This window comes from Flavobacterium sp. HSC-32F16 (assembly GCF_024171645.1).
Lineage (GTDB): Bacteria > Bacteroidota > Bacteroidia > Flavobacteriales > Flavobacteriaceae > Flavobacterium.
The window spans coordinates 115,344-173,014 of the sequence record NZ_JALKAC010000007.1 but is presented as its reverse complement, the minus strand read 5'-3'; the positions used below and the strand labels follow the sequence as shown (position 1 = coordinate 173,014).

The following is a 57,671-nucleotide window of genomic DNA, read 5'->3' as shown; positions in this document are numbered from 1 at the left end:
AAAGTCTTTCAATATTAATTATAATAAATAAACACAAAGTTCGCAAAGCCTAATTTACACAAAGCTTTGCGAACTTTGCGGTTAATAAAACCTGAAACATGAAATAAAAACAAAAATAAAAAACAAACCCAACATCTTTTTCAAGATATCGGGTTCATCCACTTAAACTTAACTCAAACTAAACTACTTATTTTTCTATTGGAGTAAATTTTATCGCTGTTCCTCCTCCAGCTGCCAATTTGATATTTAAAACTGTTTTATTATTTACTTTTTGTTTTGAAATTCCAACCGGATATGGATTTGTTTTGTAATCAGCTCCTGCTCCGTCTGCATAGATTTCGGCTTCGTATTCTTTTCCGGCATCCAGGAAAGACAAAATAACTTTAAGTTCTCTGGCATTCTGGTTGGTAATGGAACCTAAATACCAGTTTTTCTCGTCCCAGTCTTTACGTACAATTGTGGTATACTCACCAATTTTAGAATCTAAAACTTTAGTATCAGACCAAGTACAAGGCACATCTTTTATAAATTGAAATTCAGGTTTGCCAACATAATTCTCAGGTAAATCAGATGCCATTTGCAGTGGACTAAAAATAATAACATACAATGCCAATTGGTTTGCCAAAGTAGTTTGCACACGCGCTCCGGAAGGTGTTTTGTAATCAAAATTGAAATTTCCAGGGGTATAATCAAACGGTCCTGAAAGCATTCTTGTAAAAGGTAAAGTTGTTAAATGCTGCGGTGTGTTTCCACCATCTACAGACCATGCGTTGTATTCCTGTCCTCTTCCGCCTTCCTGAGACATAAAGTTGGGATAAGTACGCTGTAAACCAGTTCCTTTTATTGGTTCGTGATTATCAATCATAATGTGATATTTGGCAGCTGTTTCGATTACTTTTCTGTAATGACGAGATGCATACTGGCTGTCATGCCATTCTTTTTTATCCAGATATTTGTTTACATAACCTGTTTTAACTGAATTCACACCCATTTTCTGATACAATTTAAAAGCATCTTCTAACTGGCTTTCATAATGTTTAGAAGCACCTGCTGTTTCGTGATGTCCTATTAAACGAACATTTTTCATAGCGGCATATTTTGTAATTTCTTCCAGATTAAAATCAGGATATGCTTTTACAAAACTAAAGGCACTTCCGTCAGCAGTCCAGTCACCGTCCCAGCCCTCGTTCCAGCCTTCAACGAGAACGCCGTCAAAATTGTTTTTCGCAGCAAAATCTATGTATTCTTTTGTGTTTTTTGTTGTGGCACCGTGTTTTGGTCCTTGTCCCCAAGTGAATTTTTCCAAGTGCATTCCCCACCAGATTCCAATGTATTTAGAAGGTGTAATCCAGGAAAGATCTTCAATTTTTGAAGGTTCATTTAAATTCAGCATGATCGTGGAAGTTGCAACCTCTCCCGGATTTTGACCTACAACTACTGTTCTCCAAGGTGTTTTAAACGGAGTTTCAGCATATACTTTTACGCCGTCTGCCCACGGCACTAAATCACTTTTGTATTGTTTGTCGCTTGTTTTTAAAAGTGTCATCGAAGCAAAATCAGTTAAATTAGCTTCGTGAATCGCAACGAATAATTTTTCCTTTGTTTCAAAAGTAGCCGGCGTATTAATTGTATCGGTTTTACTAATAGTCGTTTTACGGTATTCACTTTCGTAATAACTATTTTCACGGTGCACCGGAATCCACCAAACCTCATTATCTGATTTAAAAGTAAACTGTGTAATTTCATTTGAAATTTTCACTTTACCTAAATTAGGCTGTTTTGGAAATTCATATCGAAATCCCAATCCGTCATCAAAAACCCTGAAAATAATATCTACTAATCGTTCTTCGCCTTTTGATTCTTTTAAGTGAATAATCAATTCATTGTGGTGATCGCGCACTTTTTTGAATTCTCCCCAAGGTTGTTCCCAAGTTTCATCAGCAGATTTTTCTTCGGTAGAAATAACTTCAAAACCTTCGGTCATTTTTTGAATTCCCTGAAATTCAAATCCTAACAAAGAAGGTTCTATAACCGATTTTCCGTTTCTCAAAAAGCTGTATTGAGGCTGTCCTGACGGCGTTAATTCAAAGATTAATTCGGTGGTTTTTCCGGGTGAATTGATTTTATATGTTTTTTTAGTACTGCAGGCAAATAACAGCATTGAAGCTAAGGCTATTATACAGTATCTATATCTTATGTTTCTCATTATGTATTGGTATTAATTACGGCTCTTATTTTATTTCGTTTATTAACTGTTTTGCTTTTGCCGGCTGCATTGAAACAAAATAATTAAAGGCCTGATCCAGCTTGTTCTGAACATCGGCATTCCCTTTCTTTTCTACACGCAGATTGTACATTTTGCTAATTTCCGGAAAAACAGATTCGGTATTTTTTACTCCGGCAAATGCTTTTACTTTTTCGATATAGGTGTATCCAAACTCAACTGTAGGTTCAAACATTGTTCCTTCTCCAAAGTCATTCCATGTAATGAGCTGCAGGTAATTTAAATTGGCATTTTTAGCTAATTCAAGTGTTGCATCCAGCGTTGCACCGTTGTTATGTTCAATTGTCCATCCAATTGCTGCTCCGCCTCCGCCTTCGGCATAAAAATCTTTAAAACCGGGATAAGCACTTCCCATGGCAACAGAAAGTTTTGGTTTTGTATTGGTATAATAATTCGTTAAGAAACTATTGTCTTTGTAAACCCATGCATATTCGCCTAATGCATTTGCACCAGCTTCTACAGACTGATCCCAAAGGGTTAAAAAAGCAGGTTTTGTGGTTAATGTATTAAAAACATTTGTCCATTCGGCAGGCGTTTGTAATACTATTGGGCCAAAATTCAGCAATAATGGTTTTCCGTCTACTTTAATATAATTGGCACTATTAAAATAATTTTTTTCCATGTAAGCCAAATCTGTTTTTGCAGCGCTGGTTACAGAAATTGCTTTTCCGGCATTTACCACATTTGTTGTAGTTCTGTCTTCATAAACTATGGCATATTCTAAGCCTACTTTGTCCAGAACTGCAATAAGTTGTTCTGTATTTTCTTTTACCATTCGGTAATCGTTTACATCGTAAGTTCCGTACCAGTCGATTAAAACACCGTCAATTCCAGAATATTTCATCAATAATAAATGATTTTCAATCACATTTTTATCTCCCGAATGATACGGTCCGATAAGAGGATAATAGTACGACGCAATTTCTCTGCGGTTATTTGCTCCTGCCGTATTCGGGTTTTTGTTTGCCATTGTCCAATGGTAGCCCCATTTTTTATCAGCGCTGCTTTCATTGGTTTCAAACCATGGCATATAATGAACATAAATTTTGGTGCTGTTTGTTTTTTCAATCGCTACCGGCTTGAGTGTTTCAGGTTTTACAGGTTCATTTGAACCTTTATCATCACTGCTGCATCCAGAAGTGACTAAAATGTTCATTATACCCAAAAACAATAATGTGATATATCTTTTCATATTGATGTTTGTTTTTTTATTTTTTGCCACAGATTAAAAGATTAAAAAGGATTTTTATTAAAAACTTAATTTTCTAATCAGTGTAAGTCATTTAATCTGTGGCAAAAATATTTTCATTAAAATTGAAGCTATTCAGATATTCTCATTTTAGAAATAGGTCAGCCTTCCACGACTAACCAACATGGAAGACTGACATTCAGTAACCTAATTTACCGGGTATCCAGGATTTTGCACCAGATTTTTATTAGTTGTCAGAACTGTACTTGGAATAGGAAAAATTGCTCTGTATTTTTCAGTTGTTCCTTTTTCCCACCAAGGCAGGAAGAACGTTCCAAAACGGATATTATCTGTTCTTCTTCTTCCTTCAAAGGCAAATTCTCTAAGCAGTTCTTTGTCTATAAAAGCAAGATTGATTGCTGCCGGCAATTCTGCACCTGCACGTGTCGTTATTTGCTGTACAAATGGTTTTGCCAAATCCGGCGAACCTAAACGAACGTAACATTCTGCCTGCATCATTAAAATTTCGGCATAACGGATTAAAACTAAATCGTGATCACGTTCCCATGTTTCTCCGGCTTTCATTTCATATTTCCCTAAACGAACTCCCTGGTTATCTTTAGCATCAGCTACGCTGTTCACTTCTTCAGTATAGGTAAGAGGTTCTCCGTTGTCCATGATAATTACTGTTCCTGTCGCCATATTGATCTGATCTCCTGCCACCATACATTTCTTTCTTTTATCAGTATCAGCAAAAGCAGAAAATACTCCAGGCTCTGCACACATTCCGTTGGCACTCCACGGATAATCATTTCCAGAAACAGACATTGTTAATCGGTGCAGATAATGACATGACATTGAGTTCATGTAATTTCCAACAGTTCCTGCTTTTGAATCGTAAGGAACAGCGAAAATAATTTCAGGTGATTTCTCGTTTTCTGTAGAGAAATTGGTAAAGAAATCAGGAGTTAAAGTATAACCTGAAACTTTTTGGCACATATTGATACAATCCTGCCAGCGTGGTGTTCCAATAAAAGCTTCAGAATTAAGATATAGTCTTGCTAAAATAGAATACGCTACATTTTTTGTCATTTTAGAATACACCACATTTGATGATAAATACGGAATTGCATCTAAGAATTCTTTTTCAACAAAATCATATACCTGTTTTCTTGTAGAATTTGACGGTAATGAAGTGTCTTCAAAATTGGTAACGATTGGAACATTTCCAAAAGCATCTAAAAGGTTATAATAGTAATACGCTCTTAATGCTTTTAACTCAGCATAAATTGGCGCTTTGGCAGCATCTGTTAAAGATGATTTATCGATTTGATAAATGATTGCGTTAATTTTTGCAATTCCGGTGTAGTTGTAACGCCAAGAAGCAAGAATCAAACGGTTGTCTGCTTTCCAGGTATGTTTTTGAGCATCCTGATATTGTCCGCCATCGTACCAGTTTGTTCCTCTCGTAGGAATTACAGCTTCATCTGAAACTGTTTCATTCAAAAAGAATACAAATTCGCAGGTTGGATAATTGTTCGAAATATTATCAGCAAATCCTCTTAACGAAGAATAAGCCCCTCCAACCAATGCATCAACTTCTTTTGGTGTATTTCCAAAATTTCCATCTTCTACTTTATCATATAAATCTTCATTTAAATTGGTACATGATATCGTAAAAAGCATGCTTACTAATAATGCTGCTGTTATTTTGATTTTCATTTTCTATATTTTTGAGTTAATCGCCTTAGTTATTAAGCGTAAAATTTAATCCAACAGAAATTGTAGTTGGTCTCGGGTAATTATTAAACTTATCAATACCAGGTCCTGCTAATCCAGTTTGATCTACTACTCCGGTTTGGTTTACACCATCCTGTGCATTTAATCCAATCTCAGGATCTACACCTTTATACTTTGTAAATACGGCAAGGTTTTCTCCCATTATATACATTCTTAACTTTGAATTTTTGTAGTTCAATGGTAAAGTATATCCAATTGAAAGTGTTTGTAATCTAAAGAAAGAGGCATCTTCGATCCAGTAATCTGAATATTTTGGAGCAGATGTTATACCGCTTCCCAAGAAATCATCAGGAACATTGTACGTTGGCAGCCTGTTAGGATCACTCAACATCATGTTTGTAGCATTAAGTGCTTTTTGCCCAAACATTCCGTAACCGGAAATTCCAAGATCAAAATTTTTGTATGTAAAATTCATTCCGATACCTAAAGTCAAATCAGGCTGAATATTTCCTAAAGCTGTTTTATCAGCATCAACTAAAGCACTTTCGGCCACTACCTGCCCTGCTGCATTGTAATACTGAATTTTACCATTTTCGTCAAGACCCGCATTTTTGAATCCCCAAAAAGTTCCAACAGGATATCCTTCTGCAATAATTTGGGAATATTGACCAGACATACCTGCTAAACCGTGTAATGAACCGCTGTAAATAACATCCGTTTTATAAGTAGGATTTGACAGTTTTTCAATTTTCTGAACATTATGCCCTAAAGTTAAATTAGCATTCCAGTTAAATTTATCTCCTCTTACGATATCTGCATTTAAAGTAAGTTCAACTCCTTTGTTTGACATTTCACCTACGTTTGCCAGCATTGTTCCTACTAAGTACGGAGGCTGAGGCACTTCATACGTGTACAATAAATCGTCTGTGTTTTTTTGGTACCATTCAAAAGAACCTGTAATTCTGTCGAATAAACTAAAATCAACTCCAATATTTAATTGTCTTGTTGATTCCCATTTCAAATCAGGATTTGGATTTTGTGTTGGAGAATAGGCTAAACTCCATCTTCCTGTAGCAGGATCATAGTAACTGTCTTTTCCAACTCCTAAAATAGATAACGATTTATATTCGCCAATTCCATCCTGATTACCTGTAACTCCGTAACCAACTCTTAATTTTAAAGATCCTAACCAGTCTTTTGTACTGCTCATGAACTCTTCGTTTGAGATTCTCCAGGCAGCAGATGCAGATGGGAAAGTTCCCCACTTATTGTTTTCTCCAAAACGGCTTGAACCGTCTCTTCTAACCGTTGCTGTAAGTAAGTATTTGCCATCGTAACCGTAGTTAGCACGAGCATACATGGAAACCAAATTTGATTTTCCTTTGTATGAATACACGTCTCCTAAACGATAATTAGAACCCGCACCTAAATTGTTATAACTAAAAGCATCTGTTACGAAACCAGAACGCTGTGCGCCAAATCCTTCGTAAATATTTTCAAGATAAGAGTAACCGGCAAGAGCGCTGATGTTGTGTTTGTCGATTACTTTAGAATAATTTACATAAAGTTCGCCCTGGGCATTTGTAAATTCCCCGTAAGTTCTTTGCGCATATCCAGACTCAGAACGTCCTTCCATAATAGCATAAGTTGGTTTATAGGTACCGCCTTTAAGTGCATTATGCTCTAATGAAATATTAGCAACTGCCTGAAAATCATTCAAGAATTTAACCTCCGTTTTAAAATATCCTAAAAGTCTGTGTCTTTCATTATCAACAGTTCTGTTGGTTAAAATCTCCACCGGATTTTCATATAACGTGTAATTAACATTCGTAAAATTTCCATTGTTATCATAAACCGGAATCGTTGGATTTAAGTTATAAGTACGCTCAAAAATTCTGTAATCAATAGGATTCCATTTGTCGATATTGGCAAATAATCCCATATCGAATTTCACCTCTTTATTGTCTCCAAGATATTGGTAAGCATTTACGTTTCCACTGATTCTTTCCAAACCCGATTTTTTAATAACTCCCTCATTTTTTAAATACCCAATCGAAGCTCTAAAACCGCTGTCTGTTTTTCCAGAATTTATGCTCAAAGTGTGTGACTGAGAAATAGCTGTCTGCTCAATCGCTTTCTGCCAGTTTGTATTTCCTCCAAAATCAACCGCATCTTTATTTCCAGTTTCACGAACATACCCTCTCCATTGATTTGCAGATAAAAGATCTAAATTATCAGCCACATATCCAATACTCGACTGGCCGTTGTACACTACAGAAACTCCTTTAGTGCCAGATTTTGTTGTAATAATGATAACTCCGTTTGCTCCTCTGGAACCATAAATAGCCGTTGCCGAAGCATCTTTAAGAACGTCAACCGATTTAATATCAGCAGGCTGCACCACATTAATATCAACACCTGCAATTCCGTCAACTACAATAAGCGGACTGTTGCTTGCTGTTAACGAAGTTCCTCCACGTAAACGTATTGAAGCCCCTGCAGCTGGATCTCCTGAAGGACGAATGATATTTAATCCGGCAACTTTTCCCTGCAAAACCTGCTCTGTAGAAGAGATAGTTCCTTTTACTAAATTATCTGCTGTAACTGTAGAAATAGAACCCGTTAAATCTGATTTCTTCTGTGTTCCATAACCTACAGAAACTACCTGAACTTCATTTAACTGATACCCGTCATTTTGCAGACGAACTTCTATTTTTGAAGTTGATGCTGTAATTTGAACTTTTTGAGTGGTTGACCCGATGAAAGAAACTTCGATTGAACTTCCTACGGCTACCTCAAGTGTAAATTTCCCGTCAAAATCTGTTGTTGCTGCGTTTCTGGTTCCTGTTTCTAATACCGAAGCACCCGGAAGTACAGTACCTGTATTATCATAAACGGTACCCGTTACCAGCTTTTTTCCCTGAGCAAACATTCCTGCCGAAAGAAAAAGCATGAAAATCATGACTACCAGCGATTTAGTAGTCCACATTTTATGCAGGACTATTTTTTTATTTTTACTATTCATATGTAGTTATTTATTGTTTTTCTATCAGTCATATGTAATTTGCATATCCATTATTTGTTCAACGACTAATTTTAGGGTTATGCTCATTTCATTAGAATGATGTTTTAATTTGATAGTGAATTATTTGTCTAAAGTTTTAAGCGGTATCGTCGTGTCAGAAATTGTTTTGTCTTTGTTATCTTTAACCAAAACATGAATTTCACTTAAAACTGGAGAATCTTTTAGTTCTGAAACTAAATTGACAAATCCTTTTATCTCTGCAACTCCACCGGTAAACTCACCCGAAATCACTTTTGTTCCGGCAGTAATCGTGTAAATTAATTTGTTTACACCCGGCTCATTATTTTTTCTATAGATTCCCAGAAAATCTCTCTGGCTGATTTGTAAAGGAAAATATCCAAAAATTGGTGCCGGCGGCGGTACGTAAGCTCCTGCATATAAAACCTGATCCGGAGTAGTTCCTGCCCAGTCGTCTTTTACCATCAGGAAAACTAAATTTTCCATAACATAACCTTCCGGAGCATTGTAATAGTCTTTAGGAACCAAATCCATTTTATAAAAACCGTTTCCTAAATCTTTAAGTTTTGTTTTCTCAACAACATCTGGTAACCAAGACTGATATTCTTGTTTAAGATCCCAATCGTTCAAACCGCTGTGCATGTGAACGCTAGCTGCGCCTGCAAAACCCGGAGCTAAATTGGCATTGAAAAGAATACTCACTCCTTTGTCAATAGTTGGTTTTGTTGGATACGCCCTGATTAACTCATTTGCAGTATAAAATGTGGTAAAATCAGTATAAGGCATATTGGCAACCTCTGATTGTTTAGATCCGTTTTTGTTTTTTAAACGAAACCAAAAACCCGCACTTGCTGCAATTTCTGCTGGAGTTTTAGAAAAATATAAAGTTGGAGTCAAAGTGAAACTCCATACTTTGTTTCCTTCATATTTCAGTTTGGCAAAATCAGATGAGTTTTCCCAATTGTTTGCATCCGGTTCAGATGGAGACCAAATCCAGATGTATAAATCTTCATTTTCAGCAAATGTAGTACTTGCCATATCGAAATACCACGTCACTTTTTCATCATATTTGTACACTACCGGAAATGATGACATTGCACCAACAGCTCCTGCGGCTTCTTGCGCCTTAGTAAAATTAGGAACCATCAAAAGGGCAAGTAAAATTGTATATAGAAATTTTTTCATATTACTTTTTAATTAATAGCATTTAATTTGAATACATAAGTCACAAACGCAGTGCCTCCAGAAGCACGAACTAATTGGAGTTCCATTTCACCATTCTTTCCAGGAACTGATGATATTCTAAGTTCGTCTGTTTTTTGAGTTTTTTGCGCGTCGCTGAATAAGTAGATTTTAACTGCACTCGCATTCGTCTGCTGAAAATCTGAGCTTAATTCCCAATATCCTTTTGGAGCAAATAAAGGTGGAACATTACCCGATACTTCATAACTTGTGGGGTTGTTTTTTTCGTCTACGCTGAAATTAATTTTAAAATCTTCATAGTTAAAAAAAGTACTCAAGTTTTCTTCGTTTGGTTCGATCTTATTTGTCTTCGCAAATTCATCAACCATCTTCAAATTTGTTAATCCCCAATTGCCATTTACTTTCTCATAAATCGTAATTGGGTCAACATAGCTGCCGTCTTCTGTATTATCGCAGCTAATCGCGAAAAAACACATAAAAAGAGCTAACCAGTAATAACTTTTACTTCTCATAAATTTTTGGTTTTTGTTAGTTTTCGTCCTCTTAAAAGGACAGTACGAAACTAGATCTTAAATAAATCTAAAAAAAAATATCTGTGAAAAATCAAGATACATTTCAAACGTTTTCGTAATTAATATACTGAATATCAATATATTAAAATTTCAATAAAAACATAAAAATCAAGGTCTTGTTTAGATGAAAAGTACCTGTATAATAATGGTAAATATGACAATATGGAAATTTTAAATCAATATTTTTTCACTATACTTATATATAATCACATTTTATTGTATAATTGCAAATTATTAGATTACATTTAACATTTCAAAGCCTCTCTAAGCCTCTCAGATGCTTTTTTAATAAAAATCTCAACAAACTGCTCTTGATCCTAAAAACTGAAAATCATCAGTTTTAATTAATTTTATATTTAAAACGAATTAACTCAACCTATAAATTATCTTACCCTAAAACCACAACCAAACCATGCAAAAAATATTCATTTTGTATTTTTTCATAATGGGTTTTTCTCTCACTGCGAAAGAGACAAATCCAATTCTTGAAGAATTAGATAAAGTGCTTCTTAAAAAAGAAGTTTATCTGAAACAGAAATACCGTAAAATAGAAACCTTAAAAAAGAATGTATCAAAGTATACCGTAAGCCAAAACAACGAACAGCTTTATACTACTTATATGTCATTGTTTGATGAATACAAATCATTCAAATATGATTCGGCGTATTATTATTTAGAACAATCAAAAATCAAGGCCAAAATTTTAAAAGATCCGAAGTATTTGGCTAAAAGCCGAATTAAAGAAGGTTTTGTACTGCTATCATCCGGATTATTTAAAGAAGCAATTGATACGCTGAATGTTATTGATGACAAAAAACTGGATCAAAAAAACAAATTTGAATATTATAACATTAAAGCCCGTGCTTATTATGATTTAGCCGATTATAACCGTGATCAGCGTTTCAATATTCATTATGTCCAGCAGGGAAATCACTTTCTTAAAAAAGCTTTAGAATTAATTGGAACTAATACAAATGAATATTGGGCAGCCGAAAGTTTAAAACGCCTAAAGCAGCAGGACTGGCGCGGTGCCGAATTTGCTTTCAGTTACTGGATCAGCAATTATCATCTTCCGCCGGATTATTACGGAATTGCAACTTCGAGCCTGGGGTATATCTATTCTGAAAGAGGCTACACAAAAAAAGCCATTCATTACTTAGCACTTGCAGCCATTGCCGATGTTAAAAATGCAACCAAAGAAACAGTTGCACTTAGAAATCTTGCCAACGAACTCTTTAAAATGGGGTATTTGGACAAAGCAAATGAATACATCAATATTGCCATGGACGATGCAACTTTCTATAATGCCAGACATCGTAAAATTGAGATTTCGTCAATATTACCTATTATAGAAAAAGCACAGCTGAATAATGTTAAAGACAAAAATGATAAACTGGAGAAGATTATTATTTTATTGACGATCCTTACACTTATTATCATTTTGTTCTCTGTTATTATTTTCAAACAATTAAAAGAAAAGAATAAAGCCCGAAAAATAATGGCTTCATCTTATGCACAACTACAGGAAATGAATGTAAGTCTAAGTGAGGCTAATGCTATTAAGGAAGAATACATTACATATTTTATTAAAGCAACATCGGCGTTTATTAATAAGATAGATCATATCCAGAAAAGTACACTTCATAAAATAATTACAAAGAAAACAGATGAAGTTATTGCAAGTTTAAAACGCTACAATGTAAAGGAAGAAAGAGAAAATCTATTCCATCAATTTGATGAAATTTTCCTGAAACTGTTTCCTACTTTTGTAACCGATTTTAATCATTTATTTCCAAATGATCATAAATGCATTGTAAAGAAAGGCGAACTTTTAAATACGGAACTTCGTATTTTTGCTTTGTACCGATTAGGGATTCAGGACAGCAGTCAAATGGCCGAATTTCTGGAACTTTCTGTAGCTACAATTTATACGTATAAAACGAGAATTAAAAGCAAATCAGACTTTAAAGACACTTTTGAGGAGAAAATTATGGCGATTAAGACGATTTAATTTTTAGCCACAGATTAGCACAGATTAAAAAATCATTTGAATCCTTTTAATCTGTGGCAAAAAATGCAGCATTCCTGCAAGGTTTCCAAAACCTTGCAGGTTTCTATATCGATCCCAAAACTTGATAAATTATACCTACAAGCTTTTGGAAACCTTGCAGGAAAGAAACCGCCACGAATTTGTATTTAAATAATTCGTGAATTGCTTCGCCAATTCGCTATCGCTCGGGTCGTGGCGATTTTGCTTTTATTTTACTCTGCAGATTCTAACTGCAGAATCATATTTTGATAATATTTACTCAACGAAAATATTTGCTCTGCAAATATCATAATGGCCAACGGAACAAAGAAAAACATGATAAGATTTTCTTCGTAAAGGAAATAAGTTGTTATCATAAAAATACGTGTGTATTCAAGATAATAAATCCATTTTCGCTGTTCTAATATTGCACCGCAATTGATTAAAGTGATAATTATAATTGATAAAACAAAAATCTTATCATAGACTTCTAAATTATCAAAATAATAGGTAAAAACCGTAAGAAGTAAAGTACTGAAAGCTAATTGAATATAAAGGTAATTTCTAAAACGAAGCCTTTGATGCGGATTGCTTTTATCCTGCAAAAATCGTTTTTCCAATATCGGACGAATGTCCTGATCCATATGCGCCGGACTTCCAAAAACAGCCTGCCATCTTGCTTTAAAACCTTTTGAGCGTTTCCATAATTCGTATATTTCAAAATAATAATGAAAATGCTGCCAAAGGAAACTATAACTTTTCAATGGATGCGTTAATCCGTATTTGGGTTTTTCTTCTTCTTCCTGAAAAGTACCAAAAATACGATCCCAAAAAGTAAACATATCTCCGTAATTTTTATCCAGATATTTTTCATCAGAAGCATGATGAACACCGTGAATTGAAGGCGTCACAAAAATATACTCCAGCCATCTGATTTTTCCGATAAGCTGTGTATGAGTAAAGAAAGAATAAGCTCCATGCACAATAAGCATAGTAATTACCATTGTAGGATGAAACCCAACAAGCGGTAAAATACACCAAAAACCCGTTCGGACTACTGCTTGAAAAGTGGTAATTCTCGCTGCAGCGGTAAAATTAAATTCTTCACTGTGATGATGAACAATGTGTGCGGCCCAGAAAAAATTGACTTCGTGCCCAAGTCTGTGATACCAATACCAAACAAAATCTGTTGCCAGAATCAGGGCAATCCAGACTAGAAATCCGCTTGGGATTTCAAAAATTCGATAATCGTCGTAAATCAAATAATACAATTGATAAAAACTTGCGGCAACAAATAAATTAATCAATCGCTCTGCTATACCAATACTTATATTAGAAACAGAACTTTCATAATTAAAGATTTCAGGTCTTTTTTTTCGTTGTGCCAGCTTATATTCCAAAAATAAAAAAAGAAAAAAAGCGGGCATTGCAAAAGCTAGAAAATTAATATTTTTCATTTTTAAAGATTACTTTATATTGATTTTTAAAGAACTAAAAAACAACTAATTAAAGAGACAGTTTCATCAATCCATATCTGCTGCTTTTTTTACATGATATTGACTGATGAAACCCATCTTGGATTATGGTTTAAAAACTTAATTCTGTTTGAATTTTGGCGCTTCTACAGCGACTTCTTTTACAGATTGTGTTTCGGCTACTTTTTTCAAGGCAATGATATAAGCTGCAATTCTTGGCGTAACATCATGTTTTGCCGCAACTCTAAATACAGTTTCAAAACCTTTCTCTAAAATATCTTCCAAACGTTTATTAATCTGGTGAATTCTCCACGATTCTAATAATGAATTTTGAAGCCATTCAAAATACGAAACCGTAACGCCTCCCGCATTTGCTAAAATATCAGGAACAACCAAAACATTGTTTTCATGCAGAATTGTATCAGCATCTGAAGAAACCGGGCCGTTTGCAGCTTCTATAATTATTTTAGCACGAACATCTTTGGCATTTTTTTGTGTAATAACATCTTCTTTTGCAGCCGGAATCAAAACATCAACATCTAAAAGCAATAAATCTTCGTGTTTGATGACAACTGAATTCGGGTAACCTTTGATGGTTTTATTATTCAGATTGTAATACAAAATCAGCTCTGGAATATTAATCCCATCAGGATTATAAAATGCTTCAGAAACGTCGCTTATTGCTACAATCTTCACTCCTTTTTCATATAAAAATAAAGCAGAATGTAAACCAACATTCCCAAAACCCTGAATTGCTGCAGTAGATCTGGCCGGTCTCAATTTTAATTTTTCAAGTGCCAATAAACTAATGATACTTACACCTCTGCCCGTTGCTTCTACTCTACCCAAAGAACCTCCAGAGTGCAGGTGTTTTCCGGTAACAACGGCGTGAATTGTTTTTCCGTGTACCAATGAAAACTCATCCATTAGCCAGCCCATTTCGTCTGGTCCCGTTCCCATGTCCGGTGCCGGAACATCTTTTTCAGGACCAAAAATATCTGCAAGTGCTTTTGTATAAGCCCTTGTGATTCTTTCTAATTCAGTTTTAGAAAGTGTTCTTGGATCACAGATAATACCGCCTTTTGCTCCTCCAAAAGGAATTCCGGTTACGGCAGATTTCCACGTCATCCAGGCCGCTAATGCTTTTACTTCATCAAGATTTACGGCATTATCATAACGAATTCCTCCTTTTGATGGACCTAAAGCTGTATTGTGAATTACTCGATAACCTTCAAAGTTTTTTTCGGTTCCGTTATCTAATGTGATGGAAAAATTAACTACAATTTGTTTTTCCGGACGTTGCAGCTTTTGTCTGATCGATTCATCTAAATTAAGAATATCGGCTGCTATATTAAACCTTTCAATCATCGATTGAAAGGGATTCTGTTTTATAATTTCTGTACTCATAGTATTTACTTTAAATTTTTGGTTTACAGGATTTGGGTTTAATAAAGTTTATTTTGGAATAAATCAACAAGGACACATACAACACGGAATTTTTGTCTGGAAGCTGTGCACTATACTATGTAAGTTTCTATTTGATCTCATTTTATTTGTTTTTACTATTCTAAAAAAAGCCTTTCATGGTGCATGAAAGGCTCAAAAAAAAAAATAACTAACAAGTACTTTCTCTATTAACGCCATTTCATCGCATAGTTTGACATGCAGCACATCGTCAAGCTGCACATAAACGGGATGATATTTAGAATATAGTTTTTCATTGTTATGACAAATTTATAAATATATTTTATAAATTCTATCGAATTAGTAGAGTTTATTTTAAAAAAAATACATCTTACAAGTAAATCAACTGTAAATTAAGGTTTTAAAGGGATTAAAAAAATTACATGAATTGCGAAAAAACTATAAAAACAATAGCAATCAGCGCCAAAATAATACCTAGGTAGTTTATTTTTGATAGTTTTTCTTTAAAGAAAAGCAGACCGACAAGACTTCCTAAAACAATAACTCCCATATTCATTCCGGCAAAAACTGTTGAAGGATTTTCTGCAAAAGCTTTGTGTGCTTTTAAATAAAATAGAATATTTCCAAAATTAAAGACGCCGACTAAAGCGCCAAAAAGGATGTTTTTAGAATTCAATTTTACCTTTTTTAAAACCACATCATATATTACAACAAGCAATGAAACAGCCAATGCAATATCAAAAACTATAAATAAAGATGTTGTATAAGGCAAAGCGGTAAAAAGTGCAATTTGCTTAAAAAGTATATCAATAATTCCGAAACCTAAAAATACGGCTGCAGGAAATATCCATTTATTTTGATCGTTTGTCGATTGTTTTCTTAAGATAAAAAGAAGCGCAATGAATCCAATTATAAGTCCGATGACTTTAAAGGAATTAAATTCTTCCTTGAAAATTAACCAGGCAGCAATTATCGGAATAAACAAAGACAAACGCTGTGCAGCATCAGTCTTTACAATTCCCATATATTTAATTGAGGTAAAAAGAAATAAGAAAACAATTGGCAGTAAAATACCAACTGCTGCATAGATATTCCAAGGCGCATCAGTATGAACTATCGTTAAATCTGGGCTAAAAGTAAAATAGCAGAGCACTAATGCAATTACATAATTAAAAGCTATAATTTGAATTGGGTCAGCATTGTATTTACGGGTTATTTTAAAAATCACACCAACCGTTACACTACACAAAATGCTTAAAATTAGAAATAACATAGAATTAAATTTTTAAGAACAAAAATAGTGTTTATCTGTTTTATACTCTCAAAAAAAACACATTAATCACTCTTTAACCAACCGGTAATACTCATCCGGGTATTTTGGGTAACTAATACTTCATGAACTAATTCATTACTTTTAAAGAAAACAGTTTTACCCTGAATGGGTGAAATTTTCTGCTGGCTGTTGTTTTGGTAAATCATTAATTCTCCGCCGTCATTTTCATTCCAATTGCTATTTAAGTAGCTGATCATTGAATATTTACGACTTGAATTATTTTTGAATTGATCTAGGTGTCTGCGATAGAAATCTCCTTTTTCATATAATGAATAGTGAAATTCGTAACTGGTAATTCCGGCAAAACAACTTTCGTTTAAGTAGAGCACAAAAGCATCAATTTTATCGAAAAACTCATTTTCAAAAACATTGTTGTGTTTTTTATCGAGCCAGTAAATAGCGTCATTTCTAATTTTTCCGTCAAAAGAAAGTTTTTCAGAATTTCCAATTCCAGCGGTCAACAGTAAACTTGCCTTGTTTAAATCAATTAAATTTTGCTTGAGATTATTTGATAATTCATCACTTATAAACCGTTCTGATATTCCAATTTTATTCTCTATATAACTTGCGATTAAATCTTCAAAACTATCATCCATTGCTTTTTTGGGAAACTGCAAATACAGCTAACGCAGCAAGGTAGAGTAATTAAAACTGGTAATGCTTCTTTTATAAATAATAAAAACCAAACAATAATCTTCGTCAAAAAACACGCATTTTTCACGCATAAAAAACCCGACAGGTTTTAAAAACCTGTCTGGTTTAATGATTGCCATAATCAATTAACAATTTATAATTTACTAATATAACTTCCGTACATATCTTTAAACTGATGTCCTTGTGCAAAACGATCTTTACTCAGTTTTTTATATTCAACTAATGCCCATAAAATAAATTCTTTCATGAAATACTGGTCTTTTTTATCCAATTCCGGCTGATATTTCTTCAATAAAATATCTAAAGGAGTAACTTCATCTAAAATACTTTGGTATTCAGCATCCGAAGCATCGTCTAATAATTCGAAACCGCTTTCTGCAAAAAACCATTCTATTAAATCAGAGTATGGTGTTTTTTCTCCTGGTTTTTCTAATTTCTCGATTTTAGGAAATAACGTTGGAAACAAAGTTCGAATTGCTGAGCCAATTAAATGCTGCGCCACAAAAGCAGCTCCCTCCTGCTCTCCTTCATAAACCAATTCTACTTTTCCCGTTATGGCTGGAATGATTCCGATAAAATCAGATAAACGCAGGTTAGTTTTATCAACTCCAGATTTTAGAGCTCTGCGTTCTGCAGTACTAATTAGGTTTTCAAAAGCTGTAATACTCATTCGGGCACTTACACCGCTTTTATTGTCGATGTATTCACTTTCACGCGCTTCAAAACTAATTTGTTCTAAAATATCTCTGGCCAAACTTGGTACATAAACAATATCGCTTTGGTTCTCATCCAGCTTGGCTTCTTGTTGAGTAATTGTTCTTGCAATTTCAACTGTTTCCGGATAATGCGTTAAAATCTGCGAACCAATTCTGTCTTTTAAAGGCGTTACAATACTTCCTCTATTAGTATAATCTTCTGGATTTGCAGTAAATATAAACTGCATATCAAGCGGCATTCTCAATTTAAATCCGCGAATTTGAATATCGCCTTCTTGCAGAATATTAAATAATGCAACCTGAATTCTGGCTTGTAAATCGGGTAATTCGTTAATTACAAAAATACTTCTATTCGCTCTCGGAATCATTCCAAAATGAATTACACGATCATCTGCATAAGATAATTTTAAATTTGCAGCTTTTATTGGGTCAACATCTCCAATTAAATCGGCTACGGTTACATCTGGCGTTGCCAGTTTTTCGAAGAAACGTTCGCTTCTGTGTAACCATGAAATTGGAGTTTCATCGCCTTTTTCTTCAATTATATCTTTGGCAAAACGTGAAATTGGATTCAGCGGATCGTCATTGATTTCTGAACCTGTTACATAGGGAATATATTCATCTAATAATTCCACCATTTTTCGCGCCAAACGAGTTTTTGCCTGTCCGCGAAGACCCAGTAAATTAATATTATGACGAGAAAGAATCGCACGTTCTAATTCTGGAATTACCGTATTTTCAAACCCGTGGACACCTTCAAAAACCGGCTTTCCGGTTTTGATTTTCTCACGAAGATTATTTCGTAATTCGTCCTTTATACTTGTGCTTTTATATCCTGCAGCTTTTAACTGCCCTAATGTTTTTATATTGTTTATTTCCATTTTATGAAATATCTATTTTGTTTATTGTTTTTTTAAACGGCAAATATTGTGTTATTGCTTTGTGCATAAATTTATTTCAAAAACCTTTGTCCCTTTGCAACTTTGAACCTAAATCAACGCACTCTTTTCTTCCTATTCGTTTCATAATCTTCAAAAATCATTTCGCCAAGACCTTTTAATCCGGTATAAAATGCTTTTCCTTGATTGGCTTCTGTAAAATGATTAACAAAACGCTGTAAATACGGATCGTTTGCAATCATAAAAGTGGTAATAGGGATATGTAATTTTCTGGCCTGTTGTGCTTGTGTGTAGCATTTGTCTACGATATATTCGTCAAGTCCGTTACTATTCATATAATATGAACCATCGCGTTCTCTTACGCAGCTTGGTTTTCCATCGGTAATCATGAAAATCTGCTTGTTGGTATTTCGCTTTCTTCGTAAAATATCCATCGCTAACTGCAATCCGGCAACCGTATTGGTGTGATACGGGCCGACTTGCAGATACGGCAAATCTTTAATTGGAATTGTCCAGGCATCATTACCAAAAACCAAAATATCAAGCGTGTCTTTTGGGTAACGTGTTGTGATTAATTCGGCCAAAGCCATTGCTACTTTTTTAGCGGGAGTGATTCGGTCTTCACCATACAAAATCATACTGTGACTTATGTCGATCATCAAAACGGTACTCATTTGTGCTTTATACTGCGTTTCTTCCACAACCAAATCATTTTCGGTAAGCATGAAACTTTCAACACCATTATTGATTTGAGCGTTTCGCAGACTTTCGGTCAATGAAATACGTTCTAAACCATCCCCAAAATTAAATTCGCGAAATTCTCCCGTATGTTCATCGCCATTTCCGGCATGTTTTGTTTTGTGATTTCCGTTTCCGGAACGTTTCAGATTTCCGAAAATCTGATCTAAAGCCTGCTGACGAATTGCGCGTTCTGTTTTAGCTGTGATTCCGAAACCACCGCTTCCATCTTCTTTAACTTCGTCTTTTATGTAACCTTTCTTTTTTAAATCTTCGATAAAATCATCGATCGTGTAGTTCTCATCTGTTAGTTTATATTCAATATCGAGCTCCCTAAGCCAGCTGATAGCTTCATCAAAATCCCCCGAAGTATGGGTGATTAGCTCTTTGAAAATACCAAAAAGTTTTTCAAACGGAGACTGAAAAGGGGCTTCGTACGACTTAAAATAAAAACCTTTTTTAAATTCGTTTTTCATAATTTTAAAATTACGGTTTTTTAGAATTATGAAAAACGAAACGTTTATTAATTTTTAGTTAAAATATTTAACCAAAATCTACAGCTAACAGTGTTAGATATAATAATTATTCAAACTTTCCATCAACATAAAACCAAGCGCCGTTTTCAAATTTAAAAGTTGAAAACTCATAGTGAGCCTGTGGTTTATTATCAAAGTTTAAAAAATAGGCTTTAAACTCCACCGTATTTTCTGTAAAACTCAGAATTTCTAATTTTTGCCATTTATTTGCCTGCGCCCATTTTAGAATTTCTGCTTTCGAATAATATTTTCTTTCTGAAATATAAGTTGTTTCTAAAAGATATTCAGCATTATGAGTCGCATAAGCCGAATATCTCGAACGCATTAAAGCTAAAGCTGTTGGTGCTTTTTGATTGTTTTCAAGATACAATCCGCAGCAATTTTCAAACTGTAATCCTGTATCGCAAAAGCATTTATGCGTCGCCATCTACTTCTTCTTCTCCGTTAAGTTTTACATGAAGCTGGTTTAATAAAACCTGATATCTGCTGATTTCTCTCACTTCTTCATCTTCTTCAGCAAAATCAATCATTTCGTCTAAAACTTCGCTTACATCTAATAATTTATTATTTGCTTCTCTGGAATCTCCTGCTGCAATTAAATCAATAATTTCCTGTACACTTGTTTTTAAGGTTTCGAATTTTGTATTCATATATGTTTGTTTTTTTTGTTTGCCACGAATTTCACGAATTAGCACGAATTATTTTTTTAAGCTTTGTGTTCAATTCAAATTAAAAATTAGTTCTAATTTGTGAAATTTGCGGCAAAAAATATAATTCCTTTTTTTGTTTCACGTTTCATGTTTAATGTTTCAAGTTGCAGCAGAACCTGAAACTTGAAACTATATTTATTCCTCTGTTTTATTTTCGTTGAATTTTTTCACAATTTCTTTGAGTTTTTCTTTGCGGGAAACTTCGGCTTGTTTTTTCTTTGCCTGAGCTTTGTGCAATTTGTCATTGTGAATTTTGATATTTCTTTCGTTATTGCGTCCCATTATATTTCTCTTTTAATTTCTTCTAAACTTTTTTCGGTAAAAATCAATTCGTTGATAATCTGCCTTCTTAAATCGGCTATATCCTCATAATCAAAATATTTTGCCCACGAAGTTAATTGCTGCAGATTCCTAACTTGTTTTAAACGTTTTGTCGTTTCAAAACTGGTTCTCAAAATTGGCTTTCCGTCGTATTTCGGATTTTTTTTATGCTGATAAGTGGCTAGATTTTTTTCAAAATCTGCTTCTATATAATATAGTTTCTCTTCAGCATTATCCGGATAAAATTCTTCCCAGGCCGCAAAACCAATTTTTGTTTTTGATTCGGTTTCCGGTTCACGGGCTATTAAACGCCATTTACTATTAGCCAATCTTCCCCAATGATTTGAAACTCGGTACATTCCCGCTTCGGTATAATAATAGGTGCTTCCTGCTTTACTTTCGAACTGTTTTTTTAAACCTTCTATTTCATTTGGAAGCACTTCATTAAAAACACAAAAGGTATTCTTAAACGAATTTGGATGGGGTTTAAAATTTTTATGCATATGCAAATATACTGAGATTGCCGCGAACTCCCTAAAACAAACCTAAATTGATTAACTTTGCCACTTCAATTTAAAATAAAAAAATATGTCTAAAGATTCACAAGAAAAATTGCCGCAAAAAGGAGTTTATACCGGCATAATCGAAAAAGATGAAAACAATAATTATTTCTGTGGAGAATATCTTTTAGATTATAAAATCGCTCATACTAATTTTAATATTGGAGACTGGGTTACAATTAAATCTGTAATTGAGAATCCAAGTGATATTAGTTATGATAAATACCCAAAAAAATCTAAAAACTTCGACAAAGCAAATCATAAGCCTGAATAAGTTTTTTGTTTCAGGTTTCTTTTTTTTCAGGTTTAAAGTTGAAATGAAGGGAATTTTTAACCGCAAAGCACGCAAGGATTTTTTTATCGTGTGCAAGTATTAGATTTAAAAAGTTCGCAAAGCTTTGTGTAGACACAGCTTTGCGAACTTTGCGTTTGTATAGATAAGCAAAATAAAAAAAATCCTTGCGTGCTTTGCGGTTAAATAAAATTTCAATCAATTTATCATTAACTTTTTTTAATATTTTTTCGATCAAAAGTGAAAAGTTAAAAAAAAGTGTACCTTTGCAAAAAATTTGTCGATTTGAACTAATTAATATCGATTTCAAACTAATAGACAAGTAGTTACCTTTTATTTATGAAAAAAATAGTTGAATACCGTAAATTACTGAACGTAGAAAAAACTGCAGAGTTAAAAGATTTAAAAACAATCTATCGTAATGCGATGAAAGAATCTCATCCTGATAAATTTGTTGGAGACGAAGCTGGTTTAAAAGACGCAGAAGAAAAAAGTAAAACGATCATTGAGGCTTACCACTTTTTAGTAAGTATTCATCCTGATACTATTAAACTTAATTTACCTGAATATACTGAAACAATCTCAACTTGTACTATTACAGATTATAAATTTGTAGAAGGACGTTTGATTATTGATTTTTCTAACGGAAGCGTTTACGAATACATTAGTGTTCCTAAAGCTACTTATGTAAAAATGGTAAATGCTGATTCTCCTGGAAGATTCGCAAAAAGACATATTCTAAACTCTTTTACTTGGAGAAAGAAAACAAATCAAGAATAGTTTTATTCAAAAATATTTCAAGAAGCACTCTTATTACAGAGTGCTTTTTTTATGCATTATTGTTTAAAAAACTCTATATTCACCTTATAAACAAAAAAGAAATACGAGTTTTGAATCAAATAAAAGCAACTAAAACACTGATTACAGAGCAATTAGAACAAAAAAAACTATAACAAAATTTTAGGTTACAAAATTCTATATGTTTTATAATTTTAGATACTTTTGTTGCACAAATCAATTAACTAATTAATTTTTTATAATGAAAAAAATACTTTTTTTACTTACAGCTTCTGCAGCTATAATTTCATGCAGCAAAGTTAAAGACGGAGAATACCTAATTACAGGTACTGCAAAAGGAATTGAAAACGGAAAAACTATCATTCTTCAAGGTATGGATCCTGCTACAAGAATGTCAGTTGCGCTTGATACAGTAAAAGTCGAAAATGGAAAATTTGAAATAACAGGAAAAGTAACTGAACCTGCTTTTCATACTTTAATTATTCAAGGTGCAAACCAGCCATTCCCTTTCATATTAGAAACAGGAGAAATCAAAGTTGAAATTGACAAAGACAGCATCCATAAATCTAAAGTTTCTGGGACTTACAATAATGACGAGTATACAACATTTAATGAAGATCTAACTAAAACTCAAAAAAGTTTAGTTGATTTTCAGAAAAAAAATACTCAAAAAATGCAGCAAGCACAGCAAGCTCAAGATACAGTAACTATCAACAGCTTGATGAAACAATACATGGAAATTCAAACAGAAGTGCAAGCTACAAGCAAAAAGAAATATTTAGCTTATGCTGAAAGCCACCCAAAATCTTATATTTCTGTATTATTGCTTCAAGGAATGATTAATGATCCAAGCACAGATATTAAAAAAGCAGAAAGTTTATACAATGGCTTAGACGAATCTTTAAAAAACACAATTCCTGGTAAAGAAATCAAAACTAAACTAGGTCAAGCAAAAATGCCTGCGGTTGGTGCATCAGCTCCTCCAGTTGGCAGCGCTAACTGAAGAGCAGATTTTTCTGCGCCAAATCCGCAAGGAAAAGTAGTTTCGCTTAAAGAAAGCTTAGGTAAAGTAACTATTGTTGATTTCTGGGCTTCATGGTGTGGACCATGCAGAAAAGAAAATCCAAACGTAGTAGCGATTTACAAAGAACTACATTCAAAAGGATTAAACATTATTGGGGTATCTTTAGATAAAGATGCTGAACATTGGAAAGAAGCTATCGCAGCTGATGGTTTAACATGGACACATGTTTCTAACCTTAAATTTTGGGATGAGCCAATTGCAAAACAATATAATGTTGAATCTATTCCTGCAACTTTTATTCTTGATGCCTCAGGAAAAGTGGTTGCTCAAGACTTAAGAGGTCCGGAATTGAAAGCAAAAATCTTAGAATTACTAGCAAAGTAATCTATCTTTTAAAATAAAAAATCTCCCTTGTGGAGATTTTTTTGTTTTGTATCATATTAGAAACTTAGAAATAGAACTTCATCAAAAAGAAATAAAAAAACCGACTTAAAAAAGATTATCAAAGTCATTACTTAAACTATAATGATCTTTAAAATTTAGAATAACCCTATTACAAAACGATATTAAATAGATTTTTTTAGTCAATATTTATTTCACTACATCAATAAAAGTAATGACTGATAGCTTAACTAAAGACTAAATTCAAAATAAAAACCAGAAAATTTAGATAATAATATTCTTACTTTTAAAAATAAATTAAAAAAAATACATTTTTGGCGATTTTTATTTTATTCAATTCCAATGAATTAAAAAATAACTTTAAAATAACTTAAAATTAAGTTCTTTTTTTGTTTGCAAATGTAGAAAGAGTTCCTATCTTTGCCACCGCTTAGAACAACAAAGCACAACAAGCTGAGATCGGGGAGATACTCAAGCGGCCAACGAGGGCAGACTGTAAATCTGCTGTGTGAACTTCGCAGGTTCGAATCCTGCTCTCCCCACCAAAAGGGTAAAAGAAGCCGAAACGAAAGTTTTTCAATCTTTTCAAAAACCCGCAAAAAACGTGGTAAAGCCTGCAAATCGTAAGATTCGCAGGCTTTTTTATTTCATCCTGCTTTTCAAATTTTTTAAAACCGCCCAAAATCTCTGTGGCACAATCGTCGCACTTTTGGTTTGGATTAGATACCTTTTCTGCCACAAATAGCTAAGGCGAATTCTTACAAAAACCGTTTAAAAAGTTAAAAAAATTACGTTATAATTCTCAATGCCTTTCGGCAGAATAACGAACTTAACTTATGACAGGATGGAAAACAGCAGAAAGAAATACAGCATTGACTTTAAAATCTGGGCCGTTAAGACCTGCATGGAACATAAAAGCGTGCGTCTGGCCGCCAATAAACTTAAGATCAACAAAAATAGCCTGCAGCACTGGAAAAACCTCTTCCGGAACGGAAAGCTCACCCTGCCGCAGACCCCAGATCCGGATTTAAACAGAAATGAAATAGTCCAACTTCAGAAGGAACTCAAAAACATACGGATGGAACGGGATATTTTAAAAGAAGACTCAGGGCTTTTTCATCTTGGCAGACGTGCCATTTACCAGTTTATAAGAGAAAATACCGGCAGATTTCCCGTCGGGAAAATGTGCAAGGCTTTTCAGGTAGATCCCAGCTGCTATTACAAATGGCATAAAGGACTTCCCACCAGCAGGACGGAACGTAGAATTTTTATAACATCAGAAATCTCAAGAATCTACCACTGGAGCGAAGGCAGATACGGCAGTCTGAGAATATCCAGAGAACTGGCCTCTCTGGGCATAAAAGCATGTCCTTCCCTAGTCAGAAAGATTCTGGCCGAGCAGCAGCTGCACTGGATTGCTAAACTAAAATTCAAAAGCCCCCCTCTCCTCCCCAAGATATACTGCGGCAGAAAATTTATTAAATCAGGATTTCAAGGTGAGCGGACAAAACCAGGCATGGGTCTCAGACACCACCTACATCAGAACAGGAGAAGGATGGGCATATCTCACTACTGTTATAGACCTGTTTGACCGAAAAGTTATAGGCTGGTCATTAAGCGAAACCCTGAAAGCAATAGTCACCAGCTTCGCTGCTTTAAGAAAAGCCCTGCTGAACTGTCCTTTAGCTTCAGATCAAGACCTAATATTTCATTCTGACAGGGGAATCCAATACTCCACCATAATATTTCTATCCGCATTAGCCAAAAACAACCAGATCAAGCAGAGCATGAGCCGGAAAGGAAACTGGCACGACAATGCAGTAGCCGAGAGTTTTTTCAAAACACTGAAAACAGAGCTGGTATACCGTCATAAATACAAAACAGAAAACAGGCCAGAAAGTCAATTCATAAATATATAGAAAATTTCTACAACACTGTAAGGAGACATTCCGCACTTGGAAATTTGACAATTAAAGAGTTTCACAATCAATTTAATTTCTCATGATTAGATGAAGTCACTTGTCGCTTCCATCCGCTTCTTTAAAATCCATTTTCACCCTTATTTCCTCAACATGTCTGTAACTCAACCTAAATTCAATTTGAAATAAACCACATAATTACTGAAATAGGAAATACTCAGTAAAATCAATACCTAAAAAAACTAGGTTCGATTATATTAAAACGTTGTTTTTTTAGTTTTTTTATCTGGAGAGTTCGAGTTTCCTTCCGGGTCTTATTAAACTCATAGACGCATCTGTTTTATTATTTTTTTTAACATGTTTAGAATAATTACAGCCAACATTTTATCTTCAAAAAAATGCTTCAAAACCAATCTTAAATTTCTAATAATAAGAGCTATTTTTATAAAATATTGAGATATAAAAGAATAATAAATGATGGCTATTTTAAAATAAATCACTTGTATCAATGATATAAAAAAGTTACGTAAGCCTTTTTTAACAATAAAGATCATATATTTACTTTTTTATATAATTCCAAAAACAAACATATAATAAGCCTATGAGAAAAATTTTACTCGCTTTACTACTAAGTATAAAATTATCAGGATTTGCACAGGATGGATCTGTGGATACCAGTTTCAATCCACCAAGAGGAGTCCGTAATGGAGATGTAAACGCATCAGCTATACAATCAGATGGTAAAATAATTGTCGGAGGTACTTTTACACTTTTAAACAATGTAGATTCTAATAAATTAGCACGACTCAATGCGGATGGATCCATTGATTTAACATTCAACACAGGTACTGGATTTAATAATACCGTTAATGGAATAGCAACCCAATCTGATGGTAAAATACTGGTTGTTGGTGATTTTACAACCTATAATGGTGTTTCAAAAAACAGAATTGTCAGATTAAATACTGATGGATCCATTGATTCTTCATTTAATACAGGAACAGGATCAAATGATAATGTCTCTGCTGTTACGCTGCAGGCAGACGGCAAAATACTCGTTACAGGAAGGTTTACATCATTCAATGGCAGTTCAAAAAACAGGATTGTCAGATTAAATACTGATGGAACTGTTGATTCAACATTAAACCTGACAACGGGAGCCAATAATATCATCAATTCATGTGTAGTACAATCCGATGGTAAAATTTTAATAGCGGGCTATTTTTCATCCTTTAACGGAGTGGTAAGAAATAGAATAGCCAGATTAAATACAGATGGAAGCGTGGATACTGCATTTACTTCAGGTACTGCCTTTAATAATTATGTGAAAACACTCTGTCTGCAATCTGATGGTAAAATAATCGTCGGAGGCAACTTTACTTCTTATAATGGTACAGCAGTAAATTATATAGCCAGGTTAAATCCGGACAGCACAATAGATGCCACATTTAATACTGGTACTGGTTTTAACGCTTCTGTAAATTGCATCAATATTCAGGCTGATGGGAAAGTAGTTGTTGGAGGTAGTTTTTATTCATTCAATACTGATACTTATTGCATGCGAATAGCCAGACTGAATAGTGACGGGTCGGTAGACTCCACTTTCGGATCAAGTGATAGAAGTTTCGGAACTGACTCAGCTGTTAATGTTGTGACCATCCAGTCTAATGGAAAAATTATGCTAGGTGGCTCTTTTTCATATTATAATAATTTCTCACGAAATCGAATAGCAAGTCTAAATGCTAACGGAACTATAGATACTGGGTTTTATCCGTTTTTAGAGAATGGGCTTTCCACAGACGGAGCAATCGAACAAATTGCTTTGCAACCGGATGGAAAGATGCTTATTAGCGGAGCATTTTCCACCTATCGCAGTATACCCGCTAAAGGCTTTGCAAGGTTAAACTCCGACGGGACACTGGATACTACTTTTAATGTAGGTACAGGAGTAGATAACTTGATAAATAAGATTGCATTGACATCCAATAACAAAATTATTATTGCAGGTAATTTTAAGACCTACAATGGTGTAACCTGTAACGGTATTGCACGGCTGAATGCCGATGGAAGTTTAGACACTGCTTTTAATGTTGGCGGGTCCGGTGCGAACAATAGGGTAAATACCCTTTCACTGCAATCAGACGGGAAAATCATTATTGGAGGAACTTTTAGTACATTTAACGGGACTTCAAGAAACCTATTGGCCAGATTAAATGCCAATGGTACAGTTGACACTTCTTTTATTCCGAAACTAACTCAGGGAAATATTTGGACCATTTCGATACAAGCAGATGGTAAAATAATTATAGCCGGACTTCTATTGGAATACAATTACAATAGTACTGGGGAAATTCTTAGATTGAATACCGATGGAAGTTTAGATACAACTTTTAATCTTGGTGGTAGTGGTACCGATTATTTTGTTTATTGCAGTGCAGTACAAGCTGATGGTAAAATTATTTTAGGAGGTTCGTTTAGTAAATTTAATAATATTGCTTCAAAAGGAGTGGTTCGTCTGAATACTGACGGAAGTTTGGACACCTCGTTTATAGTTCCTGTATTATATGGATCGGTCGTTATGAAGGACATTGCAATTCAGAATGATGGAAAAATTATTGTGGGTGGGGCTTTCAATTCGTTCAGTGCTGCTGTTGGCAATAGTATAATGAGATTAAATACGGACGGAACTTTAGATTCTGCTTTCGTAACAGGAACCGGATTTGCCTATATTTCAGCGTTGGCTATACAAAATGACGGCAAAATACTCGTTGGAGGAAATTACATTTCTCATAACAACAATGCCGATATACAATATATTGCACGTTTACATAATTCAAATAGTTTAGGTTTAGGTACAGATTATTTTAATCATGATTTTAAAGTTAATGTATATCCCAATCCTGTAGCCGATTATCTTAAATTCAGTACTCCTGATGGTATGAATATCTCAGGTTTCGAGGTTTTTGATATAACCGGAAAGAAAATTGATTCCAATATTTTGAATACAGATTCTATAGATGTTACCAGGTATATGCAGGGAATGTACTTCCTGCGTTTAAAAACAGATAACGGTGTTTTTAATGCAAAGTTCATTAAAAATTAATGGGATTAAAATATGAGATCACATAAATCAAAGCAACCTTCGGGTTGCTTTTTTATTTTGGACTTTGTATGGAGTTGATCCTTTTTTGCGACTAAAAGCTTAGGAAGTATCTATCTGAAGTGATAAAAAAGAAGGATATAAAGACTAAATTTGAGTTGATAGTATTTAGTCACAAAAATTTAAGAAGACCTTAATGATATTTTAAATGGCAGAAGCTCTGAGAAAAATCTTGGCACAGTAAAAAAATAGGATAGTAAATCCAATATTCCTGTAGGATGAAACAACAGTTACTATTGGAATGAATACCATTTTTTACGCGAAGAAAATAGGGCGTTCAAAATAATTATTATTTCATTTCTGACAATAGTAGTATTGTGGCAGAATCGTGGTAAATGATTTTTTTAAAAATAGAACCTCATCAAAATAAAGCTATAAGAAGTTTAGGTTCGAAACTTTTACACGTTGTTTTTTTTTTATCAGGAGGGTTTGAGTCCCGTTCCCGTTCCTAATGAAAAAAGCTTCAGATTTCTCTGAAGCTTTTTCTTTTCAACATTCTTTTCGTCAATCAAATTTAATTTTTGTTGTTTTACGAACAGAATATTCTCCTTAACAATCAATTGTAATTCACAAGAAAAAAAGAAAATAAAAATAATTTTCCATTTAACGTATGATTTCTAATTCCTTAGAGCCCTTAGGAATGTGGAGATACAAATCGAGTGATACTGTTTTTTTATTCCCTTCCGGATCTATTTTTTCATGCAAAAAGAATGATTTCCCTTTATTTTCTATATCACTCCTTTCAATACTAATTATTCGATTATTACCATAAAGCAATATTTTATATTTACTTAAGGGGATAAAATTGTTTTTAAACTTATTTTTATTATTATTCATAGCATTTTGATATTTTTTTATAACATCAAATTTTAGGTATTCCGATTGATACCATTCAGTATCGGCTTTCAAATATTCTGTCTTCACATAGTCAAAATCCTTCTCTTGATATTTGCCAACTAATTTTTCACAGAATTCTAATACTTTTTTGTGTAAAACTTCCTGATCTATTTTACTAAGATCCTCACTATCAGACCAGCCTTTCAATTCATAAGGTATGGTCGCTGCAAAATTAAAATCTTCAATTAATATATTTTGTTGGCTATAATCAATTGTCTTATTGTAATCATAATCTCCCTTATTATCTAATTTATAGTTAGGAAGTTCATAGTTTGTAACTATCTTAGGTTCTTCTAGATTACCATTTTTATCCCATGCAGTTTTTTCAATTTCAAACTTAAGTCTCGGATTTTTAATAAAAAAAGGATTTGGTGTTTGTTTGTCTTTGTATGAAGGGTAAATTTTTATTTGCAATTTCTGTATACCACTTTTTAGAATAGCATAATTAATAGGAAATACAAGAGCTCCTACATCACTGTTGATTTTTTTGGCAACAGGAAGATCATTAACAGTTATTTCATAATTAAGATTTGTTTCTATCTTGATTCTATACATTGGCTGGTAATCAAAATATTTTATTTTGTTTGCGATAAAGGATAGTCTTTGTTCTGTAGTCATTGTGTTTTCTTTTTTTTCTTGTGAGTTGCAACTCACAAGAAAAAAAAGAAATAAAAAACCTAATTTATTGATAATTTTCATTTAACGTATGATTTCTAATTCCTTAGAGCCCTTAGGAATGTGCAAAAATAGATCAATAAAAACTTGACGCTTCATTGCATTTTGATTAATGTCTTCATAGCCAAAAGCAGAGTTTCCTTTGTTAGGACCAACTGATTGTACAAGTCTTACAATCCTATTATTACAGTCAAATTCTATTTTAGCATCTTTTAAGGAAAACATCTTTTGTTCGTACAAGCTTGTATTGGCCTTTGTTGTAGATATTGCTTTCCCCTTACGCCCCTCTTTGGATTGATATTTTTTAATGATTTCTTTTGAAAAATATTCGGATTGATACCATTCAGTATCTGCATTTAAATAAAGAGTATTTAAGTAATCATAGTTTTTTTCTTTAAAGGCATCAATGGCTGTATAATAAAAATTAGAAACGTTATTCATTAACACCTCTTTATCTATTTTGCTAAGATCTTCGCTTTCAGACCACCCTTTTAATTCATAAGGAACTTTAGCTATAAAACTGAAATTTTTAATTACTTGATTCTGCTTACTGTAATCAATAGTTTTTTCATGATCAGGTTCTCCATTATTATCGCTTTTATATTTAGGGAGTTCATAATTTATAATAAGTTTAGGTTCTTCTAAGCTACCATTTTGCCAAGCAGTCTGTTCTATTTTTAGGAAAAATGAATCATTATTACTCAAATAAGCATTCTGAATCCTTTGTGAATTGTAACCAGGATATATCCTAATTTCTAAATTTTGATCGCCACTTTTTAATATAGCCGAATTAATATTGAATCTAATTGTACCAGGTAATAAATGATTATGTGTATAAACAGGAAATCCATTAATTAAAATTTCAAAATTGTTTAAAGTTTCAATTTCTATTTGATATAAAGGTTCATAATCGTATTTTTTTATTTTGCTTGATATATGCGATATCCTCTCTTCAGTATTCATGGTGTTTTCTTTTTTTTCTTGTGAGTTGCAACTCACAAGAAAAAAAAGAAACAGGAACGATAACAGGTTCATATTTCTCACCTTGCTTCTCTTTTGAAAAAGTTTTTATCCAACATATTGTACCAAACAATTTCAAAATCTTTTGCACCTTTTGGCTTATGTAAAAAAATATCGAAAACAAGTACATAATTAAAAGGTCCTTTTTTATAACGATATCTTAAGACACCTTCATTTTTATCCCATGAATTTATACCTCTAATGCTAACAACTTTGCCATTGCCACTAAATTGTAATTCTCCACTTTCTATAGGTTCAAAAACTTTTCCTTGCGAGGCAAAATCAATCCATTTTTTACTTTTTTGTTTTGCTTCCTCTAAACCTGGATAATAGCATTGAAACATTCTAAATTCTGCTTTTGAGATATAATTAATATATGCATTACTATCTCCGTTTTCGAAGGCACCTCTAAAATTTTGATAAAAATTTAAAACTTTATCTTTGAGCTCTAGTGTATCAATTTTAGTTAAGTCTTCACTATTTTCCCAACCTTTAAGTTCATAAGGCACTTTTGCAGCAAATGTAAATTCTCTAGTAAGTTCTGTTTGCCCACTATAATCAATAGGTTTATTATGGTCTTCCTCTCCCTTACTGTTGGTTTCATATTGTGGAAGATTATAAGTCAAGATATTTTTAGGCTCTTCTTGACCACCACCTCCTTTTATCCAAGCTGTTTGTTCAATTTTTAGCTCAAATTTTACTCCATTTTTTAAATATTTTTCTTGAGGCAAAGGTTTACTCCCTTTATTTACAAAAGGTGTATAAGTATATATCTTTATTTTTAAACTTTGCGTACCAGACTTTAAAATAGTGGGGGTTGTAATAGTACCAAAGTAAGTCATGTCATTACTACGTTTACTTAAGATGAGAATATCGTTTATCCAAACATCATAATTGTACAAAGTTTCTACGTTCACTTCATAAATAGGTTCGTAAGGATATTTTTTTTAATGATTTAGCAAATGATTTTCAGTCATAGTCTTTTCTCCTTGTGAGTTACAACTTGTTAAACTGATAATTAGCAAGATTGGCAAAAATATTTTATTCACTTCTTTATTTTTTATTTTTAAAACGAAGTTATAGAAGGCATTTACTTCAGATAGTTTATTTTATTGGACACTTTCATAATTTGGGTAATGAAATAAATAGCTTAAATTCACTAAAAAAAAATAAATTTACATAGAAGCACCTTTCATGTAATTCATATACCAAATTACTTCAAAGTCCTTACTCCCTTTTGGTTTATATAAAATTATATCATCAATTTGAACTTTTTCTACTTTATTTTTTATGTAGTTTCTTCTTAAAACCCCTTCACCGGTATTATAACCATCTATTCTTTTCAAACTAATTAAATTGTTATTATTACCTAAGATTTGAATTTTATAATTTTCAAATGAGGACAAACTTATTTTTTCATTATTTATAAATTTAATTTTATTATTATAGTTTTCTAAAGCATCTTTTTTAGTATAATAACTTGCTTGATATATATTAAATAGACCTTTGTCTAGACTGTTCGAATAATTTTCTCCTTCTTTGTTCTCAAAATAATATTTTAACTTTTCATAAAAATGAATTACTTTTTCTTTTATTATTAAACTGTCTTTAATATTAAATTTTTCTCCTTCTTCCCAATCTATTAAATTATAAGGAACGTTTGCTTCAAAATCATAACTATAAGAATAACTTTTAGAATTCGATAAATCTATTTTTGGTAATATGTAGGTAGAAATATTTTTTACTTTATCTAAAGCTCCATTACTATTCCACGCAGTTTGTTCGATGGTTAACTCAAACGAATTATTTCCAATATAATCTTCGAATTTGCCATTTTCTTTCATCGGGGGAAATAATTTAATGTCTATTTTTTGAATACCACTTTTGGGAATACAATTATTAATATTATTTCCAGAGAAAAATAAATCTGCTTCATATTTATTAAGAATTGGAATACCATTTATCGCAATTGTGTACGATAGATTACTTTTTACTTTAATTTGATATATTGGTTCAAAATCATATTTTTTTAAATTGTCGATTAATTTTGTCATATTTTGATTTACATTTTGATTATTTTGTGCACAACTTTGAAGAAATAGAAATACTAATATTAGTTGAAGAATTATTTTTTTCATTTTATTGTTTTTTTATTATAAAGAAATAATAGGTAGTTTCCAATCTGTTTTCCATTCATAAGGATCAAGTACTACAAGCTTGCCCTCTGCATCATAATGTATTCCATCTCTTTCCTTTAAATCATTAATTTTATCGCCTGCTTCATAATCTGTTAAGCCTGCTGAAGCACTAACTTTAAGAAGTAATCCTTCGAATTTAATTTCAGGCTCTACATAAATACTACTTTTATCAGCCTTTGTAATACATTCAATTGATATTCCTGTAGTACATTCGGCAGAAACTTGACCATACAAGGCTTTTTTCTTAAATTTTAGAAATTGGTATGTTCCATTAATTTGGATTTCTCCTATTAAAGTAAGCATAACTTTCCCCCCAACCTTACAAGGAGAATCATCATCATCTTTCATTAATCGCTCTGAATATTTACTTCCTTCAGCAGTATTTATAGTTCCTTTGAGTGCACCGCTAATTTCTGAAGTTATTATTAGATCAAGATCGATGTCAAAATTGTCTCCTAGTGCTTCGTCCAAAATATCTAATGTTGCCACAACCGCTAATACAGCAGGATGATTAATTTTATACAACAATTGATAAACGTTATACTTAATTTCGAATCCAAAAAAAGGATCAAGATCTATAGCTGCTTCTATCATAGTTCCCATAACTGGAGTATATAAATCTTTTGGGGGATCTGCATACCAGCTTACCGATACTCCCACACTTGGAGGTATAAATTCAAAACTCCAATTACTCTTTTTGGTTGCTTTGCTTTTTTCTAATTTTTCTTTTAATCTTTTTGTTCTATGGTCTGTTTTACTATTTCCCTTCGGAGAATTCTGAGTGGTTTCTTCATTTTCGCCCTTAAAAACACTTTCAATCAAATCTTTAATATCACCTATCTTTTTTAAGAAATCGGTTATTTCAGGCATACCCGATGATAGCTCTAAAGCATGGTGAGGACGGTCAAATTCGCATATAAGCGAGAACTCACAATCAATCAACCCCAGATTTGTAACATTACTCAGCATGTGCGAAGCCTGGCTTCTATAAGATTGTTTTCTTTTAGCTTGAGCAGCAGCTTTTTTGGCTTTTAATCGCTCTTGTTCTCTTATTTTTTGTTTCTTTTTTTGATCATCACTAAGATTTTCAGAACGTCCTTTTAATTTTTTTAGATCCGCTTTTGCTTCCAGTTCCTTAAGTTTCCATTTATCGTGATAGATTTCACGCAGCTTATTAAATTCTTCACCATCGTAGTTAAATGCCAACTGCAATGTCCACTTAGTATCTGGATAAACCATAATATCCAAAGGCAAATTAGGACAGCATGTGTGCAAAGCAACAGGGTATTTTTGCGCTAGATATTCACTGTTTGGCCATAAAGTTGACAGCAATCCATTTAGCGGAGTGACTGCTTTTCCATGAGTAAAATCATATCCTACCTGCAATTCTAATTTCTCATCAGTTGGAGGCTGTAGAACAAAAGGCTTGTGATCTTCTAAAATTTTAAAAGAGGCTTGCGATTTTATAGATGATATACCATTTATAAATTTAAAATTATTTGTAAAAGTGCTGTCATCAGAACCATGATTTTCAACTTCTACATTTGGGTTATCTTTATCTGGACTGTTACTTTTATATTCTGCCAGCCTCCATTTTTTACTTCTTTCCCCTTTACCGTTTTCAATTAATTTCTCAATTTTAGAAATATCTATTACATGGCCTGTGTGAGTTTTCTTCGGATCTTCAGAGTAAATGCATTCGCTGGTTTTTAACCCTTCTAATTCTACTGTAAAATCTTTTCTAGCTTCCTTTATGCCAGCTGTCAAAGGAAAAACTAATTTGGTTAAGTCCAGATTATTTTGAACATTATAGATTTCGATTTCAACTGTCTCCTCTCCTCTTGCATATTTACCAACAGCCCTATTAAAACGGCATGGTAAAAAATTAGCAATAGAGGTTTCGATTGTACCTGCCACTAAAACTTTGTTTCCTTCAGGTTCTAAAACAGTTTTCTCATATGTCCTTCCTAATACTCTTACAAGAGGCTGGTTGTCAGCAATTTTTATTTTTAAGTATTGGTTATTAACTGCCGTAAACATATAAGCTTTCATTTCAATGGAATTGTCTGTCCCTTGAGCATTATTTGTTTCCTTATTTACAAAAAAAGCCCAAAGAGGATCTACATATATATCTACAATACACTTTTGAACTAATTTTCTTGTTGTTTTGTTCTTGTTCTCATCTATAATATTTAGGATATATAAATCACAATGAATAACACGGTCTTGTAAATCGTTGTGTACCTTTACTTCTCTTGTTAATGTTTTATTAGATATTGGGGCATTTTTTTTATTAATCTCCTCTTTAGGTCTGGGCACTTTTTGATATACACCATTATCTTTTTCGAAAAGAGGTAAATCCTCATCTTGAAACTGCACATCATAAAGATCAATTAGTATTTCATCTCCATATAATCCTTCCGTATAGATGTGAAGCTGTATTGTTTCTCCATATTTGATATCGCCTTTAATAATGGCTCCATCATTACTTGATGAATATTCTCTCCATTCGTAACCCATTACTTTTGGCGATGATTTACCAGATACGAAAAGACCATTTTTAGGATTTCCTGTTGGAGACGCAGCTCCATAAATGTATGGCTCTAGCCAAGCAATTCCATTTCCACTGTAAACTTTGGGAAGGCTGAAATTTCCTCCTGAGTAACCTTTGCCAATAAATTTATTATAATCGTTATCTACAAATGATAATTTGTTCTCCACTAAATTCCATATCCAAACTGTTTCTCTTTTTTCAGTCTCTGATAATTCATTCCAATTTTCTATAACAACATTAACAGCAGGACTACTATTTTCCTTTTCGTCCTTACTATTTTCCTTTGACTTGGAGCTTTCAATTTTAATAAATGAATTACCTGGATTGTAAATATCATCAATCCCAGGATTAACCTTTAATTTAAGTTTTGACATAATACTAATGTATAATTGGTAATTGTGTATTTTTTACTTCTAAGTTACCCAGATCTATTCCAGGGAATATCTGAGCATTTACTTCGCTATCTGTATTTTCTACATTTTTTTCAGTAACCTCTGCAACTTGTCCGTGATCTTTGATTGTGATACAATCAGGACCTCCTATAGGACAAGTGGCTTTACTGTCTTCAAGTAATATTTTACCTTGATTAGATAAAGTCACTTTTTCATAAAAATTACTCCATTTTGTAATTACTGCTTGACAAGGAAGATAATCGCCACTTCCGTTGGGCTGCATTTTACATTTCCCAAAAGTGTTTTTTTCTAATGTCTGACCAATTTCTTTGTCTGTTCCAATAAGTTTTTCCTCTCCATCTTTATCATTTGCATAATGCTTAGAATGTGTTTTAACTTTTAACTTGTCGGTTTTGGGTTCAACACTAAATTTACATTCACATGTTGCTCCTTGTACCACAAAATGTTTTTCAGCCATAATAATCTGGGATTTAATTATTTTATTTTTTAAACATGTTTAAGAATTTCGCTAGAGGGCTTTTTCTTTCAATGGTTGGAATTTCTTCTACATACAGACTTATTTTTTCTTGAGGTTCTTTTAAAGTCGAAACAGGTTTAAAATCTTTCAATCGTTTACTGATATCTATAATATCTTCGTCTTCCATAGTTTGAAAGTTTTTAAATTGTTCGTATGCCTTTCGTTCTCCAAAATCAGATTCAGGTCTAAAATCTTCATCTTCTAACAAATGGAATAATGTTATTTTTTGCACTTTCTTTTTGGTTTCATCTATTTTGGTTTCGTAAGTGGAAATAATTGAGAATATCGACCTATCCTCGCCATAGAGTTTGTATTGTACTTCCATTTCTGATTCTAAAGTTTTATAGGGTATACCCTGTAATTTTGCCTTTGGATAATTAATACCCTCTAAAACTTCTTCGATAGATCTTTCATCAATGCTTTTCCCTGTAGCGTTAATAATTATCTTGCCTGTAGCAGTGTAATGCTCTTCAATTGTATGATTTACTCTGTAATCAATGGATTGATTTCCTAAAATAGGCGATTCCCATTTGTATGTTTGGGATGTTTCCAAAGGATAATCAATATAGAGAGGAGAAAAATATAAGTGAAAAAACCAATCCTGATTTAATGACTTTTCAAGTTCCTGCTTGTTCAAAATGAGTTTTTGAACTTTGTTTAATATTTTATAGGCAGCCTCACTATAATAATAAGAACTAAGATGTTTTTTTAAAGAATTCCATCTTTGTACAATTTCATGATGATTGTCAATCTCATATATTGTACCGTCCTCGGCAGGTATAATCTTTATCGGAAAAAGTGCTTTTGCACATTTGTCCAGCATTTGCTCTACTAATAAATTGGGTTCTTTGCTGTTTACATAAACTTGTTTTCGATTTATTTCAAAAATGAAATCATTATAAGCATCGTTCGTTTTGCAGTTAATTTCGACTTCGTAATGTACATCTTTTATAAGTTTCTCATTTTCAAAATCCTGATACCTGTATCCATAATTTCTTGTTTCATGAAAACCGCTGTGCTGTAATTCACGGTCATTATAAAAGTTGATTTTTTCCAAAGTGAATAATATGTTTAAGAAAGGGCTTGTTATTTTTTTTCGAGGTAAATGTAAGTTTTTGTTTTCAAAAAAAAATTCACAAATTTAAATTTTAATAGAAAATTTCGGAGGTAAATTAATAAACAGTTGCAACAACTTCATATTGTTCTGATATTAAAAAACTTACAAATTTATAACTAACACTCAATCGCTAAATAAATGGGCTGACAATTAATCATTATAATGAATTCTTCTTCATTGGATGGGCAAGCGAAAACTGGGATAGTTAAGCTACATTTAATATTATGGACAACTGAATAAAAATCTACTATAAAATGAATAATTATTTGAATACTTCCCGCTACAAAATAGCAATTTAAATATCCTGAAGGCTGTCGCTTTAAGTTTTATGGCAAAATCGTGGCACATGGTATTTTCGAAAACAAGAAATCTAGGAAAATCAAGACTTGCCAAGCTTAGGTTCTAAACTGTATTAACGCTGTTTTTATTTAAGTATTTTATTTTGCTAACCGGTTCGAGCACCGTTCCCGATACTAAGTAAAATCTTCAGAGAAATTGGACTTTTTCTATTTATTGTTTTTTGCTTTCTCATATCGTATTTTCAAACCTTCTAAATAAGGAGCTTTTTGTTCTTCTGCTAATGTTATTGATTTTTCAAAATTAACTAAAGCTAAATCTCTCTTTCCATTCAACTCGAGCATATCCCCATAAGCCAAATAAGCCATAGGAGATTTGGAATATAGAACGGTATTGCTTTTTAAAATAGAATCTGCCATAATAGGCATTTTTTTAATTTTTTGGGAACCGAAAAAATTGATATCACCCTGGCCAAATAAACCTAAATTAATTCCTTTTTTAAAATTTTCTGTTATTTGCCACTCCATTTTTTCAACATTATTTTCCGAATAAGACTTGGCTTCCAAAAGCTTAAATACTCCTAAATCTACGTCTTGGCTTATATTTTACAGTGTTTGGAAAATTTCCTGACAGCCTTCGGCTGAAATCTTAAATACTACATTTTCTGCCCTAGATCTGGTTTCTAATTTAAAACGCCCAGATTTATCTGATATAGTGTATGCTATCACCGAAGCCGCTTAAACAACAAAAAAATATTAATATATAATTGATAGTGAATTTCATCAAGTGGTATTTTTTACAATCTTAAATCTGCACGAAAAGCAGTTTGTTATTAATCTTTTATTGATAATAATTTCAACTATTAATTTTGAACGACCTGAAAAAATCGAAACAAGTGATGAAACTCTACAGCAAGAAATAGTGTAGAACTGTCTATAATTTAATTCCCTTTATCTACAACTTTAAGTTTAAAATTTTCCATTCCAAGTAAGCCCGTACCATTTACTGCTTCAATTTGTCCTAAAAAGACGGTGTTGATATCTGAACAATAAAAGTCTATAACAGCTTCTCCTTGTTCATTAGTAACAACATCGGGCTTCCAAAAAAGGGTGTTTCTGTAATCCGGAAAAGGATCATTTATTGTTACTTTATCGTAGACCGCTTCATAAAATTCCCGCTTTCCGTAATAACCTTTAATCATTTTTAAATTAAATTTTTGCAAAAGCTGTTCTTCTGTCAAATCCTGATCGGGACTTTTATAAATGATTTCCCTAGTTCCGTAGTAATTTTGGTGCGGGTAATCAGTACCTAGTATTTCTCTGTTTTTACCAAGAAGCACAACAACCTTCTCTCCATTTTTTGGAGCTCTGGTTTTACCTTCATGATGATTGTTCATAAAACAATTCAAAATAGGTCTTGAAGGGCCTCCTTCCAAACAAACAAAATCCGAATTCCTAGAATTCAAACGAGATAAACTATCCAAGGTTCCTAAATATTTGTTCCTAAAAACCTTCTTGTTTTTATCTCCGACAACGACCTCGTCTAATTTTTGAAGATGATTTAAACGCATTACTATTTTAGACGTATCATCAAAATTTTCTTTTACTATTTTTTCAAGTGGAAAGTTGCTGTTTAACTGTTTTCTACTTGAGTTTATAACATCAAATGAATTGTCTTTTAGCTTAATTATATATTTAGGCTTTTCAGCTGTCATCGGTTTAATAAATAGATTTTGACCTTCTCCCATCTTTAGGTGATTCGAGGTTATAGCAAAGCTTCCATTAGGATTGGCAGTAAAAACATCTTGCCCTTTTGAGGGATTGGATGTAAAAACCATTACGATTTTTGATATTTCTTCTGGGCTTTTCTTATTTGGATTCTCTAGCCCAAGATTTCCCGAAATACTGTCTGATAGAATAGTTTTAAAAAGTGCATTATGTTCCTTTAAATTGTTTTCATTCCAAACATAACGTCTCCATCCTTGCGTAAGCAATAACAAATCCAGAGCACTTTCTCTATTCGCATTGTTTTTATTGAAGTAATATCCAGGGTCATAAATTTGCCCATTCAACTCACTAGAGAGATAATAATGAGTCATTATATTTCTTGAATCAGTTTTGTTTATATACAACTGATCAACGACACTTACTCCCAAGTGAGCAATTACAGGATTACGATTCTCATCAGTGACTTTTATTTTTAAGGTAGCCTTTTCTCTTTTTTGATATTCATTTTTATCAATTACGCCTTCTATATTTAATTTCTTTTGCTGATTAACATAAATCAAACGCTCTGCTATTGGTTCTACATTTTCATTAAAAAGAGTTACCTCAGAAATACCCTGAGGCAACTCTTTTAGAGGTATTTTGATTGTTAATTCATCTTCTAAGATTCCAATTGCAACACTATACACCGTGCCTCTGGACTGCACTCTTAAAAAAACGTTCTTCTTGATTGTCTTATCACTATTTTGCACTTTAAAAACAGCGAAATTACTATCATTACTCAGTAAATGTAAAATAGTGCCTTGCGGGAAAATCTGTGGCAACGGATAATTTATTTTATTGCTGAGTTCAATGTGATATTTACTATTTGATTTAGGCTTAAATAAAAAACTTCCCATGCCTGCATGAGCACTTTTAAAATCTAAAATCGCAATGTTGTTTTCATACAATTTTCCAGACACATCAACTGCAGATCCTTTTGAATCCAAAGCCTTAAAAGCAATTTTATTTTGAATGCCCGACACAATATTTCCGCCCTCAGGGAAAAGAGTAAAACTTAAACCAGTTTCTTTTTGAGTTGCTTGATTTTGAGAATTGATTTTGTCATTAATGCTTTTTAGTATGTTTATCTTCGCTGCCGAATTAAAGCTTTTAGTGCCATTGTAAAAAGATGCTGAGCTGTAAACTGCCAAGCTATAAGAACCAGGTTTTAGGGAATCATCTATATAAATGTGGCCGTTTACAAATCCATTTTCAATTTCATATTTTTCTTCCCATACCACTTTATCGGTTTGACCATCAATTAACTGAACAAATAAAATTTTACTACGCAAAGAAGGGACAAAGCTTTGCGAATCTAACACATACGCTTTAAACCAAAGATCTTCTTGGGTTTCATATATATTTTTACTTGTTTGTATGTAAACGTTATCTAAATGATGATCTTTAGTTAAGGTCTGAACGTTATCGGCTATAACATCGGCAATATTATTCTTGGCTTGTGAATAACATACCTCTGACATCATATACAATAAACACACACTAAACTTTAGTAGTAATAGGGTTATATGTGATTTCGCTTGGCTTTTCATTATTTGATAACTTAAAGTGGCTTTTATAGAATGAAGAAAGGGAATTTTATTAGCATCAAAACTAAAAATCCTGACTAGCAATATTATTTTGAAAAAGTCTTTTTTACAAACTTACTCTATCAATCGACAAGATATTTCCAGCAAAATTGCTTCCTGCATATACGGATTTTTTCTATTTATTTTTTTTTGCTTTATCATATCGTATTTTCAAACCTTCTAAATAAGGAGCTTTTTGTTCTTCTGCTAATGTTATTGATTTTTCAAAATTAATTAAAGCTAAATCTTTCTTTCCATTCAACTCGAGCATATCCCCATAAGCCAAATAAGCCATAGGAGATTTGGGATATAAAACGGTATTGCTTTTTAAAATATATTCTGCCATAATAGGCTTTTTTTTAATTCTTTGGGAACCGAAAAAATTGATATCACCCTCGCCAAATAAACCTAAATTAATTCCTTTTTTAAAAATTTCTGTTATTTGCTGCTCCATTTTTTCAACATTATTTTCCGAATAAGACTTGGCATGCTGCTTAGCAATAATATCTAATTCATCATATAATTTTTTTGAATCTGCTGCTTTTTTATTTCTATAGATTTCCGCTGCCTGATTCGCTAATTCAACGGTTTTAAAATAAGCGTTTTCTGCTGAAGTTTTAATTTCAGGAAGAACACCGATTCCTTCCCAATTTGTTTTTGTTACTGGATTTGTACTTGTCCCAGTTGGAATAAAGATTTCTAAATCCTGGTTTATCCTAAAAACATTTCCCGGATTTGCTGCTCCTGCAGTAGTTTCTCCCACTAATATTGCTCTTTTTTGGTTTTGCATATTATAACTAAATTCCTCTGCTCCTGAGAAAGCTTTTGGGCCAGTAATTATATATAAAGGAACATCCAGCATTTTCTTTCCATTTACATCATGGGTAACTACTTTATCTTGTCGATTTCCCTGCCTAAAATAGAGTGTATTAATCAATAAATTACTTTCCAAAAAATAACTGCATAAGTAATTTACCGTTTTAGGATTACCACCACCATTATTTTGTAAATCAATTATTACAGCATCTGTTTCTGCCAAAAGATGCATATAGGCATCAATAGTTTTATTCGTTTCGGCAAGAAAAAAGTTGATGTTTAGATATCCAATATTTCCATCGATTACTTTCACATCTTTAAAACCGCCTGCCTGTTTTCGGGTATCTGTGTACTTTTTTAAATACATTTGATAATCATCACTTAAATTTTCATCTTCTTTTACAAGAAAAGCAGCCCATACGCCTAAATGTTTATCATTATTTATAACTCTAATTTCTTTAGTTATGGCAGTTGCCAAGGAATCAAGTAAGTCATACTTTTTAAATTTCCCTTGCTTTAAACTTTTATTTAAGTGCTTAATTATTAATTCAGCCTGATCTGGAAAGACATAATGCTCTTTTAGTAATAAATCAATTTTACTGATTGTTTCCTTTTTGAACTTATCATTTATTTTTTTCTGTCCAAACACATCAGTTTTAAAAGCAATAACAAACAATAAGAGATGGATGAAAAATGATTTCATATTTTTCCTGTAGAATTAATTACAATAAAATTTTCGAATAAATTGGTGCTTATCAAATATAGCTAAATATTTCGTTGTAAAATACGAGCTAAAAAAGTGAAATTGCTGCCTTTTTAATTAAGGCTCTCAAGCTCATTGAATCTTAATTGTCAACATTTAGGCATGTGGCAGAACCGCGGTATGGAATTGCCTCCAATTTTACCGCAAAAAACTATGGCAGATGAGTAGCAGCTCCAATCATATTATAACTATCTAAGTACTGAGGAATGCCATTAATCTATTCTAGCCTATTTCGAGATAAAATATATTTAAATCATTTTTTTCAATTGCTATCAGAAAAAAAATACTTTTGTTTTCATAGCTGAATTATAATATTGATTATGATCAAGTTAAACCTTCAAAAATACTTGCACAATAATATCTTTGGCTACTCGGCAACATCGTGGCGCTCCAATTTTTAAAAATAGAAATGCAGGAAATACGCGGGTTTCTAGCCTTAGGTTCGAATCCTGCTCTCCCCACAAAAAGGGTAAAAGAAGTAAAAAGATCACTTTTTCAATCTTTTCAAAACCCGAAAAAAACATGGTAAAGCCTGAAAATCGTAAGATTAGCAGGCTTTTTGCTTTTCAACACTTTTCAATCTTTTCAAAACCGCTCAAAGTTAAAGGGGCAAAATCGGGGCACAATCCCCTATGGAGCTGCCTCCAATATCAATCACAAATTATCAGATTAATAATGCATTCTAAATGAAACATTATTTATTTTGGTAAAATCCTCGTGATGTCAGCAATATGTTTCACAGAGCAAAATTTGATTTCATTGCTTGAAATGTGGCTTGCGTTAAATTGTGCTACAATCTGCTACTTTTGTATCCACCCAGTGCAATTTAAAATTCGACATTTGCAGTGTAATCAATAATGAATGAATTGACGGCTATGAAACATTATAAAGACATCGGTAGTTTTAGCAAAGATATTGGGGTTGAAGGTCCGGAACATCCCATGTTCAGCATTACCTTCGGACATAAAAGCGATGGAAGCATTGAGGATATAGTTTTCACAGCAGATTTTTATATTATTTCTTTCCAGACATTTGTTTCAGGCAATATCACTTATGGTAAAAAAGAGTTTGACCATGAGCGGGGAAAGATGATTTTTTTCAGACCAAATCAAACCGTGACTTTCAAAAATGTTAAATCCAAGGATGGCTGTTTTCTAATAACAATCAAGGAAGACTTTCTATTAGGAACATCCTTATTCCAGGACATGAAAAATTATGGGTATTTTGATTATGACACCAACGAAGCGTTATATTTATCTCCTAGTGAAGAAGAAACGATCTGGAATCTGGCGCGCATAATGCACAAAGAGTCGTACAATAACACCGATGCTTACAGCAAACCTATTCTCCTGGCGCATCTGGGAACATTACTTACCTATTCACAACGATTTTATAAAAGGCAGTTTATCAACCGCATAGAAACTCTGGGTGCTTATGCCAGCAGATTTCAGCAGCTGCTTGATCTATATTACTATGAAAATAAAGTTAGCCAGTTCGGTCTTCCAACCGTTTCCTATATGGCAGATAAATTAAATGTATCTTCTCGTTACCTCAGTGACCTACTGAAACAGGAAACCGGTAAAACTGCCCTTGAACTGATTCATCTCCATTTGATAAAGGAAGCTAAAAATCTATTGACAGAAGGCAGGATGAATATCTCGGAAATCTCTTTTTCACTCGGATTTGAGAACGCAAATTATTTTGCGAGACTATTTAAAAAAGTGGTTGGGGTTCCTCCCAATGTTTTCAGAGAAAACAATCTAAACTAAATTTTTATTTACAGTTTTTCACCTGCAGGCAACTGGGGTTAGCTATGCTTTTGACTTAAAGATATGATTATCAATATTTAAAATTAGATTTATAATGAATACAGAAACACAACAATTATTTGAAGCCTTTACATTCAAAAATGGGATCAAAACCAAAAACAGAATTGCAATGGCACCGATGACAACTTGGGCAAGCAACGATGATTATACTCTAGCGGATGATGAAATCAGACATTATGAGGCCCGAAGCGGAAATGTAGGAATTGTAATTACAGGCTGTACCAGGGTAACGGCAAACGGAATAGGGTTCCCTAATGAATATGCAGCTTATGATGACTCTTTCTCACCCAGCCTTTCAAAATTGGCCGCAGCTGCAAAAAAAGGTGGCGCTCCAGCGATACTTCAGATTTATCATGCAGGAAATAAAGCCGTCTTGGATCTCATTGAGCATAACATTCCGGTTAGTGCAAGCGCTGTGGCATTAGTACCATCAGCTTTTTATGCTGGAGGAACAGTATCACGTGAACTTTCGCACGATGAAATTCTGGAAATGATCAGGGCTTTCGGAGAAACGACACGAAGAGCTATAGAAGCAGGTTTTGACGGAATTGAGCTGCATGGGGCACACGGGTTCCTATTGCAGAATTTTTTCTCCCCCCACTATAATCAGCGAACTGACCATTGGGGCGGATCTGAAGAAAAACGTATGAATTTTGCTTTAGCAGTGATAAAAGAGATCCAGGAAGCTATCAAAAAGTATGCAGACAGACCCTTTCTGATAGGATTTAGAATATCTCCTGAGGAACCGGAAAGCTATAGAGTAAGAGATACATTCCCATTTATCGACAGGCTGATTGAATCAGGTATAGATTATCTGCACGTTTCACTTTTCAGCCTGCTTTACCAAAAGCCAATGGATGAAGAAAACGGAGATACCACCATTTTAAAATTGATTCTTGATCACGTAGATCAAAAAGTACCTGTGATAGCTGCGGGAGGAATAAAACAAGCCGGCGATGCTGTTCAGGCAGTAAACCTGGGACTGTCTCTGGCAGCTGTTGGACATGGACTTATCATTAATCCGAACTTTGTTGATCTTGTAATTAAAGGACAAAAAGCTGAGGAAGTTCTAAGTATGTCGAAAGCCGACCAGCTAGCTGTCCCTAAAAAATTACAGGCTTTTATAAAAGTTGCTACAGGCTTTTTTCAAGTTACCGATTAAACAGATCAATCCATTAATTCAAAAACAACAGCCTGCTTCTGATGGCTGTTGTTTTTGAATCCTAACAAAAAACTGTCCCGTTTCGTGGACAAAAAACCATAAAACGAAATGATAGATGTGATCTTTTTTGATCAAAGTAATATTTCATAAAACTTAGAACAAAAAATTGAGCAACAAGTTAATCAAAAAAGCCCAGAGGATAATTGATCTGTCAAAAATCAGGCACTAATGCATTTTCGCAATAATCATCTAAATATATAAATGCTGAAAATGCAATTTCCTGCCCCCTAATAATTTAAGAGGTAATTTTCCTCCTAAATATTATATTTTAGGGGTTTATCTTTTTATTCAACTCCAAAATATTCAATTTCTATCAAAGAAAATGAAACCTATTTGGTTTTCTGTATAGGAATGCTGCTATTAGGAAAAGTATACTCAAAATAAAAGACTTAACTAATCTAAACAAAGAGATTTAGTTTACTTTTTCCATCATCATTTTATTTGCTCCCATATCAATTTCCTGTTTCAAAAATTGATTGGTTAGGGAATCAATATAATAAGTATTTATTACTTTGTTCTGCGAAATACCATCTGTCACAGTAACAATCCAAACAGGTTTTCCAGCAAGGATACCTTTTTTTGTGTTAGTTATATCTGCTTTAAGAATTGCAGCTTTTGTTACAGGATTATAATCAAAAATCGTCATTTCTGTTTTATAATTTTCTTTTAGCGGAAGCCAGCGGACTATTTGAGGATAGATATTACTGTCAAAAAAGTCGCCTGTTGTTTCCTCCTTAATAGCTGTTTTTTTGTTATCCTTTTTATCCAGATAATATCCAGTTGTTTGTTTCCCAAAATTAAGTTCTATGTCTCTTTGAGTGTTGACAGAAGTATGTCTTACAGGATTTAAGTTAGGAAGCTCTGCTGTAGTTTCATCAACCCAGTCCGGCATATTTTTCATTTTTACCGTGGTAATGACTTTTATTGTGTTTTTTGTTTTAGATATTTTAGTTAATACCTTTCCAATTTCAATTTTTGCAGTATCTCGAACTGCTGACCATTTCATTTCATACTCTTCATTTTTAATTAGTGTCTCAATAATTTCATTGTGACCAGGAGACTGTGTTTTTTCTTGGGCATTTGCAGTAAAACATAGTAAAGAAAAACCTGCAGAAAGAAGGAATAAGGATTTCATATAGAATATTTTTATATTAATTAGTACGGAAAAAGGAATAAATGTTACAGAAGACAAATTATTAATATATTATAATTTTAGTGTATTAGTATGCTGTTCGAACTCTTCAAAGTACACGCTGAGCAATCCCGAAAGCTTTCGGGATTGACTTTGGCTGATTTTTAAAATATATCTTAGAATTGGATGCTTAATTCTGCCTATCGCCCGACCATATCCAAACCTTTGTTATCGGTTCGTTGCTTATCTTCCGAGTTATTTTTCCAGCATATCTTTCAGTCCCTCCATTACATATCCCCAATTTTTGTCGGAATGGTCGTGAGCTTCCTGCGTTTTGAAACCTCCTTGAACTATTGTAAAAATTGTTCCGTTTTCGTCTGCCGATAATTCGTATTTTATTTCTGAATAGTTTGCAGGAATATCTTCTGTTCCTGAAAATGAACTCCAATAATTATAAAGTATAAATTTTTCAGTTTCAATGTCTATTACATTTCCTTTGTCTTCGTATGGTATACCTTCATAAATTCCTTTGTAAAGTATTGCACTTCCTTTCTTCCATTCACTTAAACATTCCGTTCCAAAGAAATATATTTTAATAAGTTCAGGATTTGTTAATGCATGCCAGACTTTGGCAGTCGAAGCGTTAATGCTGATTGACTTTTGTATTCTTAGTTCTGTTTTTGGTACTGATTTAATTTCTGGTGTCATACTTTAATTAATTTAAAATGAACCGCAAATGTAAAATCAAATGTAACAGCTGGATTGCCAATTAAGGATTATTACTAATAGATTTAGGAGTAAAACCAAATTTCTTCTTAAAAGCATTGCTGAAATGCTGCGGGGTTGCATAACCAAGAATATAAGCTATTTCAGATGAAGTCTTTTGGGTGTCTTTCAAGTACTGCATAGCTAAATGCAGCCTTTGATCTGTCAAATATCCAAATACCGTATTACTGAATACTTCCTTGAATCCTCGTTTGAGTTTGTATTCATTAAGGCCTATCGTTTTGGCAATTTGGTTTAAGTTAGGCGGACAATTCAAATTTTCGTTTATCAAATCTCTTGCTGCAATAATTTTTTCTTTGTCGCTTTTATTTTTAACAAATACTTCTCTTTTATTTTCGCAGTATGAATAAGATTCAGCAGACAGCACAAGCAGTTCTATACTTTTAGAAAGCAGAAACATTTTTTTAAGTTCGGCAGAGTAGCTGCAATTTATGATCTGCTTTATTACCTGTTCAATTGAAAAGTCAATTGCTCCCCAATTTTGAGATAATAAATCGCTTTTTCCCAAAAGAATATTTTCTGAAAATCGTTTAATCTGGTCGCTGGCATTTTGAGTTAAATCAACAAATAATTCTCTGGGAAATTGAATCCCAAATGTTTCTATTTCAAGTGTCTTGTTTTTAACTTCAATGTCAAATCCGTTTGAATACATTATGTTATGGTGCCCGCCAATAAGGTCAAATTTTCTGTCGAGCTGCTTATATGAAAATTCATAGTTGCCTTTCAATCCAAAGTGAAGCCGCACAAAATCGCTGTCATTGCTTGTTGAAAAACTGCCAAATTCTTGATAATTAGATATTGAATGCGTCAATCTAATATTGTCACAATACCAATTTGTCTTTGTTGAAGTGTCGATATTGGATTTTGTCATTATTCTGTTTTCTTTCTTATTTGTGAGTTGCCCTGCAGCTAATGTTAATTTAATAGATATGCGCAGCTTTATATGCATATCTGCCGCTTGATCTGATGCATATGCTTTATTTGATTAAAAATAAAGTTTTACAATATTATGCAAAAAAGAAGAATATGATTGGTATTTTTGGGCAAATTGGCATTTATTTTTTGCTATGCACATTAATCTAAACATAATTGTGGAATACCTCTCGTAAACGCACCAAAAAGTTAAGGCCAGTATTACTCTTTTAAAGCGAAAAAGACAGTAAATCCAGTATTGTTCGCAAAGTTTCCGTGAATAAGAATAATAGTTTTTGATTTTGCCATTGAATTAATATTTAGTGAGTTATTGAAGTTAAATAATAGTCCTGTCCATTTTTTTAAAATGGTAAAAAAAGGATCAGCTGAACTGTATAAGATTCAAATTTTAATTTACGCCATAAGAAATATAGATCTCATCACTACTCTAATTTTTCCTAACCAATTTATACATGCAAACAGATAACAACTATAATGCTAATTCACTAAATCAGACAATATCAAATAAATACATTTTTTTAAAATTTTAACTTATTATATTTCACAACGTATTTTTGATTATTGCGAAATATAGCAGAATTTGGATTCAAATATGTAATTATCCTAATACAAACATGTCCTGCTCTACTAGCCCCGATTGCTTCGCTAGTTCGCTGGCGCTCGGGTGGAACGAATAGCAGGAAAAGCTCTTGAAAAAATATATTATATACAATTGACGATGCCAAGCACTAGAAATTAAATTCTGTTAGCAATTCGAAATATACAATTAATTCAAGCCTTGTACAATTCTGCACACTTGCAGACCAAAAACAATACAAAAAGACAAAGCCATTGTCAAATGGCTTTGTCTTTTTTATCTCTTAAGGAACTCATTAAAAACGGTGCATGGATAAGCCTTTTTTATCAATTGTGTTTCTAGTCCAAAGACGGTCTAAACAAAACCGGCCTATGGTTGGTTTACCCCTTTTTTAGAAATTCACTGTATGCCTGCAAAAGAAGCGGTTTATTTCTATGCAGAAAGCTTTCCAGCGATTCTATCTCGATTCCAAACCCTGCCGCCTCCTGCGGGTCCACTTTGTAACCTTCCGCGTTCATCCATACATACGAATCGGCTACTCCGGGGATAAAGCCAAGTTCAACAGCTTTTTCAGCTGTAATGCTTTGCACTTCAAATTTTCTGCCGGTAACAGAGGAAAGCTTTGCTGCAGCTTCAGCGGCAGTGAGCTTTTCCCCGACAATGGCAAATTCCTTTTTATTGAATTTTTCCGGCTGGGTGAAGGCTTCTGCAGCAAACCGCCCGATATCTTTAGGAGATATCCAGTCTACCTTTGTATCTGGTGCCAGCGGTGTCCATAGTTTGCCCTGCGTAAGGGTTGGAAACATCCATTCACTTTTAGGCGGGAGCAGATTCTCCATCATCAACGGCGGCTTTATGATGGTCCAGTATGCAAAGCCTGCCTGTTTGACTGCATTTACAGCTGCTGCTTTTTCTTCCCAGTATGCACGAGCCCATCTGCCTTTATCCCAGTCTATGAAGTTTTCATGATCCCCTGCACGGGCCACTGAGGTATGGACGATCTGCTGAATCCCGGCAGCTTTTGCTGCAGCCACCAGATTTTCTGCCTGCTGTGTCTCCTGGCCTTCTTTTCCTGACGGGGGAGGCATCTGCATGGAAAACACACCTGTTGCACCTTCAGAGGCACGGACCAGGCTTTCCAGGTCTGCAAAATCAGCTTCAGCCAATTCTACATTCTTTGCAGCCAGAGCCTTTGCACCTTCACTGTTTTTATTACGCACAATAGCCCTTACCGCTATATTTTTTTCAAGTAATGCATCAATTACCGCTCCTCCCTGGGTGCCGGATGCGCCGGCTACCAGTATTAAGGTTTTATCTTTCATATTTTGTCATTTTAATTTTTTGTAAATTTACGCCCTAATTGGTTTACAAATGATACCAGTTACCTAAAGGATGCCAGATATACAAAAGGAAAATACAAGCGTTGATGAGCAGATAAAATATCTTCAAGATAGTTTGTATGTCATCAGCGGAAAGTGGAAACTACCAATTTTAGTAGCTATTCACGAAGGTAATACCCGATTCCGTGATATACAAAGGAGGGTAAATCGAATTACCAGTAAAGTTTTATCTAAAGAATTAAAGGAATTGGAACTCAATAAGCTTATCGTACGAAAAGTGTACAATGACTCCCCGCCGACTGTTGAATATACGACTTCAAACTATTGCGATTCATTACAAAATGTGGTTGCAGGATTAATTGAGTGGGGAAAATACCATCGAGAAAAAATCAAGGAGGACTGATCGATAACTTAGTGATTTAGCACCTGAATATTGTGCAAGCAAGTACTTACTTAAAGTTTTTGCTTCGATAAAAGTTTTACAAAGACAAAACAGGGCTCCTTAGAGTGCCTAGCCCCGACAGCAGTGGAAATCCTTTTGTTCCGAGGCTGGGCACAAAAGATTGCAACAGATAACAGGAAAAAGCTCCTAAAAAAATTAACTTTAAAATTATACTCTGAATATAATTGCAATAATCCCCTATTTTTGCAGTTTAAAAATCCAACAATACAAACATCGCAGTACAGCAGTATTCTCTGAGTGAATGCATCTGCTCAGGAGATTAAATTTAAAATAAAAAATACAGACCAGGACAGCTGGCTGATATCCCACAACGAGTTCCCCAGGTTCACCTGCCTTTTTTGAAGATAAAAAATTTAATTACCACAGAACCATCACAAGACTGTCCGATCCGTCAGGGGAGCCAGAGCAGATCCAGCTGCTGTAGAAAATGGAAAATGGCTCTCGCTGCACCACAGGGAAAAAATAAACGGCCGACACTGCAAAGAGCCCTTAAGTCTCCCGGGATATGCTCTTCTCTGAAACACAAAATAAATTTTCAGCAGGCTTCAGCAGGGATTCTGCCCAGTGCAGAGGGAAGGCTTTTTTTAACTTACGCAATAACAGTAATCAGCAGTACTGCTATAAAGGAAAGTATTGAAAAAACCATTACATTTATGATAATACTTTTTCTTTTTACTGAATCGTGTGCTTTGTCTATTTCTTTTATTCTTTTCTTTTCGCGGGTTTTCATTAAATAGTAATTTAAATTATTTGGACAGGTGCAAAATTACTGCGCATGCCTGAGAAACATTTACAGTTTTCTCCTGCCATTTATCATAATTCAAATTTATCGAAAAGCCGTCCTAATGAACTTTCTGACCGCTCACCTGCGGCACTTTTAGGAATTATTATTAAATTAATCTTTGTATAATAGCTGCAAAAAATAATTTCACCTTTATTCTATTATTTACACGACAACTTCAAAGTAGTATTTTTTTAAATTATTTAACAAAACAAGCTCTAAAGATGAAGTATCAAACTTAGCAGCGGTATTGCAGATATAAATAGTATTATTATTTTTACACTAATTCTATAGGATAAAAGAAGTATGAAAATAAAAACACCGTCAGATAAAAAAACCTTATTGTTTTTTTTTATTTTATCTGTATTTCAATTATGTGCACAGCAGGAAGACAGCTTATCGCGCCAGTTCCTTATGAATATTGAAATAAGGCCAAGAGCCGAATATACTTCAAATTATATCCTTGCTCCCAACGACTCAATTGACCCTTACCTTTATATCACTCAGAGAAACAGAATTTCTATGCAATATGCTGCAGAAAAATGGTTTGTTAAGTCAGATTTACAGGAAATTCATCTTTGGGATCAAAACAATAAAGCTTCCAAAATTGGAAGCATTAATTTTTATCAATTGTATTTTGAAACTAAGTTTAAATCACTAAATATAAGATTGGGAAGGCAGAGCGTTTTATTAGATAACGGAAGATTATTCTCTGATGCTCCCTGGGCACAGCAAGGAAGAGCTCACGAAGGAATACGAGTAATGAATTCTTCTGAAAAGTTCTCTAACGATTTCTTCATTTTATTTACACGTAATTATAATAAGGTGTTTGATGCGTTTTATTCGCCCGTTGCTTCAAACCGGTACAAATACTTATTGATGAACAATTTTCATTATAACTCTGGCAGATATTTTTCTTTTAACTCCATCAATATTGTTGATTTTCTTAAAAGCACGACCTCTGACAAGATGTATGCCCGGGGCACCACTGGCGGGAGAATAGAATTTAAAACGAAACAATGGTATTATACTCTAAATTCATATCTGCAGTTTGGACGTAACTCAAAAGGCCAGAAATTATTGGGTTACTATTTTCAGCCTGAGGTTAAATTGTCTTTACTAAAATCTACCTGGCGTTTAGGGGCTGAAATGATAAGCGGCAGCAGTCCTGATATCTCATCTGGCAGTTCAGGGGATTTTGATGTTTTATACGGCGTGACATGGAAGTTCAATGGAAATATGAATGTATTCACACGTTTTCCAACCGACGTTAACGCAAAAGGTTTAGTAAATCCTTATCTATTTACCGTAATTCCCTTAAACGGTAAACTATCGCTTCGTTCTGATTTTCACCTTTTTTATACCCAATATTCTCTACTAAATAATCTGGGCAAGAAAATGACAACGTTTCTTGGACATGAAACTGATATTTCTTTGAAATACTTACCTGTCAGACAGCTGGAAATTAATTATGCCTTTTCCTTTTACAAATCAACAAACGCCATGCAGTATCTGCCAAAAATACAAGATGAAAATAAACTTGCCATTTGGAGTTACTTAATGATTTCATATTCTTTTAACGCTGTTAATTTAAAACATTATAAAAATTAAATATAGCTTATCGTTTTACACCTAATTGAGTACTTTAAAACTCATTGAGTTCTTTATCGATTTACTGCTGCTACGGCAAAACCTATTGATTTTACCGGCTGGAAGGAATAATAACTTTTTAAAAGAATTGCAGTAGATCGTATTTACAAAAAAAACAAAAATTGATTATTGGATAAAAGTGTCACAACTAGGTTTGAATGTGTATTTTTCCGAGACAAAACAGGGCTCTCCGGCAGCCCCTAGCCCCGATAGCAGTGAAAATCCTTTTGTGCCGGGGTCCGGCGCAAAAGATTGGAACGTATAGCGGGAACTGCTTCTAAAAGAAAGCATTATTTTTCCGATAGAAAAAGAAAAATTCCCATTTGAGCTTAAAAATTATACTATCAAACACTTACAATAATGTTCTATTTTTACAGTTTAAAATCCACAAGTAAAAGCAGCGTAAAACAGCATTCCTTCCTGAGTAAATACAGCTTGACCGGAGATTACAAAAAATGAAGAAGTTTAAAATTAAAATACAAGAGAACGACAACTGGCTGGTATCCCACAATGAGTTCCCAAAGTTCACCTGCCTTTTTGAAGATAAAAAATTCAATTACCAGAGAACCATCACAGGACTCTCTGATCCATCAGGGGACCCCAATGAAATCCAATTGCTCCAGAAAATGGAAAAATGGCTCTCGCTGCACCACAGGGAAAAAATAAACGGATAAACTGTAAAAAGCATTAAAACAGCTTTATGTAATTACTATTTTTGATTCCGGCAATTGATCCATACGGAGTAAAACATTAATTTAGACGGGCAGAAAACCCAGATATGAAAGAAGATTACATTAAGAGAATTAACAGCATACTGCTTTTTATTGACGAGAATTTAGATCAGGAGCTCCCTTTGCAGAGAATTGCAGCCGTTGGCAATTACTCCCCGTTTCATCTGCACCGGATTTTCAAGTCCATTACAAAAGAAACCATAAATGAATACATTACCCGCAAAAGAATTGAAAAAGCGGCATCGGTGCTTCTGCACCAAAGAGAGGTAAGCATTTCGGAACTTTCCCTGCAGTACGGATTTGGCAGCAACTCCTCCTTTACCAGAACTTTTAAGAAATTTTACGCATTAAGCCCAAAAGAGTTCAGAAAAACCTATCCGGACAAGTTTAGCAAGATCGGTATAGCGCTAAGCAAGAATGGACAAGAAAGCGCGCTGTCTGAACAATATATTTGCAGCATTAATAATCATAAAAACTGGATTAAAATGAAAGCCAAAATTGAGATTAAAGAAATGCCAAAACTGGATCTTGCCTATATCACACAAATCGGGCACAAAGGAATGCAGGATGCGTACTCAAAACTAATGAAATGGGCCATTCCAAAAGGGCTTTTGGAAAACCAAAATGTGAAAATTGTTACTATCTACCACGACAGCTTTAAAATTACAGATCCCGATAAAGTCAGAATGAGCGCCTGCATTTCTGTGAATGAAAAAATTAAGCCCAACGGCGAGATTGGATTGTCAACCCTGGAGAAAGGCAGATGTATTGTAGGCCGTTTTGAAATTCAGATAACTGAATTTGAGAAATCATGGAGCGGACTTTTTATCTGGATGAGTGAAAACGGATATAAAAAAGCGGACCGGAATCCTTATGAAATCTATTATAATGATTTCAAGGAGCATCCCGAGAAAATCAGTATCGTGGATTTCTGCATTCCCATTGAGTAAGCAGAACTTCTTGAAAATGGAATATAAAGAAATAAAAACAGCGATACTTTTGACCCTGATAATTATAATCCTTTTTAAAGGTTTTGAATTAAAGGTCACAAAACAACATTATTGTAATAAGAAGCCTAAAATCAATGCAGCAGAAGTAACAACTTATACGCTGCAAATTCAACAACTAAAATGAATGCAAAACTGGACACCATAATCCTGTATGTAAAAAACATTCAGCTCCTTAAAAAATTCTATGTAGAGAACTTCAATTTGAAAGTGCTGCAGGAAGATGAAATCTGGGTTCTGCTAAGCGCAGGGAACGTCAATATAGGGTTTCATAAAATTGGGCAGAAATACATGGATCAAATTAAGCCCAATCACCAATTTGACAATAATGCCAAAATCGTTTTTGAGATCGACGAAGACATAGAGACGGTCAGAAAAGACTTTATTAAAAAAAACATTCCCATGCGGGAATTAAAAACTTTTGACAATTACAACTTCTGGCTTTGTGACCCTGAAGGAAATGTATTTCAGCTCAAGAAAAGCAAAAACCAATAAGGACCAATACGAATCAATTACAGCCGATATTGGTTCTTTATAAAATTCTAAATCAAAATCCCGGTGAAATAAAAAAATCTGCCTCTTTCGAGACAGATTTTTCATCATTTAAAGCAATTAATCTTAGTTATTGCTCACCGAAAGCTTCACTTCCATATTGGATCTGGTCGCATTGGAATAAGGACATATCTGATGCGCTTTCTGGGTCAATTCCTGAGCCTGTTCAATGGTAACTCCCGGAATATTCACATCGAGCTCTGCTGCAAGACCAAAACCGCCGTCCTCATTCTGTCCGATGCTCACCTGGGCAGCTACAGAGGTTTCACCGGTCTGGATTTTAGATTTACTAATAACCAGATTCAGCGCGCTGTCAAAGCAGGCCGCATATCCTGCAGCGAAAAGCATTTCCGGATTGGTAAAATCATCATTGGCTCCACCCAGAGCTTTGGGCATTCTTACCTCAAGGTCCAAAATTCCGTTTTCGCTTTTTACCTGTCCGTTTCTTCCACCTTTTGCAGTAACGCTTGTTGTATATATTGTTTTCATTTTATTTTTGAATTTTATTTAAAATTTTCTGAACCGTTTCTTTGAGTTCCAATAGATCTTCTGTTGTTAAATTTAATTTTTGCTGCATTTTTGCCGGAATTTCACACGCTTTCTGCTGCAGATTTCTTCCCTTGTCGGCTAAAAAAACTTCAACGACCCTTTCATCTTCTTTTTTTCTCTGTCTGATTATAAAACCCTTAATTTCAAGTCTTTTCAAAAGTGGTGTTAAAGTGCCGCTGTCGAGAAACAGTTTTTCGCCAACCTGATTTACAGTAAGTCCATCCTTCTCCCAAAGCACCATCATCACCAGATACTGCGGGTAGGTAATGTCGAGTTCCTCCAAAAATGGCCGGTACAAACCGATAATTTCTTTTGAAATAACGTAAAGGGGAAAACAAAGCTGGTTTCCCAATTGGGGCGAGTGATGATCTTCCATAATCTAATGGCAAAAAGTAAAGTAAAAAACTATTTTCTGATGATAAATTCCTCCATAGGAATTCTTACTTTCTTCATTTGAGAAAGCCAGTCATTTTCTGTG

51 protein-coding genes, 1 tRNA gene and 1 pseudogene (1 of these 53 only partly in view) are annotated in these 57,671 nt (G+C 33.6%); 18 read left to right on the top strand and 35 right to left on the bottom strand.

What is annotated here, in order from left to right; translation table 11 throughout:
* Window positions 1-187: 187 nt before the first annotated feature.
* The 6 genes from L1276_RS18415 to L1276_RS18390 all read right to left on the bottom strand — a co-directional run bounded on the left by L1276_RS18415 (window position 188) and on the right by L1276_RS18390 (window position 9,971).
* Entirely contained in the window at window positions 188-2,206 is a 2,019-nt protein-coding gene (locus L1276_RS18415) for a glycoside hydrolase family 97 protein (protein ID WP_253790412.1), read from the bottom strand.
* Between the two features lie 25 nt (window positions 2,207-2,231).
* Complete coding sequence (locus L1276_RS18410) at window positions 2,232-3,476, bottom strand: glycoside hydrolase family 71/99-like protein (RefSeq protein WP_253790410.1); 1,245 nt, start codon at window positions 3,474-3,476, stop codon at window positions 2,232-2,234.
* 204 nt (window positions 3,477-3,680) lie between these two features.
* Window positions 3,681-5,195, bottom strand: a complete 1,515-nt coding sequence (locus L1276_RS18405) for a RagB/SusD family nutrient uptake outer membrane protein (protein WP_253790409.1) — start codon at window positions 5,193-5,195, stop codon at window positions 3,681-3,683.
* Window positions 5,196-5,220: 25 nt separating this feature from the next.
* Complete coding sequence (locus L1276_RS18400) at window positions 5,221-8,238, bottom strand: TonB-dependent receptor (protein WP_253790408.1); 3,018 nt, start codon at window positions 8,236-8,238, stop codon at window positions 5,221-5,223.
* Between the two features lie 120 nt (window positions 8,239-8,358).
* Window positions 8,359-9,441, bottom strand: coding sequence for a hypothetical protein (locus L1276_RS18395; RefSeq protein ID WP_253790407.1), 1,083 nt, complete (start codon window positions 9,439-9,441; stop codon window positions 8,359-8,361).
* A gap of 8 nt (window positions 9,442-9,449) precedes the next feature.
* Window positions 9,450-9,971: a DUF5004 domain-containing protein gene (locus tag L1276_RS18390; protein ID WP_253790406.1), complete on the bottom strand. Its 522-nt coding sequence runs from the start codon at window positions 9,969-9,971 to the stop codon at window positions 9,450-9,452.
* Between the two features lie 472 nt (window positions 9,972-10,443).
* Between L1276_RS18390 and L1276_RS18385 the strand changes: the two genes are divergently transcribed.
* Window positions 10,444-12,042 (top strand): DUF6377 domain-containing protein, encoded by a 1,599-nt coding sequence (locus L1276_RS18385; protein WP_253790405.1) that lies wholly within the window; start codon window positions 10,444-10,446, stop codon window positions 12,040-12,042.
* A gap of 251 nt (window positions 12,043-12,293) precedes the next feature.
* On the opposite strand, the gene L1276_RS18380 is transcribed toward L1276_RS18385, so the two are convergent.
* From L1276_RS18380 to L1276_RS18335, 10 genes are all read right to left on the bottom strand, one after another.
* Window positions 12,294-13,517, bottom strand: a complete 1,224-nt coding sequence (locus L1276_RS18380; protein WP_253790404.1) for a sterol desaturase family protein — start codon at window positions 13,515-13,517, stop codon at window positions 12,294-12,296.
* Window positions 13,518-13,655: 138 nt separating this feature from the next.
* Window positions 13,656-14,942, bottom strand: coding sequence for a Glu/Leu/Phe/Val dehydrogenase (locus tag L1276_RS18375; RefSeq protein ID WP_253790403.1), 1,287 nt, complete (start codon window positions 14,940-14,942; stop codon window positions 13,656-13,658).
* Window positions 14,943-15,378: 436 nt separating this feature from the next.
* Complete coding sequence (locus tag L1276_RS18370) at window positions 15,379-16,233, bottom strand: DMT family transporter (RefSeq protein WP_253790401.1); 855 nt, start codon at window positions 16,231-16,233, stop codon at window positions 15,379-15,381.
* 62 nt (window positions 16,234-16,295) lie between these two features.
* Complete coding sequence (locus tag L1276_RS18365; protein ID WP_253790399.1) at window positions 16,296-16,889, bottom strand: 2OG-Fe(II) oxygenase; 594 nt, start codon at window positions 16,887-16,889, stop codon at window positions 16,296-16,298.
* Window positions 16,890-17,080: 191 nt separating this feature from the next.
* On the bottom strand, window positions 17,081-18,544 hold the full coding sequence (locus tag L1276_RS18360) for an AAA family ATPase (RefSeq protein ID WP_253790397.1): 1,464 nt from the start codon (window positions 18,542-18,544) through the stop codon (window positions 17,081-17,083).
* Window positions 18,545-18,657: 113 nt separating this feature from the next.
* Complete coding sequence (locus L1276_RS18355) at window positions 18,658-19,776, bottom strand: VWA domain-containing protein (protein ID WP_071638604.1); 1,119 nt, start codon at window positions 19,774-19,776, stop codon at window positions 18,658-18,660.
* Between the two features lie 106 nt (window positions 19,777-19,882).
* On the bottom strand, window positions 19,883-20,263 hold the full coding sequence (locus L1276_RS18350) for a YchJ family protein (RefSeq protein WP_253790396.1): 381 nt from the start codon (window positions 20,261-20,263) through the stop codon (window positions 19,883-19,885).
* Window positions 20,250-20,486: a hypothetical protein gene (locus L1276_RS18345; RefSeq protein ID WP_253790395.1), complete on the bottom strand. Its 237-nt coding sequence runs from the start codon at window positions 20,484-20,486 to the stop codon at window positions 20,250-20,252. The genes L1276_RS18350 and L1276_RS18345 overlap by 14 nt, the downstream gene beginning before the upstream one ends.
* Window positions 20,487-20,681: 195 nt before the next feature.
* Window positions 20,682-20,828 (bottom strand): hypothetical protein, encoded by a 147-nt coding sequence (locus tag L1276_RS18340; RefSeq protein ID WP_091290999.1) that lies wholly within the window; start codon window positions 20,826-20,828, stop codon window positions 20,682-20,684.
* Window positions 20,828-21,370 carry a hypothetical protein gene (locus L1276_RS18335; RefSeq protein ID WP_253790394.1) on the bottom strand — a complete coding sequence of 181 codons (543 nt, stop codon included), beginning with the start codon at window positions 21,368-21,370 and terminating at the stop codon, window positions 20,828-20,830. Before L1276_RS18335 ends, L1276_RS18340 begins: the two co-directional genes overlap by 1 nt.
* 85 nt (window positions 21,371-21,455) lie before the next feature.
* Here L1276_RS18335 and L1276_RS18330 point away from each other — a divergent pair, with 85 nt between their 5' ends.
* Window positions 21,456-21,701 (top strand): hypothetical protein, encoded by a 246-nt coding sequence (locus L1276_RS18330; protein WP_253790393.1) that lies wholly within the window; start codon window positions 21,456-21,458, stop codon window positions 21,699-21,701.
* A 10-nt stretch (window positions 21,702-21,711) separates the two neighbouring features.
* On the opposite strand, the gene L1276_RS18325 is transcribed toward L1276_RS18330, so the two are convergent.
* Window positions 21,712-21,957: a hypothetical protein gene (locus L1276_RS18325; protein WP_253790392.1), complete on the bottom strand. Its 246-nt coding sequence runs from the start codon at window positions 21,955-21,957 to the stop codon at window positions 21,712-21,714.
* A 101-nt stretch (window positions 21,958-22,058) separates the two neighbouring features.
* Here L1276_RS18325 and L1276_RS18320 point away from each other — a divergent pair, with 101 nt between their 5' ends.
* The 8 genes and pseudogenes from L1276_RS18320 to L1276_RS18300 all read left to right on the top strand — a co-directional run bounded on the left by L1276_RS18320 (window position 22,059) and on the right by L1276_RS18300 (window position 28,965).
* Window positions 22,059-22,499: a KTSC domain-containing protein gene (locus L1276_RS18320; protein ID WP_133526794.1), complete on the top strand. Its 441-nt coding sequence runs from the start codon at window positions 22,059-22,061 to the stop codon at window positions 22,497-22,499.
* 259 nt (window positions 22,500-22,758) lie between these two features.
* Window positions 22,759-23,520: a DUF4369 domain-containing protein gene (locus L1276_RS18315; protein WP_253790391.1), complete on the top strand. Its 762-nt coding sequence runs from the start codon at window positions 22,759-22,761 to the stop codon at window positions 23,518-23,520.
* An 18-nt stretch (window positions 23,521-23,538) separates the two neighbouring features.
* Window positions 23,539-23,925, top strand: a pseudogene (locus tag L1276_RS25390) (peroxiredoxin family protein); the annotation flags it as partial.
* A gap of 479 nt (window positions 23,926-24,404) precedes the next feature.
* Window positions 24,405-24,488 (top strand) — tRNA-Tyr (locus L1276_RS18310).
* Window positions 24,489-24,787: 299 nt separating this feature from the next.
* The gene (locus tag L1276_RS18305) at window positions 24,788-25,534 is read left to right on the top strand and encodes a transposase (RefSeq protein ID WP_253790390.1); all 747 of its coding nucleotides are present in this window, start codon (window positions 24,788-24,790) and stop codon (window positions 25,532-25,534) included.
* Entirely contained in the window at window positions 25,440-25,862 is a 423-nt protein-coding gene (locus tag L1276_RS25385) for a DDE-type integrase/transposase/recombinase (RefSeq protein WP_371924203.1), read from the top strand. Before L1276_RS18305 ends, L1276_RS25385 begins: the two co-directional genes overlap by 95 nt.
* Window positions 25,817-25,948 carry an integrase core domain-containing protein gene (locus L1276_RS25380; protein WP_371924207.1) on the top strand — a complete coding sequence of 44 codons (132 nt, stop codon included), beginning with the start codon at window positions 25,817-25,819 and terminating at the stop codon, window positions 25,946-25,948. The genes L1276_RS25385 and L1276_RS25380 overlap by 46 nt, the downstream gene beginning before the upstream one ends.
* Before the next feature lie 515 nt (window positions 25,949-26,463).
* Entirely contained in the window at window positions 26,464-28,965 is a 2,502-nt protein-coding gene (locus tag L1276_RS18300; protein WP_253790388.1) for a T9SS type A sorting domain-containing protein, read from the top strand.
* A 660-nt stretch (window positions 28,966-29,625) separates the two neighbouring features.
* On the opposite strand, the gene L1276_RS18295 is transcribed toward L1276_RS18300, so the two are convergent.
* The 10 genes from L1276_RS18295 to L1276_RS18250 form a co-directional block, all read right to left on the bottom strand.
* The gene (locus tag L1276_RS18295) at window positions 29,626-30,618 is read right to left on the bottom strand and encodes a hypothetical protein (RefSeq protein ID WP_253790386.1); all 993 of its coding nucleotides are present in this window, start codon (window positions 30,616-30,618) and stop codon (window positions 29,626-29,628) included.
* Window positions 30,619-31,557, bottom strand: coding sequence for a hypothetical protein (locus tag L1276_RS18290; protein WP_253790384.1), 939 nt, complete (start codon window positions 31,555-31,557; stop codon window positions 30,619-30,621). It abuts the gene before it with no gap.
* 77 nt (window positions 31,558-31,634) lie between these two features.
* Window positions 31,635-32,456 (bottom strand): hypothetical protein, encoded by an 822-nt coding sequence (locus L1276_RS18285; RefSeq protein ID WP_253790382.1) that lies wholly within the window; start codon window positions 32,454-32,456, stop codon window positions 31,635-31,637.
* Window positions 32,457-32,789: 333 nt separating this feature from the next.
* Window positions 32,790-33,752, bottom strand: coding sequence for a hypothetical protein (locus tag L1276_RS18280; RefSeq protein WP_253790380.1), 963 nt, complete (start codon window positions 33,750-33,752; stop codon window positions 32,790-32,792).
* 15 nt (window positions 33,753-33,767) lie between these two features.
* Entirely contained in the window at window positions 33,768-36,740 is a 2,973-nt protein-coding gene (locus tag L1276_RS18275) for a hypothetical protein (RefSeq protein ID WP_253790379.1), read from the bottom strand.
* Window positions 36,741-36,744: 4 nt separating this feature from the next.
* Window positions 36,745-37,236 carry a DUF4280 domain-containing protein gene (locus tag L1276_RS18270; RefSeq protein WP_253790378.1) on the bottom strand — a complete coding sequence of 164 codons (492 nt, stop codon included), beginning with the start codon at window positions 37,234-37,236 and terminating at the stop codon, window positions 36,745-36,747.
* A gap of 22 nt (window positions 37,237-37,258) precedes the next feature.
* Window positions 37,259-38,353: a hypothetical protein gene (locus tag L1276_RS18265; protein WP_253790377.1), complete on the bottom strand. Its 1,095-nt coding sequence runs from the start codon at window positions 38,351-38,353 to the stop codon at window positions 37,259-37,261.
* Window positions 38,354-38,919: 566 nt separating this feature from the next.
* Window positions 38,920-39,237: a hypothetical protein gene (locus L1276_RS18260; protein ID WP_253790375.1), complete on the bottom strand. Its 318-nt coding sequence runs from the start codon at window positions 39,235-39,237 to the stop codon at window positions 38,920-38,922.
* 413 nt (window positions 39,238-39,650) lie between these two features.
* Entirely contained in the window at window positions 39,651-42,026 is a 2,376-nt protein-coding gene (locus L1276_RS18255) for a hypothetical protein (RefSeq protein ID WP_253790373.1), read from the bottom strand.
* A gap of 172 nt (window positions 42,027-42,198) precedes the next feature.
* Window positions 42,199-43,581, bottom strand: coding sequence for a S41 family peptidase (locus L1276_RS18250; RefSeq protein WP_253790371.1), 1,383 nt, complete (start codon window positions 43,579-43,581; stop codon window positions 42,199-42,201).
* Window positions 43,582-44,516: 935 nt separating this feature from the next.
* Between L1276_RS18250 and L1276_RS18245 the strand changes: the two genes are divergently transcribed.
* Together L1276_RS18245 and L1276_RS18240 are read left to right on the top strand one after the other, a co-directional pair.
* A complete protein-coding gene (locus L1276_RS18245; RefSeq protein ID WP_253790369.1) occupies window positions 44,517-45,410 on the top strand; it encodes an AraC family transcriptional regulator in 894 nt (297 codons plus the stop codon).
* A gap of 94 nt (window positions 45,411-45,504) precedes the next feature.
* Window positions 45,505-46,632, top strand: a complete 1,128-nt coding sequence (locus tag L1276_RS18240) for an NADH-dependent flavin oxidoreductase (RefSeq protein WP_253790367.1) — start codon at window positions 45,505-45,507, stop codon at window positions 46,630-46,632.
* A gap of 472 nt (window positions 46,633-47,104) precedes the next feature.
* Here the strand turns inward: L1276_RS18240 and L1276_RS18235 are convergent, their stop codons facing one another.
* The 4 genes from L1276_RS18235 to L1276_RS18220 all read right to left on the bottom strand — a co-directional run bounded on the left by L1276_RS18235 (window position 47,105) and on the right by L1276_RS18220 (window position 51,442).
* A complete protein-coding gene (locus tag L1276_RS18235; RefSeq protein WP_253790365.1) occupies window positions 47,105-47,827 on the bottom strand; it encodes a hypothetical protein in 723 nt (240 codons plus the stop codon).
* A gap of 252 nt (window positions 47,828-48,079) precedes the next feature.
* Window positions 48,080-48,532, bottom strand: a complete 453-nt coding sequence (locus L1276_RS18230; protein WP_253790364.1) for an SRPBCC domain-containing protein — start codon at window positions 48,530-48,532, stop codon at window positions 48,080-48,082.
* Window positions 48,533-48,593: 61 nt separating this feature from the next.
* Window positions 48,594-49,481: a helix-turn-helix transcriptional regulator gene (locus L1276_RS18225; RefSeq protein ID WP_253790362.1), complete on the bottom strand. Its 888-nt coding sequence runs from the start codon at window positions 49,479-49,481 to the stop codon at window positions 48,594-48,596.
* Between the two features lie 1,019 nt (window positions 49,482-50,500).
* On the bottom strand, window positions 50,501-51,442 hold the full coding sequence (locus tag L1276_RS18220; protein WP_253790360.1) for an NmrA/HSCARG family protein: 942 nt from the start codon (window positions 51,440-51,442) through the stop codon (window positions 50,501-50,503).
* A gap of 70 nt (window positions 51,443-51,512) precedes the next feature.
* On the opposite strand from L1276_RS18220, the gene L1276_RS18215 reads away from it, so the two are divergent.
* Window positions 51,513-51,863 (top strand): helix-turn-helix domain-containing protein, encoded by a 351-nt coding sequence (locus L1276_RS18215; RefSeq protein WP_253790358.1) that lies wholly within the window; start codon window positions 51,513-51,515, stop codon window positions 51,861-51,863.
* A gap of 649 nt (window positions 51,864-52,512) precedes the next feature.
* Here the strand turns inward: L1276_RS18215 and L1276_RS18210 are convergent.
* Complete coding sequence (locus L1276_RS18210; RefSeq protein WP_253790356.1) at window positions 52,513-52,653, bottom strand: hypothetical protein; 141 nt, start codon at window positions 52,651-52,653, stop codon at window positions 52,513-52,515.
* Window positions 52,654-52,698: 45 nt separating this feature from the next.
* On the opposite strand from L1276_RS18210, the gene L1276_RS25295 reads away from it, so the two are divergent.
* The 5 genes from L1276_RS25295 (at window position 52,699) to L1276_RS18190 (ending at window position 56,587) form a co-directional block, all read left to right on the top strand.
* Window positions 52,699-52,833: a hypothetical protein gene (locus tag L1276_RS25295; RefSeq protein ID WP_256527416.1), complete on the top strand. Its 135-nt coding sequence runs from the start codon at window positions 52,699-52,701 to the stop codon at window positions 52,831-52,833.
* Between the two features lie 177 nt (window positions 52,834-53,010).
* Window positions 53,011-54,315: an alginate export family protein gene (locus tag L1276_RS18205; protein ID WP_253790354.1), complete on the top strand. Its 1,305-nt coding sequence runs from the start codon at window positions 53,011-53,013 to the stop codon at window positions 54,313-54,315.
* A 494-nt stretch (window positions 54,316-54,809) separates the two neighbouring features.
* Entirely contained in the window at window positions 54,810-55,028 is a 219-nt protein-coding gene (locus L1276_RS18200; RefSeq protein WP_253790352.1) for a hypothetical protein, read from the top strand.
* A gap of 104 nt (window positions 55,029-55,132) precedes the next feature.
* On the top strand, window positions 55,133-56,035 hold the full coding sequence (locus L1276_RS18195) for a GyrI-like domain-containing protein (RefSeq protein ID WP_253790350.1): 903 nt from the start codon (window positions 55,133-55,135) through the stop codon (window positions 56,033-56,035).
* Window positions 56,036-56,215: 180 nt separating this feature from the next.
* The gene (locus tag L1276_RS18190) at window positions 56,216-56,587 is read left to right on the top strand and encodes a hypothetical protein (RefSeq protein ID WP_253790348.1); all 372 of its coding nucleotides are present in this window, start codon (window positions 56,216-56,218) and stop codon (window positions 56,585-56,587) included.
* A gap of 123 nt (window positions 56,588-56,710) precedes the next feature.
* On the opposite strand, the gene L1276_RS18185 is transcribed toward L1276_RS18190, so the two are convergent.
* The 3 genes in view from L1276_RS18185 to L1276_RS18175 are tightly spaced (at most 29 nt apart) and all read right to left on the bottom strand, a layout consistent with a single transcriptional unit that may run on beyond the window.
* Complete coding sequence (locus tag L1276_RS18185; protein ID WP_253790347.1) at window positions 56,711-57,133, bottom strand: organic hydroperoxide resistance protein; 423 nt, start codon at window positions 57,131-57,133, stop codon at window positions 56,711-56,713.
* Window position 57,134: 1 nt separating this feature from the next.
* Window positions 57,135-57,569: a MarR family winged helix-turn-helix transcriptional regulator gene (locus tag L1276_RS18180; RefSeq protein WP_253790345.1), complete on the bottom strand. Its 435-nt coding sequence runs from the start codon at window positions 57,567-57,569 to the stop codon at window positions 57,135-57,137.
* A gap of 29 nt (window positions 57,570-57,598) precedes the next feature.
* Window positions 57,599-57,671: the 3' end of an NAD(P)H-dependent oxidoreductase gene (locus L1276_RS18175; protein WP_253790343.1), read on the bottom strand. It continues 560 nt past the right edge of the window; the window shows 73 of its 633 coding nt (coding positions 561-633); its start codon lies off the right edge, out of view — the gene reads right to left on this strand; it ends in the stop codon at window positions 57,599-57,601.

Coding starts and splice junctions, on each gene's coding strand:
- L1276_RS18240 (WP_253790367.1), top strand. CDS start 45,505: ATGAATACAGAAACACAACAATTATTTGAAGCCTTTACATTCAAAAAT.
- L1276_RS18255 (WP_253790373.1), bottom strand. CDS start 42,026: ATGAAAAGCCAAGCGAAATCACATATAACCCTATTACTACTAAAGTTT.
- L1276_RS18235 (WP_253790365.1), bottom strand. CDS start 47,827: ATGAAATCCTTATTCCTTCTTTCTGCAGGTTTTTCTTTACTATGTTTT.
- L1276_RS18415 (WP_253790412.1), bottom strand. CDS start 2,206: ATGAGAAACATAAGATATAGATACTGTATAATAGCCTTAGCTTCAATG.
- L1276_RS18380 (WP_253790404.1), bottom strand. CDS start 13,517: ATGAAAAATATTAATTTTCTAGCTTTTGCAATGCCCGCTTTTTTTCTT.
- L1276_RS18215 (WP_253790358.1), top strand. CDS start 51,513: ATGCCAGATATACAAAAGGAAAATACAAGCGTTGATGAGCAGATAAAA.
- L1276_RS18370 (WP_253790401.1), bottom strand. CDS start 16,233: ATGTTATTTCTAATTTTAAGCATTTTGTGTAGTGTAACGGTTGGTGTG.
- L1276_RS18395 (WP_253790407.1), bottom strand. CDS start 9,441: ATGAAAAAATTTCTATATACAATTTTACTTGCCCTTTTGATGGTTCCT.
- L1276_RS18245 (WP_253790369.1), top strand. CDS start 44,517: ATGAAACATTATAAAGACATCGGTAGTTTTAGCAAAGATATTGGGGTT.
- L1276_RS25295 (WP_256527416.1), top strand. CDS start 52,699: ATGCCTGAGAAACATTTACAGTTTTCTCCTGCCATTTATCATAATTCA.
- L1276_RS18205 (WP_253790354.1), top strand. CDS start 53,011: ATGAAAATAAAAACACCGTCAGATAAAAAAACCTTATTGTTTTTTTTT.
- L1276_RS18390 (WP_253790406.1), bottom strand. CDS start 9,971: ATGAGAAGTAAAAGTTATTACTGGTTAGCTCTTTTTATGTGTTTTTTC.
- L1276_RS18355 (WP_071638604.1), bottom strand. CDS start 19,776: ATGAAAAACGAATTTAAAAAAGGTTTTTATTTTAAGTCGTACGAAGCC.
- L1276_RS18285 (WP_253790382.1), bottom strand. CDS start 32,456: ATGACTTACTTTGGTACTATTACAACCCCCACTATTTTAAAGTCTGGT.
- L1276_RS18360 (WP_253790397.1), bottom strand. CDS start 18,544: ATGGAAATAAACAATATAAAAACATTAGGGCAGTTAAAAGCTGCAGGA.
- L1276_RS18280 (WP_253790380.1), bottom strand. CDS start 33,752: ATGAAAAAAATAATTCTTCAACTAATATTAGTATTTCTATTTCTTCAA.
- L1276_RS18220 (WP_253790360.1), bottom strand. CDS start 51,442: ATGAAAGATAAAACCTTAATACTGGTAGCCGGCGCATCCGGCACCCAG.
- L1276_RS18195 (WP_253790350.1), top strand. CDS start 55,133: ATGAAAGAAGATTACATTAAGAGAATTAACAGCATACTGCTTTTTATT.
- L1276_RS18275 (WP_253790379.1), bottom strand. CDS start 36,740: ATGTCAAAACTTAAATTAAAGGTTAATCCTGGGATTGATGATATTTAC.
- L1276_RS18400 (WP_253790408.1), bottom strand. CDS start 8,238: ATGAATAGTAAAAATAAAAAAATAGTCCTGCATAAAATGTGGACTACT.
- L1276_RS18375 (WP_253790403.1), bottom strand. CDS start 14,942: ATGAGTACAGAAATTATAAAACAGAATCCCTTTCAATCGATGATTGAA.
- L1276_RS18385 (WP_253790405.1), top strand. CDS start 10,444: ATGCAAAAAATATTCATTTTGTATTTTTTCATAATGGGTTTTTCTCTC.
- L1276_RS18330 (WP_253790393.1), top strand. CDS start 21,456: ATGTCTAAAGATTCACAAGAAAAATTGCCGCAAAAAGGAGTTTATACC.
- L1276_RS18210 (WP_253790356.1), bottom strand. CDS start 52,653: ATGAAAACCCGCGAAAAGAAAAGAATAAAAGAAATAGACAAAGCACAC.
- L1276_RS18225 (WP_253790362.1), bottom strand. CDS start 49,481: ATGACAAAATCCAATATCGACACTTCAACAAAGACAAATTGGTATTGT.
- L1276_RS18340 (WP_091290999.1), bottom strand. CDS start 20,828: ATGGGACGCAATAACGAAAGAAATATCAAAATTCACAATGACAAATTG.
- L1276_RS18230 (WP_253790364.1), bottom strand. CDS start 48,532: ATGACACCAGAAATTAAATCAGTACCAAAAACAGAACTAAGAATACAA.
- L1276_RS18350 (WP_253790396.1), bottom strand. CDS start 20,263: ATGGCGACGCATAAATGCTTTTGCGATACAGGATTACAGTTTGAAAAT.
- L1276_RS18365 (WP_253790399.1), bottom strand. CDS start 16,889: ATGGATGATAGTTTTGAAGATTTAATCGCAAGTTATATAGAGAATAAA.
- L1276_RS18180 (WP_253790345.1), bottom strand. CDS start 57,569: ATGGAAGATCATCACTCGCCCCAATTGGGAAACCAGCTTTGTTTTCCC.
- L1276_RS18320 (WP_133526794.1), top strand. CDS start 22,059: ATGAAAAAAATAGTTGAATACCGTAAATTACTGAACGTAGAAAAAACT.
- L1276_RS18270 (WP_253790378.1), bottom strand. CDS start 37,236: ATGGCTGAAAAACATTTTGTGGTACAAGGAGCAACATGTGAATGTAAA.
- L1276_RS18290 (WP_253790384.1), bottom strand. CDS start 31,557: ATGAATACTGAAGAGAGGATATCGCATATATCAAGCAAAATAAAAAAA.
- L1276_RS18200 (WP_253790352.1), top strand. CDS start 54,810: ATGAAGAAGTTTAAAATTAAAATACAAGAGAACGACAACTGGCTGGTA.
- L1276_RS18300 (WP_253790388.1), top strand. CDS start 26,464: ATGAGAAAAATTTTACTCGCTTTACTACTAAGTATAAAATTATCAGGA.
- L1276_RS18305 (WP_253790390.1), top strand. CDS start 24,788: ATGGAAAACAGCAGAAAGAAATACAGCATTGACTTTAAAATCTGGGCC.
- L1276_RS18190 (WP_253790348.1), top strand. CDS start 56,216: ATGAATGCAAAACTGGACACCATAATCCTGTATGTAAAAAACATTCAG.
- L1276_RS18185 (WP_253790347.1), bottom strand. CDS start 57,133: ATGAAAACAATATATACAACAAGCGTTACTGCAAAAGGTGGAAGAAAC.
- L1276_RS18295 (WP_253790386.1), bottom strand. CDS start 30,618: ATGAAAATTATCAATAAATTAGGTTTTTTATTTCTTTTTTTTCTTGTG.
- L1276_RS18315 (WP_253790391.1), top strand. CDS start 22,759: ATGAAAAAAATACTTTTTTTACTTACAGCTTCTGCAGCTATAATTTCA.
- L1276_RS18345 (WP_253790395.1), bottom strand. CDS start 20,486: ATGAATACAAAATTCGAAACCTTAAAAACAAGTGTACAGGAAATTATT.
- L1276_RS18405 (WP_253790409.1), bottom strand. CDS start 5,195: ATGAAAATCAAAATAACAGCAGCATTATTAGTAAGCATGCTTTTTACG.
- L1276_RS18335 (WP_253790394.1), bottom strand. CDS start 21,370: ATGCATAAAAATTTTAAACCCCATCCAAATTCGTTTAAGAATACCTTT.
- L1276_RS18260 (WP_253790375.1), bottom strand. CDS start 39,237: ATGGAGTGGCAAATAACAGAAAATTTTAAAAAAGGAATTAATTTAGGT.
- L1276_RS18250 (WP_253790371.1), bottom strand. CDS start 43,581: ATGAAATCATTTTTCATCCATCTCTTATTGTTTGTTATTGCTTTTAAA.
- L1276_RS18410 (WP_253790410.1), bottom strand. CDS start 3,476: ATGAAAAGATATATCACATTATTGTTTTTGGGTATAATGAACATTTTA.